56 protein-coding genes (1 of these 56 cut by a window edge) are annotated in these 55827 nt (G+C 65.3%); 41 read left to right on the top strand and 15 right to left on the bottom strand.

Annotated elements, in window-relative coordinates:
* The first annotated feature begins 18 nt into the window (after positions 1 to 18).
* The 3 genes from EU800_RS11980 to EU800_RS11970 all read left to right on the top strand — a co-directional run bounded on the left by EU800_RS11980 (position 19) and on the right by EU800_RS11970 (position 3305).
* A complete protein-coding gene (locus EU800_RS11980) occupies positions 19 to 555 on the top strand; it encodes a DUF3035 domain-containing protein (RefSeq protein WP_129632450.1) in 537 nt (178 codons plus the stop codon).
* An 84-nt stretch (positions 556 to 639) separates the two neighbouring features.
* The gene (locus EU800_RS11975) at positions 640 to 1995 is read left to right on the top strand and encodes a pitrilysin family protein (RefSeq protein WP_129632447.1); all 1356 of its coding nucleotides are present in this window, start codon (positions 640 to 642) and stop codon (positions 1993 to 1995) included.
* On the top strand, positions 1992 to 3305 hold the full coding sequence (locus tag EU800_RS11970; protein WP_129632444.1) for a pitrilysin family protein: 1314 nt from the start codon (positions 1992 to 1994) through the stop codon (positions 3303 to 3305). Before EU800_RS11975 ends, EU800_RS11970 begins: the two co-directional genes overlap by 4 nt.
* Positions 3306 to 3369: 64 nt before the next feature.
* Here the strand turns inward: EU800_RS11970 and EU800_RS11965 are convergent, their stop codons facing one another.
* Positions 3370 to 3579 (bottom strand): hypothetical protein, encoded by a 210-nt coding sequence (locus EU800_RS11965; RefSeq protein WP_129632441.1) that lies wholly within the window; start codon positions 3577 to 3579, stop codon positions 3370 to 3372.
* Positions 3580 to 3985: 406 nt separating this feature from the next.
* Here EU800_RS11965 and EU800_RS11960 point away from each other — a divergent pair, with 406 nt between their 5' ends.
* Genes EU800_RS11960 through EU800_RS11950 form a run of 3 tightly spaced genes read left to right on the top strand, consistent with a single transcriptional unit; the run spans position 3986 to position 7295 of the window.
* Entirely contained in the window at positions 3986 to 4216 is a 231-nt protein-coding gene (locus EU800_RS11960; protein ID WP_129632438.1) for a hypothetical protein, read from the top strand.
* A gap of 53 nt (positions 4217 to 4269) precedes the next feature.
* Positions 4270 to 6114: a DNA mismatch repair endonuclease MutL gene (gene mutL, locus EU800_RS11955; protein WP_129632435.1), complete on the top strand. Its 1845-nt coding sequence runs from the start codon at positions 4270 to 4272 to the stop codon at positions 6112 to 6114.
* The gene (locus tag EU800_RS11950; protein WP_129632432.1) at positions 6111 to 7295 is read left to right on the top strand and encodes a DNA recombination protein RmuC; all 1185 of its coding nucleotides are present in this window, start codon (positions 6111 to 6113) and stop codon (positions 7293 to 7295) included. Before mutL ends, EU800_RS11950 begins: the two co-directional genes overlap by 4 nt.
* A 3-nt stretch (positions 7296 to 7298) precedes the next feature.
* Here the strand turns inward: EU800_RS11950 and EU800_RS11945 are convergent, their stop codons facing one another.
* Together EU800_RS11945 and EU800_RS11940 are read right to left on the bottom strand one after the other, a co-directional pair.
* A complete protein-coding gene (locus tag EU800_RS11945) occupies positions 7299 to 7946 on the bottom strand; it encodes a ChrR family anti-sigma-E factor (protein WP_129632429.1) in 648 nt (215 codons plus the stop codon).
* A gap of 8 nt (positions 7947 to 7954) precedes the next feature.
* Entirely contained in the window at positions 7955 to 8503 is a 549-nt protein-coding gene (locus EU800_RS11940) for a sigma-70 family RNA polymerase sigma factor (protein WP_207209891.1), read from the bottom strand.
* Positions 8504 to 8706: 203 nt separating this feature from the next.
* Between EU800_RS11940 and EU800_RS11935 the strand changes: the two genes are divergently transcribed.
* The 3 genes from EU800_RS11935 (at position 8707) to EU800_RS11925 (ending at position 11237) form a co-directional block, all read left to right on the top strand.
* On the top strand, positions 8707 to 10011 hold the full coding sequence (locus tag EU800_RS11935; RefSeq protein WP_129632422.1) for an NAD(P)/FAD-dependent oxidoreductase: 1305 nt from the start codon (positions 8707 to 8709) through the stop codon (positions 10009 to 10011).
* Entirely contained in the window at positions 10011 to 10739 is a 729-nt protein-coding gene (locus EU800_RS11930) for an SDR family oxidoreductase (RefSeq protein WP_129632419.1), read from the top strand. Before EU800_RS11935 ends, EU800_RS11930 begins: the two co-directional genes overlap by 1 nt.
* Positions 10740 to 10910: 171 nt before the next feature.
* Positions 10911 to 11237: a DUF3775 domain-containing protein gene (locus EU800_RS11925; RefSeq protein WP_129632416.1), complete on the top strand. Its 327-nt coding sequence runs from the start codon at positions 10911 to 10913 to the stop codon at positions 11235 to 11237.
* A 70-nt stretch (positions 11238 to 11307) separates the two neighbouring features.
* Here the strand turns inward: EU800_RS11925 and EU800_RS11920 are convergent, their stop codons facing one another.
* Together EU800_RS11920 and EU800_RS11915 are read right to left on the bottom strand one after the other, a co-directional pair.
* Entirely contained in the window at positions 11308 to 12453 is a 1146-nt protein-coding gene (locus EU800_RS11920; RefSeq protein WP_129632413.1) for a saccharopine dehydrogenase C-terminal domain-containing protein, read from the bottom strand.
* A 9-nt stretch (positions 12454 to 12462) separates the two neighbouring features.
* A complete protein-coding gene (locus EU800_RS11915) occupies positions 12463 to 13518 on the bottom strand; it encodes a saccharopine dehydrogenase (protein ID WP_129632410.1) in 1056 nt (351 codons plus the stop codon).
* A gap of 176 nt (positions 13519 to 13694) precedes the next feature.
* Between EU800_RS11915 and pfkB the strand changes: the two genes are divergently transcribed.
* A complete protein-coding gene (gene pfkB / locus EU800_RS11910; protein WP_129632407.1) occupies positions 13695 to 14651 on the top strand; it encodes a 1-phosphofructokinase in 957 nt (318 codons plus the stop codon).
* Between the two features lie 176 nt (positions 14652 to 14827).
* Here pfkB and pnp read toward each other — a convergent pair whose 3' ends face one another.
* The 6 genes from pnp to EU800_RS11880 all read right to left on the bottom strand — a co-directional run bounded on the left by pnp (position 14828) and on the right by EU800_RS11880 (position 24591).
* Positions 14828 to 16963 carry a polyribonucleotide nucleotidyltransferase gene (pnp, locus tag EU800_RS11905; RefSeq protein ID WP_129632404.1) on the bottom strand — a complete coding sequence of 712 codons (2136 nt, stop codon included), beginning with the start codon at positions 16961 to 16963 and terminating at the stop codon, positions 14828 to 14830.
* Positions 16964 to 17269: 306 nt separating this feature from the next.
* Positions 17270 to 18817, bottom strand: a complete 1548-nt coding sequence (locus EU800_RS11900; protein ID WP_256369766.1) for a DHA2 family efflux MFS transporter permease subunit — start codon at positions 18815 to 18817, stop codon at positions 17270 to 17272.
* A complete protein-coding gene (locus EU800_RS11895; protein ID WP_129632401.1) occupies positions 18814 to 20346 on the bottom strand; it encodes an HlyD family efflux transporter periplasmic adaptor subunit in 1533 nt (510 codons plus the stop codon). Before EU800_RS11895 ends, EU800_RS11900 begins: the two co-directional genes overlap by 4 nt.
* 180 nt (positions 20347 to 20526) lie before the next feature.
* Positions 20527 to 21981 (bottom strand): FGGY family carbohydrate kinase, encoded by a 1455-nt coding sequence (locus tag EU800_RS11890; RefSeq protein WP_129632398.1) that lies wholly within the window; start codon positions 21979 to 21981, stop codon positions 20527 to 20529.
* Positions 21978 to 23195, bottom strand: a complete 1218-nt coding sequence (locus EU800_RS11885) for an NAD(P)/FAD-dependent oxidoreductase (RefSeq protein WP_129632395.1) — start codon at positions 23193 to 23195, stop codon at positions 21978 to 21980. The genes EU800_RS11890 and EU800_RS11885 overlap by 4 nt, the downstream gene beginning before the upstream one ends.
* Positions 23188 to 24591, bottom strand: a complete 1404-nt coding sequence (locus EU800_RS11880; protein ID WP_129632392.1) for an NAD(P)/FAD-dependent oxidoreductase — start codon at positions 24589 to 24591, stop codon at positions 23188 to 23190. Before EU800_RS11880 ends, EU800_RS11885 begins: the two co-directional genes overlap by 8 nt.
* Before the next feature lie 186 nt (positions 24592 to 24777).
* On the opposite strand from EU800_RS11880, the gene EU800_RS11875 reads away from it, so the two are divergent.
* From EU800_RS11875 to EU800_RS11820, 12 genes are all read left to right on the top strand, one after another.
* Entirely contained in the window at positions 24778 to 25533 is a 756-nt protein-coding gene (locus EU800_RS11875) for a DeoR/GlpR family DNA-binding transcription regulator (protein WP_129632389.1), read from the top strand.
* 41 nt (positions 25534 to 25574) lie between these two features.
* Positions 25575 to 26090: a TRAP transporter small permease subunit gene (locus EU800_RS11870; protein WP_129632386.1), complete on the top strand. Its 516-nt coding sequence runs from the start codon at positions 25575 to 25577 to the stop codon at positions 26088 to 26090.
* Complete coding sequence (locus EU800_RS11865) at positions 26087 to 27424, top strand: TRAP transporter large permease subunit (RefSeq protein WP_129632383.1); 1338 nt, start codon at positions 26087 to 26089, stop codon at positions 27422 to 27424. Before EU800_RS11870 ends, EU800_RS11865 begins: the two co-directional genes overlap by 4 nt.
* A 62-nt stretch (positions 27425 to 27486) precedes the next feature.
* Positions 27487 to 28575 carry a twin-arginine translocation signal domain-containing protein gene (locus EU800_RS11860; protein ID WP_129632380.1) on the top strand — a complete coding sequence of 363 codons (1089 nt, stop codon included), beginning with the start codon at positions 27487 to 27489 and terminating at the stop codon, positions 28573 to 28575.
* Positions 28576 to 28668: 93 nt separating this feature from the next.
* On the top strand, positions 28669 to 30033 hold the full coding sequence (locus EU800_RS11855) for a glutamine synthetase family protein (protein WP_129632377.1): 1365 nt from the start codon (positions 28669 to 28671) through the stop codon (positions 30031 to 30033).
* A gap of 27 nt (positions 30034 to 30060) precedes the next feature.
* A complete protein-coding gene (locus tag EU800_RS11850) occupies positions 30061 to 31449 on the top strand; it encodes an aldehyde dehydrogenase family protein (RefSeq protein WP_129632374.1) in 1389 nt (462 codons plus the stop codon).
* Positions 31446 to 32591, top strand: coding sequence for an iron-containing alcohol dehydrogenase (locus tag EU800_RS11845; protein ID WP_129632371.1), 1146 nt, complete (start codon positions 31446 to 31448; stop codon positions 32589 to 32591). Before EU800_RS11850 ends, EU800_RS11845 begins: the two co-directional genes overlap by 4 nt.
* Before the next feature lie 183 nt (positions 32592 to 32774).
* Entirely contained in the window at positions 32775 to 33848 is a 1074-nt protein-coding gene (locus EU800_RS11840) for an extracellular solute-binding protein (RefSeq protein WP_129632368.1), read from the top strand.
* Between the two features lie 81 nt (positions 33849 to 33929).
* Positions 33930 to 35039, top strand: a complete 1110-nt coding sequence (locus EU800_RS11835) for an ABC transporter ATP-binding protein (protein WP_129632365.1) — start codon at positions 33930 to 33932, stop codon at positions 35037 to 35039.
* A 9-nt stretch (positions 35040 to 35048) separates the two neighbouring features.
* Positions 35049 to 35915 (top strand): ABC transporter permease, encoded by an 867-nt coding sequence (locus EU800_RS11830; protein ID WP_129632362.1) that lies wholly within the window; start codon positions 35049 to 35051, stop codon positions 35913 to 35915.
* Positions 35916 to 35925: 10 nt separating this feature from the next.
* Positions 35926 to 36786 carry an ABC transporter permease gene (locus EU800_RS11825; RefSeq protein WP_129632359.1) on the top strand — a complete coding sequence of 287 codons (861 nt, stop codon included), beginning with the start codon at positions 35926 to 35928 and terminating at the stop codon, positions 36784 to 36786.
* A gap of 7 nt (positions 36787 to 36793) precedes the next feature.
* Positions 36794 to 38095, top strand: a complete 1302-nt coding sequence (locus tag EU800_RS11820) for an FAD-binding oxidoreductase (protein ID WP_129632357.1) — start codon at positions 36794 to 36796, stop codon at positions 38093 to 38095.
* Between the two features lie 81 nt (positions 38096 to 38176).
* Here EU800_RS11820 and EU800_RS11815 read toward each other — a convergent pair whose 3' ends face one another.
* The gene (locus EU800_RS11815; protein WP_129632354.1) at positions 38177 to 39541 is read right to left on the bottom strand and encodes an FAD-dependent oxidoreductase; all 1365 of its coding nucleotides are present in this window, start codon (positions 39539 to 39541) and stop codon (positions 38177 to 38179) included.
* Positions 39542 to 39811: 270 nt separating this feature from the next.
* Between EU800_RS11815 and EU800_RS11810 the strand changes: the two genes are divergently transcribed.
* The 9 genes from EU800_RS11810 to EU800_RS11770 all read left to right on the top strand — a co-directional run bounded on the left by EU800_RS11810 (position 39812) and on the right by EU800_RS11770 (position 45965).
* On the top strand, positions 39812 to 40633 hold the full coding sequence (locus tag EU800_RS11810) for a LuxR C-terminal-related transcriptional regulator (protein ID WP_129632351.1): 822 nt from the start codon (positions 39812 to 39814) through the stop codon (positions 40631 to 40633).
* A 333-nt stretch (positions 40634 to 40966) separates the two neighbouring features.
* Positions 40967 to 41809, top strand: a complete 843-nt coding sequence (gene rplB, locus EU800_RS11805; RefSeq protein ID WP_129632348.1) for a 50S ribosomal protein L2 — start codon at positions 40967 to 40969, stop codon at positions 41807 to 41809.
* Positions 41810 to 41812: 3 nt separating this feature from the next.
* The gene (gene rpsS / locus EU800_RS11800; RefSeq protein ID WP_129632345.1) at positions 41813 to 42091 is read left to right on the top strand and encodes a 30S ribosomal protein S19; all 279 of its coding nucleotides are present in this window, start codon (positions 41813 to 41815) and stop codon (positions 42089 to 42091) included.
* Between the two features lie 6 nt (positions 42092 to 42097).
* Positions 42098 to 42478, top strand: a complete 381-nt coding sequence (gene rplV, locus EU800_RS11795) for a 50S ribosomal protein L22 (RefSeq protein ID WP_129632342.1) — start codon at positions 42098 to 42100, stop codon at positions 42476 to 42478.
* Positions 42478 to 43203, top strand: coding sequence for a 30S ribosomal protein S3 (rpsC, locus tag EU800_RS11790; protein WP_129632339.1), 726 nt, complete (start codon positions 42478 to 42480; stop codon positions 43201 to 43203). Before rplV ends, rpsC begins: the two co-directional genes overlap by 1 nt.
* 12 nt (positions 43204 to 43215) lie before the next feature.
* Entirely contained in the window at positions 43216 to 43629 is a 414-nt protein-coding gene (gene rplP, locus EU800_RS11785; RefSeq protein WP_129632336.1) for a 50S ribosomal protein L16, read from the top strand.
* Between the two features lie 81 nt (positions 43630 to 43710).
* Positions 43711 to 44196 carry a GNAT family N-acetyltransferase gene (locus EU800_RS11780; protein WP_371685625.1) on the top strand — a complete coding sequence of 162 codons (486 nt, stop codon included), beginning with the start codon at positions 43711 to 43713 and terminating at the stop codon, positions 44194 to 44196.
* Positions 44197 to 44244: 48 nt separating this feature from the next.
* Positions 44245 to 44865 (top strand): 2OG-Fe(II) oxygenase family protein, encoded by a 621-nt coding sequence (locus EU800_RS11775; RefSeq protein ID WP_129632329.1) that lies wholly within the window; start codon positions 44245 to 44247, stop codon positions 44863 to 44865.
* Between the two features lie 59 nt (positions 44866 to 44924).
* Positions 44925 to 45965, top strand: coding sequence for a succinylglutamate desuccinylase/aspartoacylase family protein (locus tag EU800_RS11770; RefSeq protein WP_129632326.1), 1041 nt, complete (start codon positions 44925 to 44927; stop codon positions 45963 to 45965).
* 49 nt (positions 45966 to 46014) lie between these two features.
* On the opposite strand, the gene EU800_RS11765 is transcribed toward EU800_RS11770, so the two are convergent.
* A complete protein-coding gene (locus EU800_RS11765) occupies positions 46015 to 47451 on the bottom strand; it encodes a sodium:alanine symporter family protein (protein ID WP_129632321.1) in 1437 nt (478 codons plus the stop codon).
* A 399-nt stretch (positions 47452 to 47850) separates the two neighbouring features.
* On the opposite strand from EU800_RS11765, the gene EU800_RS26825 reads away from it, so the two are divergent.
* Both EU800_RS26825 and EU800_RS11755 read left to right on the top strand, forming a co-directional pair.
* Entirely contained in the window at positions 47851 to 48189 is a 339-nt protein-coding gene (locus EU800_RS26825; protein WP_165354642.1) for a type II toxin-antitoxin system Phd/YefM family antitoxin, read from the top strand.
* A 685-nt stretch (positions 48190 to 48874) separates the two neighbouring features.
* Entirely contained in the window at positions 48875 to 49441 is a 567-nt protein-coding gene (locus EU800_RS11755) for a cytochrome c (RefSeq protein ID WP_129632314.1), read from the top strand.
* A gap of 354 nt (positions 49442 to 49795) precedes the next feature.
* On the opposite strand, the gene EU800_RS11750 is transcribed toward EU800_RS11755, so the two are convergent.
* Entirely contained in the window at positions 49796 to 50776 is a 981-nt protein-coding gene (locus EU800_RS11750; protein ID WP_129632311.1) for a LysR family transcriptional regulator, read from the bottom strand.
* Positions 50777 to 50905: 129 nt separating this feature from the next.
* Here EU800_RS11750 and EU800_RS11745 point away from each other — a divergent pair, with 129 nt between their 5' ends.
* A complete protein-coding gene (locus EU800_RS11745) occupies positions 50906 to 51226 on the top strand; it encodes a hypothetical protein (RefSeq protein WP_129632308.1) in 321 nt (106 codons plus the stop codon).
* 234 nt (positions 51227 to 51460) lie between these two features.
* Here the strand turns inward: EU800_RS11745 and EU800_RS11740 are convergent, their stop codons facing one another.
* Positions 51461 to 53041, bottom strand: a complete 1581-nt coding sequence (locus EU800_RS11740; RefSeq protein ID WP_129632305.1) for an arylsulfatase — start codon at positions 53039 to 53041, stop codon at positions 51461 to 51463.
* A gap of 212 nt (positions 53042 to 53253) precedes the next feature.
* Here EU800_RS11740 and EU800_RS11735 point away from each other — a divergent pair, with 212 nt between their 5' ends.
* The 7 genes from EU800_RS11735 to rpsN form a co-directional block, all read left to right on the top strand.
* On the top strand, positions 53254 to 53544 hold the full coding sequence (locus tag EU800_RS11735) for a hypothetical protein (protein ID WP_129632302.1): 291 nt from the start codon (positions 53254 to 53256) through the stop codon (positions 53542 to 53544).
* A gap of 435 nt (positions 53545 to 53979) precedes the next feature.
* Positions 53980 to 54186 carry a 50S ribosomal protein L29 gene (gene rpmC, locus EU800_RS11730; RefSeq protein ID WP_129632478.1) on the top strand — a complete coding sequence of 69 codons (207 nt, stop codon included), beginning with the start codon at positions 53980 to 53982 and terminating at the stop codon, positions 54184 to 54186.
* Between the two features lie 3 nt (positions 54187 to 54189).
* On the top strand, positions 54190 to 54423 hold the full coding sequence (rpsQ, locus tag EU800_RS11725; RefSeq protein WP_129632299.1) for a 30S ribosomal protein S17: 234 nt from the start codon (positions 54190 to 54192) through the stop codon (positions 54421 to 54423).
* A gap of 78 nt (positions 54424 to 54501) precedes the next feature.
* Positions 54502 to 54870: a 50S ribosomal protein L14 gene (rplN, locus tag EU800_RS11720; protein ID WP_068315491.1), complete on the top strand. Its 369-nt coding sequence runs from the start codon at positions 54502 to 54504 to the stop codon at positions 54868 to 54870.
* Positions 54870 to 55175, top strand: coding sequence for a 50S ribosomal protein L24 (gene rplX, locus EU800_RS11715; protein ID WP_129632296.1), 306 nt, complete (start codon positions 54870 to 54872; stop codon positions 55173 to 55175). Before rplN ends, rplX begins: the two co-directional genes overlap by 1 nt.
* Positions 55175 to 55738 (top strand): 50S ribosomal protein L5, encoded by a 564-nt coding sequence (rplE, locus tag EU800_RS11710; RefSeq protein ID WP_129632293.1) that lies wholly within the window; start codon positions 55175 to 55177, stop codon positions 55736 to 55738. The genes rplX and rplE overlap by 1 nt, the downstream gene beginning before the upstream one ends.
* Positions 55739 to 55754: 16 nt before the next feature.
* Positions 55755 to 55827, top strand: partial view of a 30S ribosomal protein S14 gene (gene rpsN / locus EU800_RS11705; RefSeq protein ID WP_129632290.1) — the 5' end (the start) only. 233 nt of this gene lie beyond the right edge of the window; 73 of the gene's 306 nt are visible here — the first part of the coding sequence; its start codon is at positions 55755 to 55757; the stop codon falls past the right edge of the window.

Below are 55827 nucleotides of genomic sequence, written 5' to 3'. Positions count from 1 at the left end.
GCGATGCAGGAGGCATGGATGCGGAGGACGGATATTGCTCGGGCAGCAGCCCTGCTTGCGCTCGTCTTTCTTGCCGCGGGCTGCAGCCGCAAGGAGCCGAACCTGATCAACCCGCAGCGTGGCCTTGTCACGCCGGACGAGTTCGCCATCCTGCCGGGCAAGCCGCTCGAGATCCCCGAGACGCTGAATGAATTGCCGCCGCCGACCCCGGGTGGAGCCAACCGCACCGACATCAACCCGGAAGCGGATGTCGTTGTCGCACTGGGCGGCAACCCGGCCGCGGTCGTCCCCGACGGCAGGCTCGGCGCGGACGGCGCCCTTATCCAGCAGGCTTCGCGCTACGGCGTGGACCCGAATGTCCGCACGGCGCTGGCCTCCGAGGACCTCGAGTTCCGCAGGCGTCACCGCGGAAGGCTGCTGGAGCGGTGGTTCGGCGTGACGACCTATTACAAGGTCTATTCGCGCGGCCAGCTCGACCAGCCGGCGACGACCGAACTCTTCCGCCGCAGCGGCGTGCCGACTCCGGCCATGCCGCCCGACACGTCGGGCAACTAACACCCCTGTCACAACCTCGTATGCCCGGTTGCGCCGGCCGTTTTCGGCCGTATCTTCCCAGTATCCGGACTTTATGAGGTTTCCATGGATCGACGCTTTGTGCCAACCTTGCTGCTGACCTGCGCCATGGCGATGCCGGCAGGGGCGGAGGAGGTCACCACTTTCATGCTCGACAACGGCATGGATGTGGTGGTGATCGAGGATCACCGTGCTCCGGTGGCCGTCAACATGGTCTGGTATCGCGTCGGCGCTGCCGACGAGAAGCCGGGCAAGTCCGGCATCGCCCACTTCCTCGAGCACCTCATGTTCAAGGGCACGGAGACGCTCGCTCCTGGTGAGTTTTCCGCGACGGTCGAGCTCAACGGCGGTTCCGACAACGCCTTCACCAGCCAGGACTATACCGGCTACTACCAGCGCGTGGCGGCGGATCGGCTGGACCTGATGATGGAGATGGAGGCGGACCGGATGACCGGCCTGGTGCTGACCGACGATGTGATCGGCCCCGAGCGCCAGGTCATCCTCGAGGAGCGAAACCAGCGCATCGAGAACAATCCCGGTGCGCTCTTCGGCGAGCAGAGGAGCGCCGCGCAATATCTCAATCACCCCTACGGCATCCCGATCATCGGCTGGAAACAGGAGATGGAAGGGCTGGGCCGGCAGGACGCCATCGATTTCTACCGGCAGTACTACGCGCCCAACAACGCGATCCTGATCGTCGCGGGCGATGTCGAGCCGGAGAATGTCCTCAGTCTTGCCAAGACGCATTTCGGCCCCATCGCCGCCAACCCCGACCTGCCCCCGCGCCTCCGACCGGCGGAGCCGCCGCAACTGGCCGAGCGCCGCCTCGTCTTCGAGGACGCGCGCGTCGGGCAGCCCTATGTGAGCCGCAGCTACCTCGCCCCGGAGCGCGACTCGGGTGCGCAGGAAGAGGCCGCCGCACTGACCTACCTCGCCGAGCTTCTGGGCGGCGCCGGTGCCACCTCCCTGATGGGGAAGATGCTGCAATTCGACGAGAAGGCGGCACTCTACACCGCTGCCAGCTATGACGGGATGTCGCTCGACGACACGACTTTCTCGCTTCTCGTCATGCCGGTTCCGGGACGCTCGCTCGCAGAGGCCGAGGCCGACATGGATCGCGCCATCGCGCGTTTCCTGAAGGAGGGTGTCGACCGCGAAACCTTCGAGCGCCTGAAGACCCAGCTCCGGGCCGAGATGATCTACAGCAAGGACCAGATCCAGGGGCTGGCGCGCCGCTACGGAGAGGCGCTGACCTCGGGGCTCACGGTCGAGGACGTGCAGGCCTGGCCCGAGATCCTCCAGCAGGTTACGCCCGAGGATGTCGAAGCCGCCGCCGCGCGGCTCTTCGACAAGCGCCGGTCCGTGACCGGCTACCTGACGACACCGCCCGACAGCGTCGACACCGTGGAGGTGACCCAATGATCCGCCTGGTCCTTGCTTTCACGCTTGCGCTTCTTGCCAGCCTGCCGGCCCGCGCGGCGGTCGACATCGAGGAGGTGACGACGCCTGGCGGGGTCGATGCCTGGCTGGTCGAGGAGCACTCCATTCCCTTCCTTGCGCTCGAACTGCGCTTTCAGGGCGGCGCAAGCCTCGATGCGCCGGGCAAGCGCGGCGCCACCAACCTGATGACTGCGCTGCTCGAGGAGGGTGCGGGCGAGATGGACGCGACGGAGTTCTCGATCGCCGCCGAAAGCCTCGCCGCCGAGTTCCGCTTCCGTGTTCATGACGACGCGCTGTCTGTCTCGGCCAAGGTCCTGAGCGAGAACCGGGACGAGGCGATGGAGCTCCTGCGCGAGGCGCTTGTGTCACCACGGTTCGACGCCGACGCGATCGAGCGGGTACGTGCCCAGGTGCTGGCGTCGATCGACAGCAACTCGCGCGACCCGGATGAGATCGCCTCGGAGACCTATAACCGGCTCGCCTTCGGCGATCATCCTTACGGGACCAGTTCCGATGGCACCGAGGAGAGCGTTGCAGCGCTCACCCGCGAGGACCTCGTCGCCGCTCATGACGGCGTTCTGGCGCGTGACCGGGTCTTCGTTGCCGCGGTCGGCGACATCACGGCCGAGGAACTGGCCGGGCTGCTCGACCGGCTGCTCGGCGACCTTCCCGAGACCGGCGCGCCGATGCCCGAGCGGATCGACTATGCGCTCGACGGCGGGGTGACGGTCGTCGATTTCGATACGCCGCAATCGGTCATCATCTTCGGGCAACGCGGTATGCGGCGGAACGATCCCGATTTCTTCCCCGCTTTCGTCATGACGCAGATCCTCGGCGGCAGCGGCTTCTCGTCCCGCCTGATGGAAGAGGTGCGGGAGAAGCGCGGCCTGACCTATGGGATCGGCGCCTATCTCTACCCGATGGACCTCGCCGAGATGCTGACCGGCATGGTTTCGACGGTGAACGACCGCGCCGCCGAGACGGTCGCGGTGGTCCAGGAGGAGTGGCGGCGGCTGGCCGAGGAGGGCGTGACGGAGGAGGAGCTTGCGCGCGCCAAGACCTATCTCACCGGCGCCTATCCGTTGCGCTTCGACGGCAACGGCCGGATTGCCAATATCCTCGTGGGCATGCAGATGGACGGGCTGACGACGGATTACATCCGTACCCGCAACGACAAGATCGAAGCGGTGACGCTCGAGGACATCCGCCGCGTGGCCAACACCCTGGTCGACCCGGACGGGTTGCATTTCGTGGTGGTCGGCAAGCCGGAGGGGTTGAGCGCTACGAATTGAGCACGGCTTTGGCAGGGCGCGTGGTGTGACCGCGCCCCGTCCCGTCGTCCCTGACCGGCGCGGCTCAGTTCTCGCGGAGTTCGCCGTGCAGCGCGGCCAGCGCGGTGGACAGGCGGCCGTGCAGTTCCCGGAACCGGATCATCTCGCTGCAGGGACCGTCCCCCTTGCAGGCGGCCTGGAGGGAGACGAGTTGCTGGCTCACGTCATTGCGAAGCGCTTCCAGCGAATGCTGGGCGGTGCTCATGCGGGTGAAGAGTTGGCTGGCGTGTTCCATGGTCGTCCTCGGGGCCTTTTCGTATCCGTTTCTCGCGCCGCGCCGCCGCCGGGATCTTGTCCCGGACCGGCTGTTGTGGCGCCCTGAAATCATCTGCGTGACTGCTGCCAAACCGGCTTCGGCCTCGCCGGGCCAGTATGGCAGAGTCCCGGCGGCAAGGCCATTTAACCGGACGGGACTTTTCTGCAGGACCGGTATGCAATGGGGATTTGGGTCACCTGCGCCCATCCCCTTGGCCCGACCAGTTCGGCTCTGCCAAGCCAACTCAATGGGAAGCGATGAGGATCCCGGACTCGCCGCCTCCGCGGCCGCGACCTAGGACAAGGGCGCGGGTGAGATCGTCGATCTCGGCCGTTTCGTCGTCGGTTCCACGGCGCGGCTGGCACATGGCGCCGAGGTGGCCGGGTTGGCAAGCGGCGTGCACGCCGTCAATCGCTTCACCGTACATGAGCGGACCAAGGAGGGAGAACTCAATGCCAGCGGCATCGCGCCTTTCGAGGGCGAGGACATCCTGCCGCTGGCGCGGGCGCGCTTTGCTGCCCTCGGCTTGCAACTGGCGGCACCGCGGGAGAAGATGGTTCAGGGCCTTCCGGCCAATCCCGGCAAGCGCGCGGAGCATCTCTTCGAACGAGCCTGAGCGCAATGCATCTCCTGTGGCCGAATCCCTCTCGCCATGCTAGCCATGGTGGCATGAACGCCCCGAACCCCAACATAGGCGCATCCCGCCCGCCGATCCGGCAGCTTGACGAGACGATCGTAAACCGCATCGCCGCGGGCGAGGTGGTCGAGCGCCCGGCCTCGGCGGTCAAGGAACTCGTCGAAAACGCGTTGGACGCCGGGGCGCGGCGTGTCGAGGTGGTCGTCGCCGAGGGCGGCAAGCGGCTGATCCGCGTTACCGACGACGGCTGCGGCATCGCGCCCGCCGACCTGCCGCTCGCGCTCGCCCGCCATGCCACCTCGAAGATCGACGGATCGGACCTGCTCGACATCCGCTCCTTCGGCTTCCGCGGCGAGGCGCTGGCCTCGCTCGGTGCGGTCGGCCGGCTCAGCGTCACCAGCCGTGCCGAGGGCGCCGCCGAGGCGGCGCGCATCGCCGTCACCGGCGGGAGCCTGGGCGCGGTGATGCCCGCCGCTCTTTCGCGCGGAACCGTGGTCGAGCTGCGCGACCTCTTCTTCGCAACGCCGGCGCGGCTGAAATTCCTGCGCAGCGACCGCGCCGAGACCCAGGCCATCGGCGATGTCGTCAAGCGGCTGGCGATGGCCGTGCCGGGCGTCGGGATCACCCTGCGGGATGTCTCCGGCGGCGGCGAGGGACGCGTCAGCTTCCGCGCCGATGCCGAGACCGGCGACTTCTTCGATGCGCTGCGTGGCCGCCTTGCCCGGATCCTCGGAACAGAGTTCACCGAGAATGCGATTGCCATCGACGCCGAGCGCGAGGGCCTGCGCCTCACGGGGTTCGCCGCGCTGCCGACCTATTCCCGCGGCGCGGCGGTGGCGCAGTTCCTGTTCGTCAATGGCCGTCCGGTGCGCGACAAGCTCCTGGTCGGCGCCCTACGCGCCGCCTACATGGATTTCCTGAGCCGCGATCGCCACCCGGCCGCCGCGCTCTTTCTGACCTGTGATCCCGAGCGCGTGGACGTGAACGTTCATCCCGCCAAGGCGGAGGTCCGTTTCCGCGAGCCGGGCTTGGCGCGCGGTCTGATCGTGTCGGGCCTGCGGCATGCGCTGGCCGAAGCCGGGCACCGCGCGTCGTCCACCGTGGCAGGCGCGACGCTCGGCGCGTTTCGCACGGAATCCGCCGGACCACGACACTACCAGATGGACCGCCCGAGCCCGGGCGCGCTGCGCCATGCCCATGCCGCGCAGGCGCCAGTCTTTGAGACGCCCGGATTTGCCGAAACCGCCGCCCCAGCGGCCCGCTTCGAACCGACGCCGGAAGCGGCACCGGCCCAGGACCTGCCGCTCGGCGCCGCCCGCGCGCAGCTCCACGAGAATTACATCGTCGCCCAGACCCGTGACGGGATCGTCCTGGTCGACCAGCACGCCGCGCATGAGCGGCTGGTCTACGAGCGCCTCAAGCGCCAGGCGGCCGAGACCGGCATCGCCGCGCAGGCGCTGCTCATCCCGCAGATCGTCGAACTCTCCGAACAGGACTGCGCACGACTGCTGGCGGTGGCCGACGACCTCGGCCGGCTCGGCCTGACGCTTGAGCCATTCGGGGGCAGCGCGATCGCGGTGCGAGAGACGCCGGCGCTCCTCGGCGAAGTCGATGCCGCGAAGCTCATTGCCGACATCCTCGACGAGATCTCCGACCTCGGCGAGAGCACAACGCTCGGGGCGCGGATCGACGCCGTGCTCTCCCGCGTCGCCTGCCACGGCTCGGTCCGCTCGGGGCGGCAGATGCGGGCCGAGGAAATGAACGCGCTGCTGCGCGAGATGGAAGCGACGCCGCATTCGGGTCAGTGCAACCACGGCCGGCCGACCTTTGTCGAGCTGAAGCTCGCCGATATCGAGAGGCTGTTCGGGCGCAGATGATCCGGATCGGTGATATGGTTCTCGACCTTGGCGACCCGGTAACGCTGGCCGCACTGGCGGGCGCGGCACTGGCGCTGCTGCTACTCGTGCTGCTCATCCTCACGGTCCGGCGCGCCGGGGCCGCGGCGCGCATGGCCGGGCCGCTCCTGACCCAGATCGACGCGCTCGGCACGCGGGTGCAGATGCTCTCGGACGGCCAGCACCAGCTTGCGGGCGGGCTGACGCATGTCTCCGAAGCGCAGGCGCAGAGCCAGACGCAGATGCTTCAACTCATGGAGACGCGGCTCGCCGAGGTGACGTCGAAGATGGGCGAGAGCCTTCAGGGCTCTTCGACACGCACCGCCCGCAGCCTGGGCGAGCTTCACCAGCGGCTCGAGACGATCGACCGCGCGCAGGCCAAGATCGAGAAGCTTTCCGGCGACGTGCTCTCGCTCCAGGACATCCTCTCGAACAAGCAGACCCGCGGCGCCTTTGGCGAGATCCAGCTCAAGGACATCGTCTCCAAGGCACTGCCCTCGGACAGCTACGAGTGGCAAGCCACGCTCTCCAACGGCAGGCGCGCCGACTGCCTGATCCGCCTGCCGAACCCGCCGGGCCCGATCGTCATCGACAGCAAGTTCCCGCTGGAAGCCTATGAAGGGCTGCGCAATGCCGGCACGCAATGGGAGACGACGGAGGCGCAGCGGGCGATGCGGACCGCGGTGAAGGCCCATATCAAGGCGATCTCGCAGAAATACATCATCGAGGGCGAGACGGCCGACGGTGCGCTGATGTTCCTGCCCTCCGAGGCGGTCTACGCCGAGCTGCATTCCAATTTCCCCGAGCTGGTGCGCGAGGGCTTCGCGGCGCGGGTCTGGATCGTCTCGCCGACGACCTGCATGGCCACGCTCAACACGATGCGCGCAATCCTCAAGGATGCACGGATGCGGGAACAGGCCGGGGCGATCCGCAAGGAACTCGGCCTGCTACACGCCGATGTCGAGCGGTTGCAGACACGCGTCGGAAGTCTCGACAAGCATTTCACTCAGGCCGCGAAGGATGTCGGCGATATCCTGATCAGCGCCGAGAAGGCCGGCAAACGTGCCCGCCGGCTCGACAATTTCGATTTCGAGGAACTTCCCGCCGAGGCGAACAGGACCGAGACGCGCAGTCCGGTGCAGATTGTCCGGCCGGAGAGCTGAGGGTCAGATCTTCAGGAAGGGCTGCACGAGACGCGGCAGCCAACCCGAAAACTTGAGCGGTGCGTCGGTCGCGGCAAGACAGATGCACGGTTCGCCCGCCTCGGCCACCGGATGGTGGACAAGATCCTCGTCACCGATCTCGACATCGCCGCGCCCGAAACGGTCCGCGCCATCGAGGAACGCCCCTTTCAGCACCAGTGTCATCTCCAGACCGCCATGGCCGTGATCGGGCATCTCCGCACCGCCCGGGATGTAGAGAAGCCGGGCGCTCGCGCCGTCCGACATCGGCAGGATCGCCTGCTTGACCCCCATGCCGACCGGACGCCACTTCACCGACTCGATCGAGCCGCCGACATAGTCGCGCAGCGGGGCGGGCAGGACGTCGCATGTCTTGGTTCTGGCAAGCTCCGGCTGTGGCGATGCGCCACCGGCGATCCGCGCGAGCGTCGCCTCGAGGCTGCCTGCCGACATCTCTGCTTCGGGCGCGGATTCGAGAACCGTTCCTCCCAGTGCCTCGAGCGCGTCATAGCGCTCGCGCGCCGGCGGGCAGAGCGAGAGATGCGAGGCAACGACGAGGTCGAACGCCTCGGGAAGCTGGCCCGCCGCGTAGGCGGCAAGGAAATCATCGCCGATCTGATGGGTTACTTGCATGGTATTGCTCATTTCATCGCGTGGCGCAGCTTTTCCAGCGCCAGTCTCAATCTCGATTTGACTGTCCCGAGGGGCAGTCCGGTCTTTTCGGCGATCTCGCTTTGGCTCAGATCCCCGAAATATGCGGCTTCCACCAGTTCGCGCTGTGCCTGCGGCAACGCCGCCAGCGCGGCTCCGAGTCGTTCGGCTTCCTGTTGCCGTCCGAGCGCTTCGGCTTGCTCGGGCTCCGGCTCCGGACCCCACGGAAGGTCCTCGGGCTCGGGTCGCGCGTGTCGGCGCAGAATGTCGATCTTCCGGTTCCGCGCGATCGTGAAGATCCAGGTCGAGACGGTCGCGCGGCCCGGGTCAAACTGTGCCGCCTTCTGCCAGAGCGTCGCCATGACGTCCTGCGTGCAGTCCTCTGCCTGGGCCACGCCAAGGCCAGATCGGATCAGGAAGCCCTTCACACGCGGAGCGAAGTGCGCGAATAGGGCCGCGAAGGCGGCGCGGTCCTGCACGTCCGCGATCCGACGAACACATCCTGCCCAGTCGGCATCGTCCGATGGTCCTGATGGCATTCGCGTCTCCCTGCGTCCGACGGTAAAGTCCGGACGAGTATAATGGCATGTCCCCGGTGGAAAAGGGGCGCGCTGCAGAGATGCGAGTGCTTCGATCATGTTGTTCTTACGCATGGTGGAGCGGGCCGGATCACAGAAACACCGAGTGATCTCTTTTCGATGTTCATGCGTAAAGTTAAAGAAGACGAAGCGAGGGAGTGAGGATGCCACTGGACAGCGGCGGGCCCGGCCCGCGCAGGATCGCCGTGATCGGTGCCGGGATATCCGGAATGGGTGCGGCGCATCTGCTTGCAGGCATGGAGCGTCGCCAGACGGTCGTGCTGTTCGAGGCGGAGGGCCGTCTCGGAGGTCATGCCCGCACCAGACTCGCCGGCAGGACCGGGACGCAGCCGGTCGATACCGGTTTCATCGTCTTCAACCACGCCACTTACCCCAGGCTCACCGAGCTCTTCGCGCGGCTCGGCGTCGAGACCGCAGCCTCCGACATGACCTTCGGCGCCTCGATCGATGGCGGCAGGATCGAATACGGGCTGCGCAACCTCTCCACCCTTTTCGCCCAGAAGCGCAATCTTGGTCGCCCGGCCTTCCTGCGGATGGTGGCCGACCTTATCCGCTTCAACCGCCAGGCCGACGCGGCCGCCCGCGACCCGGAGACGAGCGTGGACGACCTACTTGGACGGCTGCGCATGGGCCCCTGGTTTCGCGATTACTACCTTGCGCCGATCACCGGAGCGATCTGGTCCACGCCGGTCGACCGTGCGCTGGATTTTCCCGCCCGCGCGATGATCGATTTCTTTCGCAACCACGCCCTGCTTCACCACGCCGGGCAGCACCAGTGGTACACGGTCAAGGGCGGCTCGGTGGAGTATGTCCGGCGGCTGACTGCGGAGATCGAGCGGCAGGGCGTCGAGATCCGGCGTGCCTGTCCGGTCGAAACGGTGCGCCGCGGGAACGACGGGGTCGAGATTCGGGCCGGCGGCGCCTGGGAACGGTTCGACGATGTCATCTTTGCGACCCATGCCGACGATACTCTGCGCCTCCTCGGTGACGCGTCGCCGAAGGAGAGCGCGGAGCTCGGAGCGATCCGGTATCAGCCCAACGAGGTGGTGTTGCATTCCGACGCATCGGTGATGCCGCGCCGGAAGTCCTGCTGGTCGGCCTGGAATTACGCCGAAGAGACCGGCGCGCGCTCCGAGCGGATCAGCCTCACCTACTGGATGAATGCGCTCCAGCCGATCCCGGCCGACGACCCGCTTTTCGTGACACTGAACCCGACCCGCGCGATCGACCCGGCCCGTGTCTTCGACCGGACGGTGATGCGCCACCCGGTCTATGACCTCGACGCGTTCCGCGGCAAGGCGGCACTGGCGGCGCGGAATGGTGCGAGGCGGACGTGGTTCTGCGGCGCCTGGATGGGCAACGGGTTCCACGAGGACGGGCTGGCGAGTGCCCACAGCGTCGTCGAGGCGATGCAGGCGCGCGACACTGCCACGGACCCGGTGGCCTGATGCGGGAACTTGCAGGCAAGCGTTACTGGCTCATCGGGGCCAGCGAGGGGCTGGGCCGGGCGCTGGCGCAGCAGATGAGCGCGGCGGGCTGCGATCTGGTGCTGTCGGCGCGCAATGCCGAGGCGCTCGAAACCCTTTCGCGCGACCTGCCCGTGCCGGCCGTTCCGCTGCCGCTCGACATCCGCGACTCGGCAGCTTGCGCACGCGTCGGCGCCACGCTCGGACCGCTCGACGGAATGGTCTATCTCGCCGCCGTCTACTGGCCGATGGGCGTGGAGGAGTGGAACACCGAACATGCCGAGGCGATGCTCGACACCAATCTGACCGGCGCGGTCCGCGCATTCGGCGCGGTGTTTCCGGGGATGCAGGCGCAGGGTCACGGCCATCTCGTCTTTGTCGGAAGCCTCGCGGGCTATCGCGGCCTGCCGCGCGCGCTCGGCTATGGTGCGTCGAAGGCCGGGGTGATGTCGCTGGCCGAAACGCTGCGCTGCGAGCTCCGCGGCAGCGGCATCGATGTGCAGATGGCCGCGCCGGGTTTCATCCGCAGCCGGCTCACAGAGAAGAACGATTTCCCGATGCCGCAGATCATGGAGCCCGAGGCGGCCGCGGCACGCCTGCTGCGCCACATGCGGGGCAAGCGCTTTGCTTGCGCCTTTCCGCGACCCTTCTCCCTGGCGCTCCGGGCGGCGCAGTTCCTTCCCGAAAGCCTCTACTATCGTCTTTTTTGAGCCGGTTCGACGACGCTTCGGGAAATCGGTGCGTCCCGAAACGCCGCCGGGGGTGTCTTTTCGTCCGGTCCGGGTCCGGCCATGCACTGCACCTCTTGCAGTTGCGCGCGTAGCGGGAGACAAAGGTATCAAAGACCAACAAACTAGAAGAACCACGAAAGGGAAGGGGCAATGCTCGAAATCAGCACCGGCAAAGTGGTGAGAGTGATCGCCCTTGCGCGCGAGCTCGGCCCCGACAGCACGCATCTGCGGGATTACATCTCGGGCCTCAATGTCGACGAACAGGTGAGCCTCGTGGCGCTCTGCTGGATCGGCCGCGACAGTTTCTCCGCCGACGAGCTCGAAGACGCGCTCGACACCGCCCGCCGCGAGCGCTCCGCTCCCACCGAGGATTACCTCTCCGGAATGCCGGAGCTGGCGAACTTCCTCGAGGACGGGATGGACGCGCTCGGCATGAATGTTGCGCATGAGGAAGACCACCTGCGCGATCGCGGCTGAGGCGAAGGCGGGTCCGTCCGGCGGTCCCAATTCCTGCGGGAATTTCCGATAGCCTCTCCGGCCGCCGGACTCAGGCGAGATGGTCGACCACCGCCATGTATTGCGCCTGGACATCGGTCGCCGCGAGCCAGCGTTCGACCAGACGCGGATCATTCGGCGCGGCGCTGACGCCCGGCGCGATCTCGCGGGCTTCGGCCGATTGCACCGCCAGTGCGACGGTCTGCGATACCAGCCGCGCCATTGCCGAGCCACGGGTATCGCCGATTGCATCGAGCGCGTAGGTCTTGTGATAGGACGGCACGCCGTCCTGGCTGACCTTGAGACTGACGCAGAGAACGACGCGGTCCGGTTCGTCGGGCGCATAGGCGTTTTCCGCCCAGAGCCGGTCCGAAAGCGCCTTCAACCGCGCTTCGCTCTCCTCGGTGCCGTCGAGCGCCTCGATCTCGGCAAAGACGTCCGTCCAGGCGTCCGTCCAGCCGCCGAGCCGAAGCGTGCCGCGCACGAACTGGCGGATATTCCAGCCCTCCTCGAAACCGTATGTCTCGATAAAGGGCAGCGAGTCGCGGTTGGGATAGACCTCGAAGCTTTCCGGTTGCGGCAGCGGCGCGTCATAGCGCGTGACCGCGTCCCAGGGCCGCGCGATGTCGAGCACCGAGTAGTCGCGGATCGAGCGCGACGGCGACATGAGAGCCCGCAGTACGCCGAGCGGTGACCAGGAGAACTTGTAGCGGAAGGCATTGGGCGTGCTCGGAACGCCGCCGCAGTAGGAGAGGAACTCGTATTCCGCGCCCGGCCGGTCATGGCCACCGCGTCGCATGTCGGCCATCAGCCAATGCGCCATCAGGTGGTCGATCCCCGGGTCGAGCCCGACCTCGTTGACGAGGCAAACACCCGCCGCCTTCGCCGACGCGTCGAGCGCTTGCATCTCGGGAGAGATATAGGAGGAGGAGACAAAATGCGCGCGCTCGGCAACGCAGAGTTCGGCCAGCGGCACATGCCAGTTTCCAGGCAGCATTGAGACCACCACATCGCCGGGGCTCACCGCCTCGCGCAGCGTGGACAGGTCGAAGGGCTCGATCCAGTCGGTCAGATCGCCCACCGCCTCGAAGGCGCGCGCCGGTGTCCGGTTCCAGACGCAGACCTCGTTGTTGAACTCGAGCAGCTTCCGCAGACCGGGAATGGCGCTGAGGCCGGTTCCGCACCAGTGAATCGTCATGCTCTCTCCTCAGATCTTCGCGACATGCCGGTCGAATTCCGCACGCGCACGCGCCCATAGACCCTCCTCCAACCTGTCGAGAGCGGCCAGCGAGGGCAAGAGTTGGGCCGCGAAATCCGCGGAGCTTTCGGCGGGCAGCATCGAGGGCAGGTTGTCGATGGCGGTGACGTCGAGAACCGGGTCCTCGTGGACCCTCAGCGCGGGCCTCTCCCAGTCCGTCACGCGGTCATAGACCTTCACCGGCGAGAAATCGCTGGTCGGGTCACAGGAGATGTCGCCGATGACGGAGAGCCGGCGCGGCGCGGTCGTCGCCTCCGCCGGAACAAAGACCGGTGTGCCGGGGCGGGCGAGGATGCAATTCAGAAAGAGCGCATGCTCGAGCACTTCCGGGAATGGACCGCCATGCGCGGTTTCCGCAAGGTCCCACAGCGTCCTGGCCACGCCCATCTCGGCGCAGAGGTCGGCCGCGCCGGTTCCGACCCGGCCCTTCGCGCCGATGATGAGCGCGTCCGGACGGCCGGGGCCGATGGCGTCGAGTTCGGCACCGAGATCCCGCAGGAGCGCCGTCTGGCCAGAACAGACTCCGACGGGACCGCAGATCCCGCCGCGCTGCTGTGCGGCCCAGCATTTGAGCGCGACGGCGGCGCCGGCATAGCCCGCCCAGTAGCCGAAGGCGGCAACGCGACGGCCCTCTTCGTCGACCAGATATTCGAGATCGTAGAGGATGCCGCCGCCGGCCTTGAACTGTTCGAGCAGCCGTCTGCCATCCGCCTGTCCCTTGTAGGCATGGCCGAACATGATGTGGCGATGGTGCAGCGGCCTGCCGTCGAGCGGCAGTTCCTTGAGGCCGAAGATGATGGCATCCTCGGGCGCTGTGCGCCAGCTTCCCGCCGCGGCGATATCGGCACCGGCCTCGGCATAGGGCGCGATCGGAAGCGCGCGGGCTGGGTTCTCCTCGACCGTTACATGCATACCGCCCGCAAGCAGCCGCGCCACGCCCTCGGCCAGGATGCCGACGCGTTGTTCGTTCGGTCTCTCCTCGGCGCGAACCCAAAGATGTGTCATCGCTCGCCTCGTCTCGTCTCCGGACCTGCCTAGCGCACCGCACAGATGGCTCCAACCCGAATGGCGCAGCTGCGCGTGCGACGAATACCGCACTTGCGAGCTTGGGACTTGCAAGGTGCAGGCAGAGGGTGCAGCAAAGTGGCCGACTTCAGCATGGCGGGACAGGAGAATCAGGAATGGCGAGCGAAATCCGAATTGCCACCGTCACGCTCAACCCCGCGACCGACGAAACCTGCCAGGTGCAGAATTTCCACGCAGGTCAGGTCAACCGGGTGACGGACGTGCAATGCGATGCCGGCGGGAAGGGCGTGTATGCCGCGGCCTTCCTGGCGCAATATGGACACCGGGTGGCTGCGACGGGCCTGCTCGGGCGGGTCAATCCGGCGCCGTTCGAGTCGCTCTTTTCCGATCTCGGGATCGAGGACCGCTTCGTCCGGGTGCCGGGGCGCACGCGGATGAACGTGAAGCTCGTCGACCGGATCCGGGAGCTCGTCACCGAAATCAACTATCCCGGGATCCGGGCGTCGGAGGAGAGCGTCGCAGAGGCGATGGCGCAGGTCGACAGGCTCGCCGACGAAGGCGTGCGCTGGTTCGTGCTGGCCGGCAGCCTTCCGCGGGGCGTCAGTCCCGATATCTACCGGCACCTGATCGAGGCGCTGAAGGCGAAGGACTGCAAGGTTGTCCTGGATACCAGCGGCGTTCCTTTCGACCGGGCGCTGCCGGCGGTTCCAACCGTGATCAAGCCCAATATTGCCGAGCTTCATGAGATCGTCGGTACGCCGCTCGACAGCCATGCCGAGATCGTGTCGGCCGCGCGCGGGCTTGCCGGCGGTGGGATCGAGCTTTCGGTCGTTTCGATGCGGGAGAAGGGTGCGCTCTTCATCACGCAGGATCGCGCCGTGCTGGCCGTGCCGCCGAAAGCGCGGATCGCCTCGACGGTGGGCGCGGGCGACGCGATGGTGGCGGGCGTCTCGCACGGGATCCTGTCTGGGATGGAACTGCCGGAGATCGCGCGGCTCTCGACCGCCTTTTCTCTGGGAGCCCTGGGCCAGCTTGGCCCCAACCTGCCGCCGAGCGAGGATATCGACGCCTTCGCGGAATTGGTCGAGGTCACCGAACTGTCCGGGGTCTGAACCCGCGGCCGGTCCGGTCCGATGCCATGGCTGTGCCGACCTGCGGGCCGCCGGGGCTCTCAACGTCCCGCGGTTCAGCTTGACTCCTCACGCATTGGCATACGACGCGAGCCCGAACGAAAAAAGGCCCCGACGCTTGGTCGGGGCCTTCTCGTTCCGAAAGGGCGTTGCCGCGCTTACTCGGCGGTTTCTTCCTTCTTCGCCGGCTCGCCGGTTTCCTGATCCACAACCTTCATCGACAGCTTCACCTTGCCGCGGTCGTCGAAGCCCAGAAGCTTGACCCAGACCTCCTGGCCTTCCTTGAGGACGTCGGAGGGGTGGTTCAGGCGGCGGTTCTCGATCTGCGAGACATGCACGAGGCCGTCGCGCTTGCCGAAGAAGTTCACGAAGGCGCCGAAATCGACGATCTTCACGACCTTGCCCTTGTAGATCTTGCCCTCTTCCGGCTCGGCCACGATCGAGTAGATCATGTCATAGGCCTTCTGGATGGCTTCGGCATTCGGCGAGGCGATCTTGATGATGCCGTCGTCGTTGATGTCCACCTTGGCGCCGGAAGTCTCGACGATCTCGCGGATCACCTTGCCGCCCGAGCCGATCACTTCCCGGATCTTGTCGGTCGGGACCTGCATGGTCTCGATGCGGGGCGCGTGGGCCGAGAACTCCTGACGGCCGGCGGAGAGCGCCTTGCCCATCTCGCCCAGGATGTGCATCCGGCCATCTTTCGCCTGCGCGAGCGCCTGCTTCATGATTTCCGGCGTGATGCCGGCGACCTTGATGTCCATCTGCAGCGAGGTGATGCCGTTCTCGGTGCCGGCAACCTTGAAGTCCATGTCGCCGAGGTGATCCTCGTCGCCCAGAATGTCGGTCAGCACCGCGTAGGATCCGTCCTCCTCGAGGATCAGGCCCATGGCGACGCCGGCGACGGCGGCCTTGAGCGGGACTCCCGCATCCATCATCGACAGCGAGCCGCCGCAGACGGAGGCCATCGAGGAGGAGCCGTTGGATTCGGTGATCTCCGACACGACGCGGATCGTGTACGGGAAATCCGTTGGCGCGGGCAGGACCGCCTGCAGGGCGCGCCAGGCGAGTTTGCCGTGGCCGATCTCGCGCCGGCCCGGGCCCATCACGCGGCCAACTTCGCCGACCGAGTAGGGCGGGAAGTTGTAGTGCAGCAGGAAGTTCGAGCGGAAATTGCCGTGCAGCGCGTCGATGATCTGCTCGTCCTCGCCGGTGCCGAGCGTGGTGACCACGAGGCCCTGCGTCTCGCCGCGGGTGAACAGGGCGGAGCCGTGGGTGCGGGGCAGGAAGCCCGCTTCGACGCTGATCGGGCGAACCTCGGTCGTCGAGCGGCCGTCGATCCGCTTCCCGGTCTTGACCACGTCGCCGCGCAGGATCGAGCTTTCGAGCTTCTTGAGCGCCGAGCCGAGATTGGCATCGGCGAGCTGCTCTTCGGTCAGCGCTTCGGTGATCTTGCTGCGGGCAGCGGCGATCGCGGAGGTGCGCTCCTGCTTGTCGGTGATCGCGAAGGCGGCGCGCATGTCCGCTTCGCCGAGCGACTTCACGGTCTCGAACAGCTCGGAATAATCCGGCGGCTGGTAGTCGAAGGGCTCCTTGGCCGCTGCTTCCGCGAGCTCGATGATCAAGTCGATCACCGGCTGGATCTGCTCATGGGCGAAGGTAACCGCGCCCAGCATCTCGTCTTCCGAAAGCTCGTAGGCCTCGGATTCGACCATCATCACGGCGTCCTTGGTGCCGGCGACGACGAGGTCGAGGCGCTGCTCCGGGTTCAGCCGAAGCTGGTCCATGTCGGCCACATCCGGGTTCAGCACATATTCGCCATCGACGAAGCCGACGCGCGCCGCGCCGATCGGGCCCATGAAGGGCACGCCGGAGATCGTCAGCGCCGCGGAGGCCGCGATCATGGCGACGATGTCGGGATCGTTGACGAGGTCATGGCTCAGGACGGTGCACATGACGAGCACTTCGTTCTTGAAGCCGGGGACGAAGAGCGGGCGGCAGGGGCGGTCGATCAGGCGCGCGGTCAGCGTCTCCTTCTCGGTCGGGCGGGCCTCACGCTTGAAGAAACCACCCGGCACCTTGCCGGCAGCATAGTATTTTTCCTGGTAATGCACCGTCAGCGGGAAGAAATCCTGTCCCGGCTTCGGTTCCTTGGCAAAGGTCACGTTGGCCATGACGGAGGTTTCGCCGAGCGTGGCGATGACCGATCCGTCAGCCTGACGGGCAACCTTGCCGGTTTCGAGCGTGAGGGTTTCGTCGCCCCACTGCATCGACTTTTTCACTTCTTTGAACATCTATCGTATCCTGTCTGGGAGCCCTCCCGGGCGTATCCCGGGTCTCCCGATTTGATGGCGGCCCCATTGCCGCCGACCCCTTCATCCTCAGTGCACGCGCCCCGGGGTCATAAGGGCGTCGCGTCTCAGATAGCGGGTCCCTAAACTATGTGGCCGAAATTGCAAACTGGAAAACCGCGCCCGTGAAGGCCGGTTCGACTGCCGGATCGACTGGTTTTGCCGCATGGAACCGCCTGCGGGCACCTGTCGGTCTCGCCTTGCGGTGCTGTCCGGCGGCTCCCGCAGCCTGGGCCGGTCGCGCTCCCGTCAGTCCGAACTCGGCACCGCCGCGCCGTGGCCGCTCTGAGTCTGCCCGGGCTTTCGCAGCATCATCACGATGGGAAGCTTCGCCAGCGTGAAGACCAGCATGAGAAGGAAGTCATCGACATAGGCGATCATCGACGCCTGTCGGGTGACCAGCCCGTCCACGAGGGCTGCCACTTTGGGCGAGCCGCTCAACAGCTCCGGCATCTGGAACCGCACCTGCGGTGCCGCCGCCGTCAGACGCGAGGCGAGTTCCTCATGCTTGACCGAGATCATGTGCGTGAAGGTGGCCGTCACAACCGAAATTCCGACACCCGATCCGACTTTCCGGACCAGGCTGAAGAAGCTGGTTGCGTCGGCACGAAACCGGGGGGCGATCGTGGCAAAGGTCAATGTGCTGAGCGGCACGAAGACGAACCCCAGGCCGAACCCCTGCAGGAGGCCGCTGACCATGACCGGACGGCTGTCCATGGACAGGTCGAATCCAGTCATAAGCCAGAGCGACCACGCCGTGACCCCGATCCCGAAGAGGATCAGCGCGCGCGGGTCGAAACGTCCGACGAGCCGCCCGACCAGGAGCATCGACAGCATCGTTCCCACGCCTCGAGGTGCCATGACCAGCCCGGAGGTCATCACCGGGTATCCCATCGACCTCTGGAGCAGCGGCGGAAGCAGGGCGAGGCCGGAGAACAGCGTCATCCCGACGACGAACATGAACACCAGGCCCATGACGAAGTTCCGGTCCTGAAAGATGCGCAGGTCCACAAAGGGGGTTGTCGAGGTCCAGCAATGGACCACGAACACCCAGAAACCGCTGATCGAGATGCCGAGATAGAGCCATGCCTCGACCGAGTTGAACCAGTCGATCGCCGTGCCGCGGTCGAGCAGGAGCTGCAATGCCCCGACGGCGAGCGCCAGCATGGCGAACCCGAACAGGTCGAAACGGCGCTCCCGGGTCTCGCTCTGCGGCAGGAAGGTCAGGATGCCGGCCAATGCCAGAAGGCCGACCGGCAGATTGATCAGGAAGACGAAGCGCCAGTTGAAGCTCTCGGTCAACCAGCCACCCAATGTCGGGCCAATGATCGGCCCGACCATGATTCCGGCACCATAGATCGCCATGGCCTGGCCGGTCTTCTCGCGGGGGTTGATGTCGAGGATCACCGTCTGGGCAAGCGGCATGAGCACCGCTCCGAAGACCCCCTGGGCGATCCGAAAGAGCACCATCTCCGGAAGGCTCGTTGCCGTTCCGCACAGAAGAGATGTCAGGGTGAAGCCGATGATCGCGCCGGCGAACACCGTGCGTCGGCCGAGACGGTCGGTCACCCATCCCGTGAGCGGCGTCGCGATTGCCACGGCGACGATGTAGGAGGTCAGGACCCATGTGATCTCGTCCTGTGAGGCGCCGAGGCTGGCGGTCATGTGTGGCAGGGCGACGTTTGCGATCGTCGTGTCCAGCACCTGCATCACGGTCGCTAGCATGACCGCGGCCGTGAGCCAGCCGGGGGCGCGGACCTCGACCGCCGGTTTCGACAGGACGGCAGGGGTGCTCAAAGCAGGTCGTCCAGCCGCGTGTGCCCGCCGTCGACCGAGACATGGGCGCTCATCCCGCTTCTCAGGGGGCCGTCGGCATCGGTCTCGACATGGATCCGCACCGGTACCCGCTGCACGACTTTCACCCAGTTGCCGGTGGCGTTCTGCGCCGGGATCAGCGACAGCTGGGAGCCGGTCGTCCCCCCGATGCTCTCGACCGTGCCGTGCAGGACGAGGTCGGGATAGGCGTCGATCGTCACCTTGGCCGCCTGACCGGCCTTCAGGCCGGCAAGCTGGGTCTCCTTGAGGTTCGCTTCGATCCAGGTCTCTCCGGTCTGCGCGACGCTGGCCACCATAGCTCCCGCCGAAACGTATCGGCCGACATTCAGGCCGTCGGTCTGGCTCAGCACGCCTGCCACGGGCGCGCGAACCGTCGTGTTGGCCAGGTCACGCGCGGCTGCCTCCCGTTGCGCCAAGGCCACCCGGACGGCGGGGACGTCGTCCGTCTCGATCTCCGGGTTTCCGCCGAGGGCAGCCGCTGCGGCGTTCACCCCCTCCTTCGCCAGGGCAACCTCGTTTCGGGCCATCTGCGCTGCGATCGTCGCCTCGTCGAGCGAGGTCGATGACGAGACACCCCTCCCAGCCAGGCTCTGCTGCCGCCGGAGTTCGCGGTCACGAACATCCGCGATTGCCTCGGCCGCGTCTTGGCGCGCCACCGCGGTGGCATAGGCGGTCCGCAGCTGACCGACCGATTGCCGGGCCGCGTCAAGCGCCGCGTCGGACTTTTCGAGCGCGATCCGATAGGGCTCGGGGTCGAGCCGAAACACCACGCTGCCCGCCTCTATGTGTTGGTTCTGGACCAGGTCCACTTCGATGATCCGGCCGGCGATGTCGGCCGAGACCGGTACCAGGGGCTGGTGAACATAGGCGTTGTCCGTCGCCACGTAGCGACCGCCGGCCAACCAGGCATAGCCGCCCCCGGCGGCCAGCATAAGCGGCACTGACAGCATCAGCAGCCGGCGACGCCACCGACGCGGCTTGCGCACCACCGGGGCGGTCTCTTCGGGAGCTTCCGGCACCACTTCGATACGATTTCGAGCGCCGCTCATCTGGCTTTTTTCCTTTGCCTTGTCGTCAAGGGTCTCGAGATTCGAGACCATTTGGGTCAGCGCCCGGATCATCGCGTCGCGGTCGGGGTCGGAGATCCCCTCGGCTGCTCTTTCATAGACCTTGGCGGCAATGCCGCGCATGCAATCCACTTTGCGCCGGCCTTCCGGCGTGATTTGGACGCGTTTTGCCCGACTGTCTGAAGGATCGACTTCTCTTGCGATGAGACCACCGGTCTCGAGTCGTTCGAGCACGTCGCTCACCGTCATGGGGCTGGCATCGACTCTGGCTCCGAGCGCCGTCTGGGTCTGCCCGTCATCCTGTGCGAGCACCGCAAGGACGCGCCATTGCAGAAGCGTCAGACCGTGCGGGCGCACGTTGTGTTCGAACTCGCGCTTCAGATTCTGCGCGGCATTGTGCAGAAGCAAACCGAGGCTTTGCAAATCGATGACGTCCCTTCGCACGGCGGTCAATACGGACCGATGTAATATGGGGCCGTATCAAAACACGCGGGCACGAGCCGAGGTCCATCAATGGGGGGCTTCGCGCGCGAGAGGCGACCTGCGGGGCGCTCGTCCGCATCTTCTGGCCGCCCGTGGTTGCGCGCGGAAAGGACAGTAGCGTCAGGCGGTCCCGAGTGTCTTCCCGCCGTCGGGCCGCTGCCGCGCGTAGGTCTGCGCCAGCGCGCGGGCCTGCCGGAAGGTCTCGGCCCAGTGCGCCGGTTGCGCTCTGGGTTCAATGACATCGCCTCCTGACGGCGGCTCGATTGTGCAGCCTGCGGTTTCGGCTGCGAGCAGCGCGGTGCCGATCGCGGTCAGTTCCCGTTCGTGCGACACGCGCAGTTCGCGGCCCAGACAATCCGCCAGGAACTGGCAGAACCACGGGTTGCGAGTCATGCCGCCATCGATCGAGATCTGCTGCGAGACCGGCGCAAGGCTCTCCATCGACGTCACAACCTCCGCGGTCCGAAAGGCAATGCCCTCGAGAACCGCCTGAACAAGGTCCATCGGATCGGCATCCAGCCCCAGGCCCATCCAGCTTCCCTTGGTGCGCCGGTCCCAGTGCGGGCAGGCAAGACCCGCGAGCGCGGGAACGAAGACGATGCCGCGGGATACGGCCGTCGGCCGGTCAAACCCGGCGATCTCCGTCCAGTCATCAAAGAGGCCGAGCTTCCGCGCCCAGTTCAGCGCCGCGGCCGCCGCGTGGACCCCACCCTCGAGCGCGTAGACCGGGGCTGCGCCGGCGCGTGCCCAGGCCACGGTCGGCACCGGACCCTGGCCGGAATCGGGGGCCTCCGGACCGGCCAGCGCCAGCACGAAGGCGCCGGTTCCGAAGGTGATCTTGGCATCGCCGGGGTGCTGGCACCCATGCCCGCGCAGCGCGGCCTGCTGATCGACGATGCTCGCCGTCAGGGGATGCCCGCAGCCGGTAATCTCGCCAAGCTCTCCGTGGGTTTCCGTAATATCGGGCAGGCAATCGACCGGCACGCCGAACAGCGCGCAGAGATCCGCGTCCCAGGTGCAAGTGGCCAGTTTCATCAGCGACGTGCGCGACGCGGTCGCGACATCGGTCTCGAACCGGCCGGTGAGCCGGTGACGGAAGAAAGCATCGGTCGTCCCGAGGCAGAGGTTGCCGGCTCCAGCGAGGCGTTGCGCCTCCGGCACGTTCTTTAGGATCCAACCGAGCTTGGACGCGGAGAAATACGCGTCCAGATGCAGGCCGGCGCGCGCCATCGTCAACGCTTCGGCGCCGTCACTGCGAAGGCGTTCGTTGTCCGCTGCGGTGCGTTCGTCTTGCCAGACGATCACCGGGCTGATCGCTTCGCCAGTCCGTCGGTTCCAGGCGAGGCAGCTTTCACCCTGGTTGTCGATCCCGACCGCCGCGAAATCGCGTCCGGCACTCTCGATGCAGTCGGAGACGTTTCGGAGCAACTCCTCGGGGTCGTGCTCGACCCATCCCGGGCGCGGGTAGATCTGGCGATGTTCGACGGACGCGAGGACACGCGCCTGACCGCTGTCGTCCAAGGCAACCGCGCGCGTGCTCGTCGTCCCCTGGTCGATGGCGAGAATGCGGGTCATGGCTCTTCCTCGAACACGACCTGAACCGGGTAGTTGCCGGCCGGCAGGGGAATGCGGATGCGGCGCTCGGGACGCACCGAGACCTTGTGGCCGAGGATCTCGCGCCCTTCCGCGCGCAGGCTGAGCCGCCCCCGCGCGGGCCGGTCAGCGCGCAGCTGCAGCTCGTTCAGTGCCGGCGGGCCGTCACTGCTCAGTCGTTGCGGCATGACGTATCGCAGTGGACCCTCCGCGAGCGTGACCGTCGCGCCGCGGTCCGCCGCCGGTGCAGCGAGGTCTCGGGCGATCGCTCGTGCGACGGCGCGGCCCTCCTCCCAGCAGCGCCCCGCCGTCTCGACGGGGCGAAGGATGTTCCCCGCCGCATAGAAGCCCGGCTCGGAGCTGCGCCCGCATGTATCGACGCTCGGCCCGCCGGTGTGGGTGTCGATCTCCAGCCCGCCAAGTCGTGCCAGCGTGGATTCCGGACGGAACCGCCCGGTCACCACCACCCCGTCCGTCTCGATCGTTACATCGCCGGTTGCCGTCGCCAGGACCACGGCCTCGACTCGTTCGCCGCCCCGGATCTCTGCGATGTCGGTCGCCAGGTAAAGCGGGATGCCCAGCACTTGAGGCAGAAGGCCGGACGGAGCACGGGCCACGATCCGTTCCGATGGTTCCACCATCGCCACCGGCCGAATGCTGGCATGCCGGCAGGTCAGGATCGCCGAAAAGGATACGAGCTCCGTGCCGAGGATCAGCGGCCGGCGGAAGGGCCGCGCCCCGGCGCCATAGACCAGCCCCTGAAGCGCGCCGGTGACCATGACCCCGCCGGGCTTCGAGCCGCCGATCAGCCGTTCGGCGCGGCTCGCTTCCCGCGCTCCGGTGGCGACGAGGACGGCGCGCGCGGCGATCTCCGCGACGCCCTCGTCCGACGTGACGGTCAGGCGCGGCCCGGGTCCGAGCGATGTCACCGTCGTGGCCGGCCGTATGTCGGCACCGGCCTCGCGGGCACGCGCAACGAGGGCGCGCGCGAACGCCGGCCCGAACATCGGGCGGTGGAACTCCCGGAAACCGAAGGGTGAATGGCCACACAGGCGAGGAACACCGCCAGCTTCGGAGTCGCGCTCCAGCACCAGCACGGACGCGACGCCAAGCCGCTTCAGTTCCGCTGCCGCCGACAGTCCGGCCGGACCACCGCCGATGATGGCGACATCGACCTCTGCCGGAAGCCTAGTCATGGTCGAGCCTTTCCGCCATCGGCGTGTCGAAGACATCGCGCGTCATCTTCGCCAGTCGCGCCGAGCAATGGAACCCCTGGCATCGCCCCATTGTCACCCGTGTCCGCCGTTTCAGCCCCGCCAGGCTGCGCGCGCCGAGCGGCCCCTCCAGGGCTGCCTCGATCTCGCGGCGCGTCACCAGCTCGCACTGGCAGACCACTCCGCCGTTGCCCGGACGCTGCCAGTCGCGTTCCCCGGCCTCGCTGATATTGGCGACATTCGGCCAGGCGATTTCGTCCGGCGCGTCGAAACCGAAGCCGGCAGCCTCGGTGAGGCCAAAGACATAAGAGGCCGTGCCGAGCGCAGATGTCAGCCCTGTCGACCGGATGCCGCCGATGGTGACGTAGTTCAGACCCTCATGGGAGCGGATGCAGTAATCCTTGAATTCGGTGGCGGGACGCAGGCCGGCATAGATCGCGGTGACCGTGTGCTCCTTCAGCGCCGGCAGGATCTCCTCGCCGCGGCGGCGCAGCGCGGCGAGCGCTTCGGGCACCAGCCGGGCGGTGCGCCGGTCGGTCTGGTCCTCCGCCGTTGGTCCGACGAGGAGGTTTCCAAAGGCGGTCGGGCAGACCACGACTCCCTTGGTGATCTTCGTCGGCACCGGCAGAAGGATGTGGGAGGCAAGCGCGGCGGCCGGCTTGTCGTAGACCACGAACTGTCCCTTGCGCGGTCGCGTCGTGAAATCGCGGGTCCCGATAAGGGCGAGATCGACCTCATCGGCGAAAAGCCCGGCCGCGTTGATCACCAGCCGCGCCCGGACGCTCTCCCCGGCCAGCCGAAGCTCCCATTCCTCGCCGTCGAAACGTCCGCCGAGGACCTCGCTGTTGCGCCGCAGTTCGGCGCCATGTGCGAGCGCCTGGCCGAGATAGGCCAGCGGCGCGGACCAGGGGTCGATGATGGATTCTCCCGGCACGCGGAAGCTGGCGCGGAGGGTCGGGGCGAGCCCGGGCTCGCGGCTCAGGGTCTCCTGTCGCGACAGCATTTGCACATCGTCGACGCCATTGGCCCGGGCCTGATCTATCAGCTCGGGAAGGGCGGCCTCCTGTTCGTCGGTCCAGGCGATGACCAGCGCACCGGTGCGCAGGAGCGGCAGGCCGAGCTTTTCCCGGATGTCCAGATACTCGCGATAGCCTTCCGCCACGCAGGCTGCCTCGACCGACCCCGGTGGCGCGTCGAAGCCGGTGTGCAGGATCGCACTGTTGCCCTTCGAAGCCCCGTCGAGGATGTCAGCGGCCTTTTCAAGCAGCAGCACCCTGGCGCCGGCGATCGCGTAGCGCCGTGCCGTTGCACAGCCTATGACGCCGGCGCCGATCACCGCAACGTCATAGCGCTGCCTCGTTCCCTGCGATTGCACCATCGGGTCTGCCCTTCATGCCGGCCGACGAACCCGCGAAGGCGCGGATCTTCCGAATCCATTGCAGAAATCGCCCGAACGGTCAATTTCTCGCGGAAGAATGGTAAATTCGGTCAGGTTTCACGCCTGATTTTTGTTGACACGGTCGCATCCGGCACAGTCTCCTTGCCGGAGAGACGGGGGACATGCGTGAAACCGAAAGACCGCCAGGCCAGAATTCTGGAGATCGTGGCCCGCCAGGGCGAGGTCTCGGTCGAGGCGCTGGCTGCCATGTTCGGGATGTCTCTGGAGACCGCCCGCCGCGACTTGCAGGCGCTTGCCAGCGTCGGGGCGCTCCAGAAGATCCGGGGCGGCGCGCGCAGGTTCAAGCTCCTGACCGAGGGCAGCCACCGGGAGCGCCTTGTCGAGGATGCCGGGGCGAAGGCCGAGATCGGCCGCAAGCTGGCGGAGATCGTCGAGGACGGCGACACGCTCTTCATGGATACAGGCACGACGACACTGGCCTGTGCCGACGCGCTGGCTATTCGCGGAGGACTCACGGTCATCACCAACTCGTTGGGGATTGCGCAGCGACTGGGCGAGCAGCCGGCCGGGCACAGGCTCTATCTTCTGGGCGGCGCCTATGGCGCAGACAATTCGCAGACCTTGGGGGCGTCGGTTATCGAACAGATCGAGCGTTTCCAAGCCGACCACGCGATCCTCACCGTCTCGGCGCTCGATGCCGAGGCCGGGGCGATGGATGCGGATTTCGACGAAGCACAGATTGCCCGATCGATGATCGAACAGGCGAGAAACGCTGTCGTTTTGGCGCATTCGAAGAAATTCGGGCACCGCGCGGCGTTCCGAGTCTGTCGACTTGCGAAAATCGATGTGCTTGTCTCGGAAATGCCGCCCGGCGGGCAGCTCGCCGACGCATTGAAGGCCGCGGGGGTGCGCGTGCATTGACCCGGCTCGGCGACACGACACTACGGAAGGACGGAGGGCGGATGCCAAAGGCGATCAGGATCTACATGCGCGCGATGGACCGGATTTCGAACTATGTGGGCATCCTCGCGATGTACCTGATCTTCCTGATGATCGCGGTACTGCTGCTCGACGCTGTGACCAGGAACCTGATCAACATACCGCTCCACTGGTGCGTGGAATTCGCCCAGTTCACGCTCGCGGCCTATTACTTCCTCGGCGGTCCGGTGACGTTGAAGGACGATGAACATGTCCGGATGGACCTGTTCTACGCCAGCTTCAGCCGCTTCGGAAAACATCGCATGGACCTCGCCACGCTGCCCTTCCTCCTGTTCTATCTGGTGGTCATGATGATCGGCTCATGGTCGTCGCTGAAATACGCCATCGAGACCGACGAACGGCGATTCTCGATGTGGAATCCAAGCGTCATCCCGATCAAGGCGCTGATGCTGGTCTGCATTGTCCTGATGATCCTCCAGACCGTCTCGCTGATCTTCAAGCATATCGAGGCATTGCGCACGAAGGCGTTTGCCGAATGAGCTACGAACTGATCGCGATCCTGATGTTCCTGTCGATGCTGCTGCTGCTGTCCACCGGACAGCGGGTGTTCGGGGCCATCGGCTTCGTCGCCTCGGCCGCGGCGCTGCTGCTCTACGGCACAGGCGGGGTGGAAATGCCGTTCAGCCAGGCGTTCAAGCTGTTCAACTGGTTCCCGATGCTCACTCTGCCTCTGTTCATCTACATGGGCTACGTGCTGTCGGAATCGGGCATCGCCGAAGATCTCTACCGGATGTTCCACGTCTTCTTCGGGCGGATGCCGGGCGGGCTCGCCATCGGGACGGTTTTGCTTATGGTCATCATCTCGGCGATGAACGGCCTTTCGGTGGCCGGCATGGCCATCGGCGCCACGATCGCCCTGCCGGAGATGCTGCGACGGGGCTACGACAAGGTGCTGATCTCGGGTGTGGTTCAAGGTGGCTCCTCGCTCGGCATCCTGATCCCTCCCTCGGTCGTTCTGGTGCTCTTCGGCATGATTGCCCGCGCCCCGGTCAGCCAGCTCTGGCTCGCGGGCGTGTTCCCCGGGCTGATCATGGCGACGATGTTCCTGCTCTACATCTGGCTCCGTTGCCGCCTGAACCCCGCGCTCGCTCCGGTCGTGGACGACGAGGAACTGAACATGCCGCTGCGCGACAAGCTGCGGCTCCTCAGCGCCGGGGTCATTCCGCTGCTGATCTTCTTCTTCATGACCGGGCTCTTCGTGATGGGCTACACGAGCCTCGTGGAAAGCTCGGCCGTGGGCGCCACCTCGGCGACGCTCGCCGCGCTCTACAAGCACCGCCTGAGCTGGAGCGTGTTCCATGAGACCGCCAAGAAGACGCTCGCTGTCTCCTGCATGTTCCTCTGGCTCATCCTCGCCGCGCTGGCCTTCGGCGCGATCTTCGACGGGATCGGCGCCAGCCGCGCCATCGAGAGCCTCTTCATCAGCCGCTGGGACGTGAACCCCTGGACGCTGATCATCCTGATGCAGCTCAGCTTCATCGTCATGGGGATGTTCCTTGACGACACCGCCATGCTGGTCATCGTCGCGCCGCTCTACATTCCACTGGTGAAATCGCTCGAACTGGGCATCGGCAACCAGATCGTCTGGTATGGCATCCTCTACACGATCACCTGCCAGATCGCGTATATCACGCCGCCTTTCGGCTATAACCTCTTCCTGATGCGCTCGCTCGCGCCAAAGGAGATCACGCTTGTCGACATTTACCGCTCGATCTGGCCCTTCGCCCTGATGATGGTGATTACCATCGCGCTCCTGATGATCTTTCCCCAGATCGCGCTCTGGCTGCCGCAACAGATCCGCCTGCGCGGATGACCCGATACCGGCCCGCCGAAGAGGCCGGACATGACCCCGAGACCAACAAGGAGAAATTGAAGATGTCCAAACTGATAAAGCCGGCCTCGCCCTCCGAGAAGATTCTCACCTCGCGGCGCAAGTTCCTCAAGACCGCGAGCATCGGTGGTGCCGCAGCCGCGGCGACCACGCTGTCGGCGCCCTATGTCAACGCACAGGCGCCGATCCGCTGGCGGCTGCAGACCTATTCCGGCGCCCCGCTCGGCGCGCACGTGATCAAACCGCAGATCGACGCCTTCAACGCCGCGGCGAATGGTGAAATGGAGATCGAGCTCTATTACGCGGACCAGCTCGTCCCCACCTCCGAGCTGTTCCGTGCGCTGCAAAATGGCACGCTCGACGCCGTGCAGTCGGACGAGGCGACGATGGCATCGCCGGTCGACATCTCGGTCTTCGGCGGCTACTTCCCCTTCGCGACCCGCTACTCGCTCGATGTGACGGCACTGTTCCGCTACTATGGGCTGCAGGAGATCTGGGAAGAGGCGTATAACGAGGTCGAGAACGTCACCTGGCTCAGTGCCGGTGCCTGGGATCCGCTGCACATCTTCACCGTGGACAAGCCGATCCGCTCGCTGGCGGACATGAACGGCCTGCGCGTCTTCGGCGTTCCGACCGCGGGCAGGTTCCTCTCGAAATACGGCTTGATCCCGGTGACGGTGCCGTGGGACGACGTGGAAGTCGCCATGCAGACCGGCGAACTGGACGGCGTGGCCTGGTGCGGCTTCACCGAAGCCTACGAGGTCGGCTGGGCCGATGTCTGCAACTATGCGCTCACCAACTCGGTGACCGGCGCCTGGTTCGGCTCCTATTTCGCCAACACCGAAAGCTGGGAGAAGGTGCCTCCGCATTTGCAGGAGCTTTACAGGATCACCATCGACCAGTCGCACTACTACCGGCTCGGCTGGTATTGGGGCGGCGAGGCCAAGCTGCGCGTCGAAGGCGAGAAGATGGAACTCACCTCGATCCCGCCGGAGGAATGGGCGACCGTGGTGAAGGACGCCGAGGGCTTCTGGGACGAGGTCGCCGCGTCTTCGGAGCGCGCCGGAAAGGTGGTCGACGCCTTCAAGCTCTATGCCGCCAACATGGAAAAGGCCGGCTACCCCTATCGCTGAGCTGTGTAGAAACACGGGCCGGGGCGCATCGTCATGCGCCCCGGCCAGCGTTGAAGGATCTGCTGCTGGCAGAAAAGAAGAAGGCCGCCCGCAATGCCCGCCAACCTGACTTTCGAAGCCCTTCAGGACGCCGTCGCCGCCGGCGAGATAGACACGGTTCTCACCTGCATCGTCGACATGCAGGGGCGCCTGATGGGCAAGCGTTTCCACGCCGCGCATTTCCTGGAGAGCGGCTACGAGGAAACGCATGGCTGCAACTATCTCTTCGCGACCGACATGGAGATGCATACCGTGCCCGGCTATGCCGCCACGAGCTGGCAGACGGGCTATGGCGACTATGTGCACAAGCCGGACCTCTCGACGCTGCGCCGCGTGCCCTGGCTTCCCGGCACGGCGATGGTCATGTGCGACGTGCTCAATCATCACAGCCACGAGGAGATCGCGCACGCGCCCCGAACGGTGCTCAAGCGACAGGTGGCGCGCGCCCGCGCGATGGGGTTCGAGCCGATGTGCGCCACCGAGCTGGAATTCTTCCTTTTCGAGAAGGGGTTCAACGAGCTCTATGACGGCGGCTACCGCGAGTTGCAGACCTTCGGGCGCCATAATCTCGACTACGCGATCATGGGCACCAGCAAGGAAGAGGACGTCATGCGGGCGATCCGCAACGGCCTCTACGGTGCCGGCATCCCGGTCGAGAACTCCAAGGGCGAGGCGGAATCCGGGCAGGAAGAGATCAATGTGCGCTATTCCGACGCGCTCGACACCGCCGACAATCACTCCATCGTAAAGAATGCCTGCAAGGAGATCGCCTATCAGCACGGCCGCGCGGTGACCTTCATGGCGAAATACGCCACCGACCGCGCCGGCTCGTCGAGCCATGTCCACCAGTCGCTCCTGAAGGACGGCGCGCCCGCCTTCCTCGACGAAAGCGCCGAGCACGGGATGTCCCAGACCATGCGTCACTACGTGGCCGGTCTGCTGGAGCATGCCTCCGAGGTGACCTGTTTTCTCGCGCCCTACGTCAACAGCTACAAGCGCTTCTGCGTCGGGATGTTCGCACCGACCAAGGCCGTCTGGTCGACGGACAACCGAACCGCGGGCTACCGGATCTGTGGCGCCGGAACCAAGGGGATCCGGGTGGAATGCCGGGTCGGCGGCGCCGACCTGAACCCGTATCTCGCGCTGGCCTCGCAGCTCGCCGCCGGGCTCGATGGAATAGACAGGAAACTGCAGCTCGAGCCGGAGCTCACCGGCGACATGTATCACGCCGAGGGTATCCGGGAGATTCCGAAGACCCTGCGCGATGCCGCGCGCGCGATGCACGGCTCGGAAATGTTGCGCGCCGCTTTCGGCGATGCGGTCATTGACCACTACCACCATGCGGCGCAATGGGAGATTGCCGAGCAGGACCGAGTCGTGACCGACTGGGACCTGCAACGAGGCTTCGAGCGCGCCTGATCGGCGCAGGACGGCGGAGAAAGACAGATGACAAGGATGATCCAGTGCGTCTCGCCCGTGGACGGGCGAGTGTATGCGGAACGTGAGGCTTTGGCACCGGAGGCGGCCGCAGCGGTCGTTGCCCGCGCAAAGGCTGCACAGACGGGATGGGCCGCCCTGCCGCTCGACGAGCGTATCGCTAGGGTAAGCGCCGGCGTCGCCGCGCTCGACGGCATGAAGGAGCAGGTCGTCGAGGAGCTCGCATGGCAGATGGGCCGCCCGGTCCGGTTCGGCGGCGAGTTCGGCGGCGTCCACGAGCGGACGGCCTACATGTCCGGGATCGCTGCGGAGTCGCTGGCGCCTATGATCGTCGAAAGCTCTGACCAGTATGACCGCCGGATCGAGCGCGAGCCGCAGGGCGTGGTGTTCGTCATCGCCCCCTGGAACTATCCCTATCTGACGGCGATCAACACAATCGTGCCAGCGCTGATCGCCGGCAACAGCGTGATGCTCAAGCACGCCAGCCAGACGATCCTCGTCGGCGAACGGCTTGCCGAGGCGCTGCATGCGGGCGGCGTGCCGGAGGACGTGTTCCAGAACGTCGTCCTCGACCATGCCGGCACCGAGGCGCTGATCGCCGCACGATCCTTCGGCTTCATCAACTTCACCGGCTCGGTGCCGGGCGGCAAGGCCATCGAACGCGCCGCCGCCGGCACCTTCACGGCGCTCGGGCTGGAACTCGGCGGCAAGGATCCGGGCTACGTGATGGAGGATGCCGATGTCGACTGGGCGGTCGACGTGCTGATGGACGGGGCGATGTACAATGCAGGCCAGTGCTGCTGCGGCATCGAGCGGATCTATGTCCACCGGAAGCATTACGACAGCTTCGTCGAGAAGGCCGCTGCCTGGGCCAACGGGCTGCGGCTCGGAAATCCGTTCGAGCCCGAGACGACCCTCGGCCCGATGGCACATGCCCGCTTTGCGCGCACGGTGAGGGAGCAGACCGGAGAGGCCATCGCCGCCGGGGCTGTGCCGCTCATCGAGAAGCAGAACTTCCCACAGGATGACGGCGGCACCTACCTGATGCCGCAGGTCCTCGTGAACGTGGACCATTCGATGCGGGTGATGCGCGAGGAATCCTTCGGCCCTGTCGTGGGCATCATGCCGGTCAGGGACGACGAAGAGGCGCTGGCGCTGATGAACGACTGCGATTTCGGCCTCACCGCTTCGCTCTGGACGGCCGATCCGGAACGCGCTCTCGCGCTTGGCCGCCGGATCGAGACCGGCACCGTCTATCTCAACCGGGCGGATTACCTCGACCCTGCCATCTGCTGGACGGGCTGCAAGGACACCGGGCGCGGTGGTTCGCTCTCGGTGCTCGGCTACCACGCGGTAACCCGCCCGCGTTCCTACCACCTGAGAAAGGTCAAGGCATGATCCCCACTGCCAACTGGTCCTACCCCACGGCCATCAAGTTCGGGCCGGGTCGCATCAAGGAGCTTCCGGATGCCTGCCGACAGGCCGGCATCGTGCGGCCGCTGCTGGTCACCGACCGGGGGCTGGCCGACCTGCCGATCACCGCGCAGGCGCTCGACATCCTCGATGCGGCCGGCCTCGGTCGCGCAGTGTTTTCCGAGGTGGACCCCAACCCGAACGAGAAGAACCTCGAAGCGGCGCTCGTGGTCTACCGGGAGGGTGGCCATGACGGCGTCGTCGCCTTCGGCGGCGGCTCCGGGCTCGACCTCGGCAAGATGGTCGCCTTCATGGCCGGGCAGAGCCGGCCGGTCTGGGATTTCGAGGATATCGGAGACTGGTGGACCCGGGCGGACCCGGATGGAATCGCTCCGATCGTCGCGGTTCCGACCACCGCCGGCACCGGCTCCGAGGTCGGCCGAGCCAGCGTCATCACCAATTCCGAAACCCATGTGAAGAAGATCATCTTTCATCCCAAGGTGCTTCCGAGCGTCGTGATCGCCGATCCGGAGCTGACCGTCGGCATGCCCAAGACGATCACCGCCGGAACCGGGATGGACGCCTTCGCGCATTGCCTCGAAGCCTATTGCTCGCCGCACTACCACCCGATGAGCCAGGGCATCGCGCTCGAGGGCTTGCGGCTCGTGAACACCTATCTGCCGCGCGCCTATGCCGATGGCACCGATCTCGAGGCGCGGGCCCACATGATGTCTGCGGCGGCCATGGGGGCGGTCGCCTTCCAGAAGGGCCTCGGGGCGATCCATGCCCTGTCGCACCCGGTTGGGGCGGTGTTCAACACCCATCACGGCACCACCAATGCGGTTGTGATGCCGGCCGTGCTCCGCTTCAACAGGCCCGCGATCGAGGAACGCCTCTCGGCGGCTGCGGCCTATCTCGGCGTCGGGAACAGCTTCGATGCATTCTATGAACGCGCCCTGGCATTGAACGTGGAACTTGGCATTCCGGCCGGCCTGTCCAAGCTCGGTGTCGACGCGGACCGCCTCGACGAACTGACCGCGATGGCGCTCGAAGACCCGAGCACCGGGGGCAACCCGATCACAATGACGGCGGAGAACACGAAAGCGCTCTTTGTCGAGGCAATGTAGCCCCTGGGCGAGTCCGGCCGGTCTCGGCAGTCGCCGGTCGGCCGGAACGAGGGGAGACCCGGAGCGGTCCGCGGGCTCGACCCCGGGCCGTCCATAAGACGACGACAAAAGGAAAAATCTGTCCTACAGTCCACCCCAGAGGCCCGGACAAGGTCCTCGCAAATCGTCGACAGGGAGAAGAAAATGAAACCAACCATTTTGTGCGTGGGCCTGCTGGCCGCCACCGCGCTGACGGCTGTATCGGCGAGCGCCGAGACGCTCAGGCTGTTGACCTGGGGGTCGTACGCGCCGGAAGAACTCATTCAGAAATTCGAGGAAAAATATCCCGACATTACCGTCGAGGTGACCTTTTCCAACAACGAGGAGATGATCGCCAAGCTTCGCGCGACCGGCGGCGCCGGCTTCGATCTTGCCCAGCCGAGCCACGACCGGATCTATGCCGCGCAGCTCGAATACGGCATCTACAAGCCGCTGGACCTGTCGCAGATCAATACCGACGTGATGTCGCCGGTTCACCTCGAGGCCGTGAAGGCCAACACCACGATCGACGGTGATGTCTACGCCGTGCCGCATCAGTGGGGAACGACCGGTCTGATGGCCGACATGACCAAGGCGCCCGACGTGAAGAGCTGGGCCGACCTCTGCGATCCCAAATACGAGGGCAAAACCTCGATGCGTCTGAAGCGCACGATCCTGCTCGCCACAGCTTTCGCTATGGGCCAGGACCCGTTCGCGCTCTACTCGGATCTCGACCAGTACCAGGAACTGCTCGACCAGGTCGCCGACAAACTCATCGAGTGCAAGGGGAACATCAAGGCCTACTGGCAGGGTGGCGACGACCTCTCGGCGATGATGCTTTCGGGCGAGATCGTGGCCTCCGAGACCTGGGATTCGACCGCCTACAGGCTCTATGACCAGAACAACAACATCGTGTTCATTCCGCCCGAGACCGGCGCGCTGACCTGGATCGACACCTTTGCCATCCCGGCCAAGGGCAATGCCGACGACGCCGCCTACAAGTGGATCAACTTCGTTCTGGAACCCGAGAACATCACGATCATGTCGGGCAGCACGGGCGCGATCGCTGCCGTCAAGGGCGGCGCGGACCTGCTGCCGGAGGACAAGAAGGCAGCCGTGAACGCCGCCTTCACCCAGGAAGACATCGACAACCTGAAATTCTTCGCCAACATCCCGCCGGGTGTCGAGGACATGGAAGGCAAGACCCTGGAGAAGATCAAGGCTGCGACCGGCGGCTGAACCATCGCTCAGGCGGGCGCCGCGCTGATGCGGCGCCCGATCCGCCTTCGCCAGACAATCTGATCCAACGACCGGGACGACATGACCGACGCCGACACCTACGATCTCGAATGCACGGGCATATCCAAGGATTTCGGGAGTTTTCGCGCCGTTGACGATGTCTCCTTCCGCATTCCCAGCGGGACCTTCTTCTCCATCCTCGGACCCTCCGGTTGCGGGAAGACGACCCTGATGCGGATGATCGCCGGCTTCGAGGATCCGACCGCGGGAGATGTCTGCATCAAGGGCAAGTCCGTGTTGTCGGTGCCGCCGAACAAGCGCAACGTGAAGATGGTGTTCCAGCACCTCGCGCTCTTTCCGATGATGGATGTCTACGAGAACATCGCCTACGGGCTGCGATGCGCCGGCGCGACGAAAGACGAGATCGCCAGCAAGGTGGCGGACGTTCTGGAACGTGTGGCGCTGCCCGACCTGGCTCGGCGCGAGATCCACCAGCTCTCCGGCGGTCAGAAGCAGCGCATCGCCATCGCCCGCTGCATGGCGCTCAACCCCGACGTGCTGCTGCTCGACGAACCGCTCGGCGCGCTGGACCTCAAGCTGCGCGAGGCGATGAAGATCGAACTGAAGCTGCTGCAGCACCAGTTCGACACGACCTTTGTCTACATCACGCATGACCAGTCCGAGGCGCTGGTGATGTCCGACTACGTCGCCGTCATGAATGCCGGCCGGTTCGAACAGGTCGGCCGCCCCGAGGAGCTCTATCACGCGCCGCAGACGGCCTTTGTCGCCGGGTTCGTGGGCGACTCGAACCGCTGGACAGGCCGGGCGGTCGAGGTGCGCAGCGACGGGATCAAGGTCGAGACCGATGCCGGCCTGACCGTCATAGCAATGGCACACGGGAACGAGCAGGTGGTGGAAGGCCAGGCGGTCGAGCTCTTCGTGCGCCCCGAATTCATCTCGGCGACCAAGCCGGGGACCCCGGACTCGGATCTGCCTGCCGACAACAGCTACACCGGCACGGTTGACGGCGTGCTCTTCAACGGCGCCAACAGCCGGGTCCTCGTGCGCGGCCCGGCCGGAGACCTCATCGAGGCCGATGTCGTCGTGACCGGTGGCGCGGACGACCTGCGCGAGGGGGATCCGGTCCGGCTTCACTGGGCGCGCGCCCAGTCCATGTGTTTCGCGAGCTGAGGCCGGGTGATGTCACAAGACACGAAACGCCTCTCGCTGATCCTGCTCTTCGCTCCCTTCGCGCTCTGGATCGTCCTGCTGATCCTCCTGCCGCATATTGGCATGGTGGTGCTGTCGCTGCGCGAAAAGGTGGCGCCGCGGGTCTACGAGTTCGGCTTCGGCAACTACGTCGATTTCATGAACGAGCCGATCTACTGGAACACGCTCATGCGCACCGGTTCGATGTCGCTCCTTGTGACCGTCCTGGCTTTGCTCATCGGCTTCCCGGTCGCCTACTACATCGCCAAGATTGCGGGAAAACGCTCGCGTGGGGCGTTGTTCCTGATGTGTCTGATCCCGCTCTGGGTGAGCGACCTGATCCGCGCCTTCGGCTGGATCCTTCTGCTGCGGGAAACCGGCGTCGTCTCCAGCCTGCTGGTCTGGAGCGGCATGACCGACGAGGGAATCGAGTTCCTCTATAACGACGTGACCGTCGTCGTCGGCCTCGTTTACACCGTCATCCTTTTCATGATCGTGCCGCTCGTGTCGACGCTCGACGGCATGGGTGACGACATGATCGAGGCGGGCTACAACCTCGGCGGCAACAGCCTGACGGTGCTGCGGCGGATCATCATCCCTTACGCGATGCCGGGGATCGTCGCTGGCTGCATCGTGGTGTTCATGCTGACATCGGGGAGCTACCTGACGCCAATCCTGCTCGGCGGCAAGAATTCGAGCTGGTTCACCGAGCAGATTTACGACCAGTTCATCACCCGGTTCAACTGGGAGTCCGGCGCGGCCTTTGGCATCCTGCTCTTGGCTTTCACGTCGCTGGTGGTCTGGCTCGGGCTGCGCCTGAGCGGCCAGTCGCTCGCCAATACCGTGGCACGGACCTGAGGAGCGACGGATGGCACGCGCAAACACCAACAAGGCGCTCATGTTCGGCTACCGGGCATATGTGGCCGCCTTCTTCGTCTTCCTCGCCGCGCCGCTGCTTGCTGCCGGCACTTTCGCATTCAACGATTCGCTTTTCCCGGCGCTGCCCTGGCAGGGGTTCACGCTTGACTGGTTCTTCAACGACACCGAGCCCAAGCTCGGCATGTTCCACGACAGGCGCCTGCTGCGCGGGCTCTATTATTCCTTCGTGATCGCGATGATGGTGTCGGTCCTTTCGGTCGCCGTCGGCACGACGAATTCCTTCCTCTTCATCCGCCGCGAGTTTCCGTTCAAGAACGCCCTCTACATCCTGATGATCGTGCCGCTGGTCATCCCCGGCGTCATCCTCGGGATCTCGATCCTGGTGCTGGCAAGCAATGTTGCAAACAGCGTCTACGACCGGTTCGAGATCGAAATTGACCTTCTCAGGCCCGGGATATTCCTGGTGGTGCTCGGTCAGTTCTCCTTCATCACGACGATCACCACGCTGGTCATCTCCGCGCGCCTACGCAAGTTCGACTCGTCGCTAGAAGAGGCGGCGCTCAACCTCGGCGCGGGCCGTGCCCGCGTTCTGCGCACCATCACGCTGCCGTTTCTGAGGCCAGCGATGATCGCCGCCGGGATCGTCGCCTTCCTGGTCTCCTTCGAAAACTTCAACACCACGCTCTTTCTCGTCGGCTCGGAAAGCCCGCTGACAATCACCATGTATGACCGCATGGCCAAGGTCGGCTCCACGCCCGTGCTGAACGCCGTCTCCTTCTTCCTGATGGTGGGGTCCGGGCTGCTGGCGCTGATCTCGGTGGCGATCCAGCGCCCCCACCCGTCCGAATAGTCCGAACATGGCAGATGGTTCCGTCATTGCAGGCGACGACGCTCTCGCCCCGTACTGGTGGGAGGCCAGTCCACCCGACCGCTCGCCGGGAGACGCCCTGCCGCGCGAGGCAGACGTGGCGATTATCGGATCGGGCTACACCGGTCTGCACGCGGCGCTTCAGACGGCACGGGCCGGGCTGGCCACCGTGGTGCTCGAGGCGGAGACGCCCGGCTGGGGGTGCAGCACGCGGAATGGCGGGCAGGTGTCCACCAGCGTGAAGCCCTCCTTCGCCACACTCTCGCCCCGCTACGGCGCGGCGACGGCCGAGGCGATCCTGCGCGACGGACAGGCCTCGCTCGATTTCACCGAAGCCTTCATCGCGGAGGAGGGGCTCGACGCCGATTTCCGGGTGGTCGGGCGGTTCCACGGCGCGCATCTCCCGAAGAGCTACGACACGCTCGCACGCGAGATCGCCACCCCGAACCCGGCGTTCGCGACCGGGGCCTACATGGTGCCGCTTGCCGAGATGGCGTCGGAACTTGGAACAGACGCCTATTTCGGAGGCGCCGTCTTTCCCAGGCATGCAAGCCTCGATCCGGGAAAGTATCACGCGGGGCTGCTGCGGCTCTGCCGTGCCGCCGGCGTTCAGATCGTGCCGAATTGCCGGGTGACGGAGCTGGAACGGCAGAGATCCGGCTTCGCGCTGCGTTCTGAGAAAGGCAGGCTCCAAGCCGGCAAGGTGATCCTCGCCACCAACGGCTACAGCGGCCCGCTTGCGCCCTGGCACCGACGGCGAGTCATCCCGATCGGCTCCTACGTGATCGCCACCGAGCCGATCCCCGCCGAACTGATGACGACGCTTTTCCCGACTGACCGGGTTCTTTCGGACACGCGCAAGCTCGTCTACTACTACCGCCCGTCGCCGGACCGCACGCGGGTGCTCTTCGGAGGGCGGGTCTCGCTAAGCGAGTCGGATCCGAGCCGGACCGGGCCGGTGCTCCTGGCCGAACTCGTCCGGCTCTTTCCCGAGCTGAAAGGCACGCGGATCAGCCATTCCTGGGCCGGCACGGTGGCCTACAGCTTCGACACGTTGATGCATGCTGGCGAGGATTCCGGGCTCTTCCACGCAATGGGATATTGCGGGTCCGGTGTCGGCATGGCGGGTTATCTCGGCATGAAGATAGGCCGGCGGGCAGCGCAACTCGACGACTGCGAGACCGCTTTCGACCGCATTCCCTACCCGACACGCCCGTTCTACACCGGAACGCCCTGGTTCCTGGCGCCTTCGGTCCTCGTCTACCGGATACGCGACAGGTTCGGCTGGTAGGGATCCGGCGCAGCGGCCTTCGGCCTTTGCTTTCGCGGTTCAATGGCACCCGATCTCGGAATCGCCGGACCGGACTCCCTGTCAGTCTATGCGCACGCCCTGACGCTTCAGCTCCGACTGGACGGCCGAAAGGTCGACTTCTTCAAAGTCGCGCCCGGACTTGACGGCCAGCGCTGCCGCGACGCCGGCTGCCTGTCCGACGACGGCGCAGCAGGACATGTTCCGCGTCGCCGCGTGGGCGATCCGGTCGCCGCCGGTCGACCGGCCAGCCACCGCGAGGCCCTTGACCTTTTTCGGAAGCAGCGACCGGTAGGGGAGCTGCATGTAGCGTCCGGTCGTCGGCAGGATCAGGATTCCGTATCCGTCGATGAATTCCGGGTAGATGCCGATGGAATCCTCGAAGCGCCCCTGCTCGCGGACGTCGTGCTCGGTCATGTTGTAGGCGGCGTCGATCTTCCGCGTGTCGCGGATGCCGATGGTCATGCCGAAATTGCGAAGGCGGGCGCCGCCGCAGCCGGGCACATAGCGCCTGAGCGCCTCGATCGCCAGCATCGCCTGCCGCCGCCCCTCGATCTCGCCCCGAGTCAGGCTGTCGGGGTCGGTCCCGTCCACCCCGTCGAGGTGTATCAGGTTCATGTAGGTCAGCTCTCCGGTGTCGTGAATCGCGCCCCATGTCCCGGCGATCGTGTTGAGATGCGGCGGGATCAGGCCCTCCTTGATGGCCCGCTCGAAAGGCTTCTTGAGGAATGGCGAGAACATCTCGTCCTCCTTGCCGGAGGTCTCGATGGTCCAGGCCTCGCCGCCGCTCCAGTCCCGGTAGGTTTGCGGGTCCGACCGGATTCCCTCCATGAAGGCTGTCTTGTCGACGCCGGCGAGATGGAACATCACCGAGGCCGACATCAGCGCCTCGCGCGGCGTCCGGACGGTCGGCGCTCCGGCCCGATGCGCCACGTCGGCATCGCCCGTCGCGTCGATCACCAGCTTGCCGAGGATGGCCTCCCGCCCGGCCTTGGACTCGGTGATGATGCCGACGATCCGGTCGCCGTCCATAACCGGCGCCACGAACTGCCGATGCAGCATCGCGTGGATGCCGGCCTCCTCGACCAGGCGGTCCGCGACGATCTTGAACCCCTCGCTGTCGAGCTCGTAGCTGAGCGACTGGCTCTCGGGCACCGCCGCGCCCATTTCGAACGCCCGCTCCTCGAACTCCCTTGCAATACCGCCAGCATCGACGGTGGCTTCGTGCCGATACCAGGCGAAACCTTCGACACCGACGGCCGTGATATTCCCTCCGAAACAGCCGAACCGCTCCACCAGAGCCACGTCGACGCCCGTACGCGCCGCGGCGAGTGCCGCCGGAAGGCCGCCCGGGCCGGAGCCCACGACAATGACATCGGTTTCGTGGACAACGTCCACTTGCCGGGCCGGCTCGGTGATCTGTCGCATTCGGTGCTTCCCCCTTGGTCCGGCTGCAGTCGACCGCACTCTCGCCGAGACGGTGTCTGTCGCGCATGAAATCGGCCGGTTGCCCGGTCCGGGCACCCGACGGCGTCTCGAGACGATGAATCCGTCCGGGTCCGAAGTCCAGAGCTTGCAGATTTCTTCGCAAAGCGGCCGCCGAATGCGTCCGGTTCCGGCGGGTCTTGTCGGCGTCCGGTTGCACGGCGGTGTCGAATGGGAATACTGGGTGGGCGCCATATATCCTTGGTATTAGTCATGGACGCCGACCCGCGAACGACATCGGAGCAGGCCCCCCTGCCGCAACCCTCGAAATCATGGATCGAGGCGGTTGCCGGACTGGTGCGCGCATCCGGGACGGAGTCCTTTCCGGCCGCGCTCCGAACCTGCCTCGAACAGGTCTGTCCCTTCGACTCCATGGTGGTTTCGACCTATACCGACAATGCCGCACCGGTCGCGCTTTATCACGACCTGGACGAGATGTCGGCGGCGGTCACCGTGCAATTCTACGCCACCGGGCCCTATCTCCTCGACCCGTTCTATCTCGCGTGCCGCAACAATGTGGAGCCCGGCGCCTATCGCCTGCTCGACCTCGCGCCGAAGGATTTCCTCCGCTCGAACTACTACGCCACCTTCTTTCGCAAGATCCGGATCCACGACGAGATGGCGATCCTGCTGCGAGAGCGCGAGAATGCCTGGATCGCGATTTCGCTTGCGCGGTCCCGTCGCCAACGGCGTTTCGACGAGGCGGACCGGGACCGTCTGAACCGCATCCTGCCGATTGTCGAGGCGGGCGCGATGCGGACATGGCACGCGGATCGGCAGGCGGTGCCCGCGACCGACACCGCGCCACAGGACCGGCTCCGGGGCTTCGCGCGCGACCTGCTTAGCCGCCGTGAAGCAGAGATCGTGCAGATGATCCTTCAGGGGCACTCGACCCCGTCCATCGCCACCGAACTCGGTATTGCCGAGGGCACCGTCAAGGTTCACCGCCACCATGCCTATTCCAAGCTCGGCATCCGGTCCCAGTCCGAGTTGTTCGCACTCATGACACGATACCTGATCGAAACCGGCCTCTGATAGAGTGCCTCCTCTGAACTCGTCCGCCGCAACGTTCGAGAAACGGAGGATTTCGCCCTTCTAGAGACCAAGGTCGCGGATGTCGTAAGGGGAGGCGCAAATCGTTGACGCGTCTCCAAGACCTGGCGGCAGGATGGTGGCGGGAATCGCTTGACCCTGCCCTGTCTCTCCCATATGAGGGCCCATCCGCCGAGCCCCGGAGTCTTCCGGGGCTTTGGTTTTGTTCGCAAGAACGGATCACCGGGGACCTCGCAAAAGGGCCCTATACCCAGGCCGCAAGGCCCATACATAGCGGGGCGCAAAGTCCCGCAAAGCTAACGGAAGACAGAAAGCATGGCACTCAAGTCGTACAAGCCGACGACGCCGGGCCAGCGCGGGCTGGTGCTGATCGACCGTTCGGAGCTGTGGAAAGGACGCCCCGTCAAATCCCTCACCGAGGGCCTGACGAAGAAGGGTGGCCGCAACAACACCGGACGCATCACTGCACGACGTCGCGGCGGCGGGGCGAAACGCCTCTACCGGATCGTCGATTTCAAGCGCACCAAGTTCGACGTGGCGGCGACCGTCGAGCGGATCGAATACGATCCGAACCGGACCGCCTTCATTGCGCTGATCAAGTATGAAGATGGCGAGCAGGCCTATATCCTTGCCCCGCAGCGTCTGGCGGTCGGCGACCATGTCGTGGCCGGCGCCAAGGTGGACGTGAAGCCGGGCAACGCGATGCCGTTCTCGGGCATGCCGATCGGCACGATCATCCACAATATCGAGATGAAGCCCGGCAAGGGCGGCCAGATCGCGCGCGCTGCGGGCACCTACGCCCAGTTCGTCGGCCGTGACGGCGGCTACGCGCAGATCCGGCTCAGCTCGGGCGAGCTTCGCCTCGTGCGCCAGGAATGCATAGCCACCATCGGTGCCGTGTCGAACCCGGACAATTCCAACCAGAACCTCGGCAAGGCCGGCCGCGTGCGCCACATGGGCAAGCGTCCGTCGGTTCGTGGTGTCGTCATGAACCCGATCGACCACCCGCATGGTGGTGGCGAAGGCCGGACCTCGGGTGGCCGTCACCCGGTCACCCCCTGGGGCAAGCCGACCAAGGGCGCGCGCACCCGCAACACCAACAAGGCGTCGCAGAAGCTCATCGTGCGCTCGCGTCACGCCAAGAAGAAGGGCCGCTAACACATGTCGCGTTCCGTTTGGAAAGGCCCCTTCGTCGACAGTTACGTGTTGAAGAAGGCGGAGAAATCCCGGGAATCCGGCCGCAACGAGGTCATCAAGATCTGGTCGCGCCGCTCCACCATCCTGCCGCAGTTCGTCGGCCTCACCTTCGGTGTCTATAACGGCCAGAAGCACATTCCGGTGTCCGTTTCCGAAGACATGATCGGCCAGAAATTCGGCGAATACGCGCCGACCCGGACCTATTACGGTCACGCGGCGGACAAGAAAGCCAAGAGGAAGTAATCCACCATGGGCAAGGACAAGAATCCCCGCCGCGTGGCGGAGAACGAGGCGATGGCCAAGGTGCGCATGCTCCGGACCTCGCCGCAGAAGCTGAACCTCGTTGCGGCGATGATCCGCGGCAAGAAGGTCGAGCGGGCCCTGACGGACCTGACCTTCTCGCACAAGCGGATCGCCGAGGACGTGAAGAAATGCCTTCAGTCCGCAATCGCCAATGCCGAGAACAACCACAACCTGGATGTTGACGAGCTGATCGTCGCGGAAGCCTGGGTCGGCAAGAACCTAACCATGAAGCGCGGCCGTCCACGGGCGCGGGGCCGCTATGGCCGGATCATGAAGCCGTTCGCTGAACTGACCATCAAGGTCCGCCAGGTCGAGGAGCAAGCCTAATGGGTCATAAAGTCAATCCGATCGGCATGCGCCTGCAGGTGAACCGCACCTGGGACAGCCGCTGGTATGCCGACACCAAGGATTACGGCAACCTGCTTCTCGAGGACATCGCGATCCGCGAGTTCATCGAGAAGGAAGCCAAGCAGGCCGGTATCAGCCGCATCATCATCGAGCGTCCGCACAAGAAGTGCCGCGTGACGATCCACACCGCCCGCCCCGGTGTCATCATCGGCAAGAAGGGCGCGGATATCGAGGTGCTTCGCAAGAAGCTTGCCAAGATGACCGACAGCGAAGTGCATCTCAACATCGTCGAGGTCCGCAAGCCGGAGTTGGACGCGGCGCTGGTCGCCGAGAGCATCGCACAGCAGCTGGAGCGTCGGGTGTCGTTCCGCCGCGCGATGAAGCGCGCGGTCCAGAACTCGATGCGCATGGGCGCGCTTGGCATCCGGGTCAACGTCGCGGGTCGTCTCGGCGGCGCCGAGATCGCCCGGACCGAATGGTACCGCGAAGGCCGCGTGCCGCTGCACACGCTGCGCGCCGATATCGATTATGCCCAGAAAGACAGCCTCACGGCCTACGGCATCATCGGCATTAAGGTCTGGATCTTCAAGGGAGAGATCATGGAGCACGATCCCAGTGCCCGTGACCGCAAGACCCAGGAGCTCCAGGAAGGTCCCGCGCCGCGTGGTGCCGGTGGCGGCGGTCGCCGCGACCGTGACCGGTAAGGAGAAGAGAAGATGCTGCAACCGAAGCGCACGAAATTCCGCAAGCTCCACAAGGGCCGGATTCACGGCGAAGCCAAGGGTGGCTCGGATCTCAACTTCGGCCATTTCGGCCTGAAGGCAACCCAGCCCGAGCGCATCACCGCGCGCCAGATCGAGGCCGCCCGCCGCGCCCTGACACGGCACATGAAGCGTCAGGGCCGCGTCTGGATCCGGATCTTCCCGGATACGCCGGTGACCTCCAAGCCCACCGAAGTCCGGATGGGTAAGGGTAAGGGCTCGGTCGACTTCTGGGCCGCGAAGGTCAAGCCCGGCCGCGTGATGTTCGAGATCGACGGCGTCAGCGAAACAATCGCCAAGGAGGCCCTGCGCCTCGCGGCGATGAAGCTGCCGATCAAGACCCGGATCGTGGTCCGCGAGGACTGGTAAGCTCCGCGCACCGGTCCGACACGAGAATTTGACCCTCGCCGGAAACGGCGGGGGCTTTTCTTTTTCCGAAAGTTGCGCGCAATGGGCGCCATGACGGACAAGGACATCACATTCACCCGTTTGAGCGGGATAGAGCTCGACGAGATCGCGGCACATATGTCCGATCCGGTCATGGCCGTGCACATGCCGCTTCTTACCGGCACCTGGGACCGCAATGCGGCGCGTCATTTCGTGGAGTCGAAGGAGGCCTGCTGGGCTCGGGATGGCCTTGGGCACTGGGCGTTTCTCCGGGATGGCCTCTATGTGGGCTGGGGCGGATTCCAGAAGGAAGGCGAGGAATGGGATTTCGGCCTCGTCCTGAAGCGGGAGAATTTCGGCCTCGGTTCGCGGATTGCGCGCAAGGCGCTGGACTTTGCCGTTGCCGATCCGCGCATACCCTATGTCACGTTCCTTTTGCCGCCGACGCGGACCAGGCTCGGCGCGCTCGCCCGTCTCGGAGCACGGCCGGAGGGCATGGTCGAGCTCGAAGGAGCGCAGTTCCAGAAGTTCCGTCTGGAGACATCGTAGCGGTTCCAGGCAGTCGCGCTCGTCCGCGGGCTGCGCTATGAGATGTCCATGTCCACAATCGAATCCCTCTTCGTCACCCGCCTGTATCGCGCCGAGCTCAAGGAGTTCGGAAAGCCAATCGACCCGAAGGAGCTGGAAACCTCCTGCCTCGTCATCGCCGAGGATGACGAGGCAGGCCAGACCTGGTGCGAGGAGAACAGCTATCCCGGCTACACCTCCTATGCCTCGCTTACCGACCTGCCCTGGCGCTTCCCGGTCTTCGCTGACCTGAAGGAGGTTCTGGACAAGCATGTGGCCGCCTTCGTCGAGGACCTGGAATTCGATCTCGACGGGCGGGAGCTGAAGCTAGAGGATCTCTGGATCAACATCCTGCCCGAGGGCGGCACGCATGGCTCGCATCTGCACCCGCACTCGGTGATCTCGGGGACGACCTATGTGTCCATGCCCGAGGGCGCGTCGGCGCTGAAGCTGGAGGACCCGCGCTCCGCCCGGATGATGGCAGCGCCGCCTCGGCGGAAGGATGCGCGACGGGAGTTGCAGACCTTCATTCATGTAAAGCCGACCGTCGGCGAGGTGCTGCTTTGGGAGAGCTGGCTGCGCCACGAAGTGCCGCTCAACATGGCCGGGGACGAGCGGATCAGCGTCAGCTTCAACTACAACTGGGCGTGACCTTGCCGAGCCTCCGGGCGCGCGCTATCCCTCTGCGCCAGTGACGGGGAGGTGGTGACATGGCGGCGCGTCAGGATTTCGAGATCGGCGGGTTTCACATCCGGCCGGGCGCGCGGCGGACGGTGGAGTTGCCGGTCAGCATGCTGAGCGACCACACGCCTGTCACCATGTCGATCCATGTTGTTCATGGGCGGCGGGAGGGCGCGACGCTCTTCGTCAGCGCCGCGGTGCATGGTGACGAGGTGATCGGCGTGGAGATCGCCCGGCGCCTGTTGCGGAGCCCGCAACTCGACCGGATCAACGGCACCCTCATCGTGATCCCGATCGTCAATTCGTTCGGCTTCTACAGCCGCTCGCGCTATCTGCCGGACCGGCGCGACCTCAACCGCTCATTCCCGGGCAGCGAAACGGGTTCGCTCGCGAGCAGGATGGCCAACCTGTTCATGACCGAGGTCGTGTCGCGCTGCGATCTTGGGATCGACCTGCATTCGGCGGCGATCCATCGCACCAACATGCCGCAGATCCGGGTTTCGCCCGGTCGCCCGGAAACACTGCGCTACGCCAACGCCTTCGGCGCCCCCCTGGTGATGCGCTCGAAGATCCGCGCCGGCTCGCTCCGCGGCGAGGCGCAGCGCGCGGGTGTCGACATTCTGCTCTACGAGGCCGGGGAGGGGCTGCGCTTCGACGAGTTTTCCGCCCGCGCCGGGGTGGCGGGGATCCTGAGGGTCATGCACGAGCTCGGCATGATCCCCGAAGACGGTGTGCCATTGGCGGAGGCGAAGCCGGTCGTCGCGCACAATTCCTTCTGGGAGCGCGCGGCGGCGGGCGGTCTTCTTCGGACCTTCAAGAGTGCTGGCGAATGGGTCGAAGCGGACGAACTGCTGGGCATCATCTCCGACCCGTTCGGTGAGACTGAGGTGGAGGCCCGCGCCGCAACGCCGGGGCTGATCATCGGACGGACCAACCTTCCGGTGATCAACGAAGGCGATGCGCTCTTCCACATTGCCACGGTCACCGCGTACGAGGCGGAGAGCCGGGTCGAAAGCCTCAGCGCGCAACTCGAAGAGGCGGAACTCTTCGACGAGGACGAGATCATCTGAGGGCAACCCCGCGCCGTGGGGCGCGGGGCAGCTTGTCGTCCGACGGGTGTCAGTCGCCGACGTGGTCGACGCGGCTCCAGGCCGTCCGGTCGATGTCAAGATCGGGGAAGGCGTCGGGGTCGAAGACCGGGCGTTCGATGCCTGCTGCGAGCTGCTGGCGGAAGTCCTTGAGCAGCCGCAGAACCGCCGGCAGCAGCATCATGATCACCACGAGGTTCACGAGCGCCAGGACGCCCATCAGCGGATCGGAGAAGAAGAACACCGCCGTCGCGCCGGGTGCGGTGGCGCCGAGGAAGACAACGCCGATGATGACCACGCGAAGGATGGTCAGCGCCATCGGGTTCTTGGTGATGATCGTGAGGGCGTTCTCACCGAGGTAGTAGTTGTAGATGATCGAGCTGAAGGCGAAGAGCATGATCATGAAGGCCAGAAGGTATTGCGACCAGCTGCCAAGATGCGAGGCCAGCGATTGCTGGGTGAGCACGATGCCGTCGATACCCTCGGCGCCCGGAACGTAGACATCACCCAGAAGGATGATGAAGGCGGTGCAGGAGCAGATGAATATCGTGTCGATGAAGACCGAGAAGCTCTGGGTGATGCCCTGGCTGATCGGGTGGCGGACATCCGCGGTCGCGGCCACGTTCGGTGCCGAGCCGAGCCCCGCCTCGTTGGAGAAGAGGCCGCGCCGGAGACCCTGCGCGATCGCCGCGCCCATGCCGCCGCCGACTGCCTGTTCGATGCCGAAGGCATTGGTGAAGATCGTCCAGAGCACGCCGGGCAGGTGCACGATGTTGAGCAGGATGACGACCAGCGCCATCGCGATGTAGGTCACGGCCATGATCGGAACCACGACATCCGCGGCCTTGGCGATGCGGTGGATGCCGCCGAAGACGATGATGCCCGAGACGACGGCCAGAGCGGCGCCGGTGATGAAGCGGCTGAGACCGAAACTCTCCTGGACCGCGCCGGCGACGGTGTTGCCCTGGAAGGCATTGAAACCAAGGCCGAAAGCGGCGATCAGGCAGACCGAATAGATCACCGCGAGCCAGTTAAATTCCTCTCCGAGCCCGTGCAGGATGGCGCGGGCCGGGCCGCCGCGGAACATGCCATCCGGCTGGCGGCGCTTGTAGAGCTGCGCGAGCGAGCATTCGACGAGGCTCGTGGCCATGCCGACCAGCGCGATCGCCCACATCCAGAAGACGGCGCCGGGGCCGCCAAGCGTGATCGCGACGGCGACGCCGGCGATGTTGCCGCCGCCAACCCGGCCGCCGACCGAGATCAGAAGCGCTTCGCGGGCGGAAATCGCATTGGGGTCGCCCGACTGGTTTTTCGACGAAAGCACCCGGAACATCCGCTTGAAGAACCGGAACTGAACGAAATGGGTCAGTGCGGTGATGAAGATGCCGAAAATGACGAGGAGGGGGATGAGCGACCACCCCCAGGTCAGGTCTCCGATGAGACCGAAGAAGCTTTCGAGAAGGCCCACGTCTGATACTCCCTGCTTATCACATTTCGTTGAGCATAACTTGCTTTCCACGATCCGCCTACGGTTTGCGTGTGCCCCGGGTCGTCGAAGCCGAAAACGGCGCGAAAACAGGCGCTTCGGCCCGTATTGTCGAAAAGGGCCGGACTTTGTGCCCGGCTTTCGGTCAGAATGCACGAAACCGGGTACGGCTTAGACCCATGTCCCGACCGACAGGACCGGAGTTTCGACCGGTTCCGCCTCGCGACACACGTCGCAACCGCCCGGAATCCCGGATTGCACGCGATTTCGGTCAATCCGTCCCCCGGTTTCGACCGAAAGACAGACCGAAGACGCGCACCCGGCCTCGCCGACGCCCGCCCGGTTAACCGCTCCGAAACCTTGGCGGGGTCAGATGTGCCCATGCCCGAGATGCTGCCCAACCCGACCGTCAAGACCCACATGATCCCGCTCAGCGATTTCCGCACGCAGATCGCCCGGTGGACCGCGCGGGTCGCCCATGTCCCCGAACGCATCCTGCTGACCAAACACGGCCGCCCTTTCGCCGCCGTGGTCTCGATGCGCGACCTGGAGATGATCGAACGGTTCGACGGCCGCTCGGTCGAGCAGATGCGCCGCGAGTTCGAGGACATCGCCCGCCGCTTCGCCGCCGCACAGGAGGCGGGACGGCAGAGCCCGCGGGCGGTGCTCTATCCCGGTTCCGGGGAAGGCGGGTATCGGGGTGGGTTTGAGGAGGGGTGAGGCGTGAATGACCGCTCAATGGGAAGAGTGGACGGAAGCTGTGCTAGGCCGAAGACTCCACCCGCAATGGCTGCCTTACGAAATCCAGTCACGCCCTCTTCATCCGCCGGCCCGGGCGACCAGCCCGGGCCACGCCCGACCTCCCCCCAGGGAGGGCGTTTTGCAACCTTGCCAGAAGAACCGGCGTGGCAGTTGGTTGCACCATGAAGTGCCTCGCCCCGTCCGCGCGAGCGCCCTCCCGAGGTCGGGCGTGGCCCGGTCTGATCGCCCTGCTGTCGCGAGATGGTTCGATGCCCGCGGCGCTTGTGGTCTGCGGTTTCTCCCAAAGCCCCGAACAAGGAATGTGCGGTGATTGACATCGCCAAGGCGTCCTCCCGGGGGGAGAAGGGTCGGGCGCGGCCCGGGTTGGTCGCCCGGACCAAAGTTGGTGGGTTCGAGGACGGGTGAGGGGTGGGGCGGGTTGCCGGCTTGGAGGACATCTGAGCGTTCCTGTCAGATGCCAAACCGAGCGCAGGCCGGAGGTTGATAAGCGCCCGGAAGCAGACTGCAGGCGCAAGAGTTTGAGCGACCGCGCGAGTATGGTATGAATTGAGGACACGGCGATCAGGTATTGCTTCACTGCACGGGCATCTTGGAAGCGGTATCGATCGCGCGACTGAATGCGACGAGCCGAAAGGGGGCGTCCATGCAATTTGTCAAGCTACTGTTGACCGCCATTCCTGCTCTACTTTGTGCGACTATCTCATACGCGGAGGGAAGCGGTGATCATAGCCATGACGAGCCAACGGCCACCCATACGCTGGACGTCATGCGTGAGATGCATGCGGGCCACGATCATGAACATGATTTCGAAGCGATGGACGATGTGTCGGAAGAAGACATGCGTCGGACGATGGACTTTCTGATGGACATCGGCCTCGTCGTGCCGACGATGGACAGTCATCGCGGTGCGGAGGCCTTCATGAAAAAGGGCTGCATTGTTTGCCACTCCGTGAATGGAGTGGGCGGCGCGGTTGGACCATCGTTTGACGCTGCAGACATGGCGCAACCTATGAACGCGTTTGAATTCGCAGCCCGCATGTGGCGCGGCGCACCGGCTATGGCCCAGATGCAGGAAGACCTGCTAGGCGAGATGATTGCGTTGAATGGCCAGGAATTGGCTGACATCGTCGCCTTCGTCCACGATGCGGATGTGCAGTCCGAGATCTCGAAAGACGATATCCCGGGGGAGCTCAGGGACCTGGTGCCCTAACTCCAAGGTCGCGCTACGGTAGGCTGACGGAAAATGGTTCCAGTCGCGGATGCAGGAATGCAAAGCGCGCCCTCTCCGCTTGTCGGTCCGGGCGACCAGCCCGGGGCACGCCCTTCGTCGGCGTATGCGGCTCCACTGCGGCCACGGTCCCTCCTCAGTCCCCCGGGAGGGCGTTTTGCGACCTTGCCAGAAGAATCGCCGTGGCAGTTGGTTGCACCATCAAGTGCCTCGTCCCGCAGGCGCGCGCGCCCTCCCGAGGCCAGGTGTGGCTGCGTCCGGTCGCCTATCCTCCCGTCATCGAGGATGCCGGGCAGATCTCGACCTCCCGGAATTTCAGATGCGCGTCGAGCGTGGCTATTCGCGCGCCGTCGGGTCCCATCCCTTTCGCCGTAGCAGGTTGTGCGCGCCGGTCGACGTCGTCCGTCCTCCCCAGAGGTCGGCCTGCGCGGCCAGTTCCTCGTAGAGAAAGGCCATCAGCGACCGCACGCGCGCGGTGTTCCGCAGCTCGGGATGGGTGATCACCCAAAGGTCCATGTCGATGCTTTCGATCGGATCCGAGACACGGACGAGGCGAGGATCGGGGTCGCCCACGTAGCAGGGCAGGCAGGTCAGTCCGAGACCTTCGGCGGCGGCGTTCTGAACGGCGCGCGAGGCCCGGCACTGGAAGACGGCGCGATCCTCTCCATCTTCGCGGGTCTTCCAGATCGTGGGGATCAGCCAGTTCACCGTCCCCTCGATCATGCAGAACGGGTGGTCGGCCAGTGGTTGCTCCGGCGCGTTCCCGATGTAGTCCGGGCTGGCATAGAGCGCGAAACGGAATGGACAGATCTTGCGGCCGAAGGCGGTGTCCGGCGGTTTCCGCGTCGCGCGGATGGCGATCTCCGCTTCGCGCCGGTTGAGATCGACGGCGCCATGGCCGGGGCTCACGTCGATCCTGATCTCGGGATGCCTGCGGATGAAGCCCGCCATCAGCCCGGGCGCGTGGTCCTCGGCAAATGCCTCGGGGCAGGTGACCCGGACCCGGCCGCCGAGTTTCTCGTCCAGCCCCAGAACCTCGATCCCCAGGGCGTGCACCTCGCCCTCGATACGCTCCGCACAGGCGATCGCGGAGCGCCCCGCATCGGTCGGAACGTAGCCGCTGTCGAAGGCATCGAAGAAGCGCACGCCGACCTTCTCCTCGATCGCCTTGATCCTTCGAAACACCGTGCTGTGGGTCTTGCCCAGGGAACGCGCGGCCCCCGACAGGCTGCCGGACCGGCCAATCGCCAGAATGACGGCAAGGTCGTTCCACTCGAGGACCCGGTGGGTGGTCTGCAACTCGGTCGTCCTGGGCATCCTGGCCCCCTGTCCGTTTTTGCAAGCTGACCTTACGAACTTGGCGGATTCCGGGGCAAAAGAAAACAGGGCATGCTGGTTTCACGGAGGCGATGCCAGCCGCGGCATCCCGGGAACAGGAGAAACACAATGTTCGTTCAATTCGTTCAGTTCGAAACGTCGCTTTCCGAGGATGAGGTGATGGCCGTCGCCGAAGCGCGCGCGCCGCAGTTCCGCGCAATCGATGGCCTGGTCCAGAAGTTCTACCTGAAGCTCAACAAGCCCAATCACTACGGCGGCTTCTATGTCTGGAAGTCACGCGAGGCGATGCTGGCCTTTCGGGAGACCGAACTGGCGAAGACGATCCCCGCCGCCTACAAGGTCGTCGCGGCGCCGGACATCGATATCCACGAGTTTCTCTTTGCCCTGCGGGAGGAAGGCGTTTTCGCCCCGGACGCCGAACCGGCTTGACCAGCGCGGGGCCGAAGTCGGAAAAGGGCCGCGCCTTCCGGTCTCGGGGTCATCCGAACGCACCAAGCCCCTTCATGGCATCCTGCCGCTCCGGCCGGCGATTGCCGGCTGGATGGTCATCCCGAAGCGAAGGAGCGGCGCCGGGTCGCGCCGCTCCTTCCTTTGACGATCAGGCGATCGGCATGACCTCATCCGGGCGGAACGCAGGTGGCGCCCCGCCGCGGATGGGCCGGCCTATTGCCGCGCCTTGTTGATGAACTCTTCGACAACGTTCGACATGTCGAAGGACGAGCCGCCCTGGACCGGCGGGTAGTCGGCGAGGGATTGCAGGTGCTCGCCCATCAGCACGCTCATGGGTTGGAACAGCCATGAGATCTTTTGGGTCAGGTGCCCGTAGCTGTCGATGCTGTCGTAGCTCTCGTACGGGTCCGAGCGAATGTTGAAGATGAGTGGCATCGTGCGGGCAACCACGTTGGCGTAGTAATCCTCCTTGGTGGAGAAGTGGAACTTCCACGGACCCATCCGCACGGCGGTGAGCTGGCTTTCATAGTAGTGGAAGATGTGGTTGCGCGCCGATTGCTCTGCCTCGCCCAGCCAGTAGGGCAGGTTGTTCACGCCGTCGATATACTGGTCCATCTCTTCCCGCACGCGTGCCACCGGATCTTCGATCCCGGCTGCCACGGCAAGCGTCGTGAACATGTCCTGATGCGCCTGAATGCCGTTTTTCGTCACGCCCTCGGGCAAGACGCCAGGCCAGCGGATCACGGAAGGCACGCGGATGCCGCCTTCATAGGTCGTCATCTTCTCGCCGCGGAACGGTGTCGTGCCGCCATGCGGCCAGGATGCATGTTCGGGGCCGTTGTCGGTGGAGTACCAGACAATGGTGTTGTCGCTCAGCCCGCGCTCTTCCAGCCAGTCCAAGACATGACCGATATCCATGTCATGCTCGATCATGCCTGAACCGTAGTAGTCCTCCTCGTGGGTGAACTCCTCCGCGAGATAGCGGCTTTCGTCGCGCAGCCGCGTGTAGAGGTGCATCCGACTGGTGTTCAGCCAGACGAAAAAGGGATCCCCGGCGTCCTGCGAGGCGGCCATGAAATCGAGTGCGCGCGGGATCATCTCCTCGGTGTCGAAGGTCTTCATCCGCTCCTGCGTCAGCGGGCCGGTGTCCTCAATCGTCTGGTAGCCGACGACGCCGAAGCGTTCGCTTTCGGTCTCGTCGAACTCTTCCGTGGCAAAGCTGTGCAGCACGCCGCGCGTGCCGAAGCGCTCTTCATAGGCTTCGAGAGACCCGGAGAAGGCTTCGCCAAAGCGCTGGTAGTCGCGCTGCTCGGCTTCTTCCTGCGTGTTGAGGTGATAGAGGTTGCCGAAGAACTCGTCGAAGCCGTGATTGGTCGGAAGATGTTCGTTCCGGTCGCCGAGGTGGTTCTTGCCGAACTGTCCGGTGCGATAGCCCTCTGCCTTCAGAAGCTCGGCCAGCGTGGGCGAATCCGGCTGAAGTCCGAGCGGCGAGCCAGGCTGGCCAACCGTCGTCATGCCAGAGCGGATCGGATACTGCCCGGTGATGAAGGCAGCGCGACCGGCGGTGCAACTCGGTTGGGCATAGTGATCGGTGAAGAGGATGCCCTCCTGGGCGATCCGATCGATATTGGGTGTCGAGTAGCCCATCACCGCATGATTGTAGGCGGACAGGTTGGACCACCCGATATCGTCGCCCCAGATGACTAGGATGTTCGGACGCTCGTTTTCCTGCGCCGAAGCAAAACCTACCAACGCGCACACAGCGACTGCGGTGACAGTCGTTAATCTTAACATTGTAGCCTCCCTGCTAAACAGATGCCAAAGTCTAGTTTGGATGCGTCACATGTCGAGTCTTGGGGCGGCAGAAGGGAGATGCGTCCCGGATCGATCTTGCGGACGAACGAAGTGCCGGTCCGCCCGCCCCACGCCGGACGTCGCGGATGTTGGGCAGATCGCGACGGATCTGGTAGCATTGCCCGGTCAGTCCGGCGAAAAGGGGGCGCGCGATGCTTTGGGACGACCACACGCGGCAGAAGCCGACTGTCCTCGTCACGATCGTGGGCTGTGTCGGGCTCCTGTTCTTTCTCATCTATGCGCTGTCTTCCGAAGCGGGCCGGGCCCGGATCGATCGTTTCCTGGAGGAGACCATGGCGGCGAATATCGAGGTCGTCCAACACAAGCAGAGCGGCGAATACTTTGCCAAGCTGTCCGGCGGGCGGCTCGTCAAGCTATCGGGTCGGGAAGAGGCCGACGCCATTGCCGAGCATGGCTATTCGGCCTGTGAAAGCTGCCGCTGAGGAGTAACGTGGCGGCCCCAATTGCGGGGGCGGTGGTCGCGGGCGAAGGATAATCGGGCGCACCTTCACCACCTGCCGGCCAGGGCGATCAGCCCGGGCCACGCCCGACCTCCCCCCAGGGAGGGCGTTTTGCGACCTTGCCGGAAGAACCAGCGTTGCAGCGGGTTGCACCATAAAGTGCATCGCTGCGTCGTTTCGGACGCCCTCCCGAGGTCGAACGTGACCCGGTCTGATCGCCCTCTCGGTGTGCATGGCGCAGCCAGCGCGCTTCCACGGGCCTTTTTTCCTTGCCCTCCCCGAGACTCACCCTTATAGAGCGGCATCTCACGGGTTCCCGGCGACGGGATTCGTGCGTTTTGACGTCTAATCATCCGCCAGGTCCCGAGTGACCCTGACCATCAGGGGCTCACTGGCGTTTTGAGAAAGGAAATGGCGATGAACGCCAGCGAACTTCGCGATCAGACTCCGGACCAGCTCCGCGAGAAACTGACCGACCTGAAGAAGGAAGCCTTCAACCTGCGATTCCAGCAGGCCACGGGCGCCATGGAAAACACCGCGCGCGTGCGCCAGATCCGCCGTGATGTGGCCCGCGTGAAGACCGTTCTGAACGAAAAGGCGGCCTCTGCCGCGTCGGAGGCTTAACCAATGCCCAAGCGTATCCTCAGAGGCACCGTCACCTCGGACAAGAACGAGCAGACCGTCACCGTGCTGGTGGAGCGGCGCTACAAGCACCCGCTTCTGGCCAAGACCGTCCGGTCCTCGAAGAAATACCGGGCGCATGACCCGAAGAACGAATTCAAGGCCGGCGACAGCGTCCGCATCCAGGAATGTGCGCCGATCTCGAAAACCAAGCGCTGGGAGGTGATTTCGGCCTCCTGAGGCCGCCGTCACAATCCGGTTTGATCGAAACCCTGGGGGGAACAACCAGAACATCCCCCAAAGGTCGGGAGAAACCTCATGATCCAGATGCAGACCAATCTGGATGTCGCTGACAATTCCGGCGCACGCCGGGTGCAGTGCATCAAGGTCCTCGGCGGCTCGAAGCGGAAATACGCATCCGTGGGCGACATCATCGTGGTGTCGGTCAAGGAAGCAATCCCGCGCGGCCGTGTGAAGAAGGGTGACGTGCGCAAGGCCGTCGTCGTCCGGACCGCCAAGGAAGTCCGTCGCGAAGACGGCACCGCCATCCGCTTCGACCGCAACGCGGCCGTGATCCTGGGAAACAACGGCGAGCCGATCGGCACCCGTATCTTCGGCCCGGTGGTTCGCGAGCTGCGCGCCAAGAACTTCATGAAGATCATCTCGCTCGCCCCGGAGGTGCTGTGATGGCTGCCAAACTCCGCAAAGGTGACAAGGTCGTCGTCCTTGCCGGCAAGGACAAGGGCAAGACCGGCGAGATCGAGCGCGTCGACCCGAAGGCCGGCAAGGCCGTCGTCGGCGGCATCAACATCGCCATCCGCCACACCAAGCAGACGCAGAATTCGCAAGGTGGCCGCATCGCCCGGGCGATGCCGGTTGACCTGTCGAACCTCGCCATCGTCGACGCCAACGGCAAGGCGACCCGTGTCGGCTTCCGCGAGGAAGACGGCAAGAAGGTCCGCTTCGCGAAGACCACGGGGGACGTGATCTGATGCTCGATACCGCCACTTACACCCCGCGCCTCAAGGCCGAGTACAAGAACAAGATCCGCGCCGCTCTGAAGGAGGAATTCTCCTACAAGAACGAGATGCAGATCCCGAAGCTCGAGAAGATCGTGCTCAATATCGGTGCGGGCACCGAGGCCGTGAAGGACTCCAAGAAGGCCAAGACGGCCGCCGACGACCTCACCGCCATCGCCGGCCAGCAGGCCGTGGTGACCAAGGCCAAGAAGTCGATCGCGACCTTCCGCGTCCGTGAAGGCATGCCGCTCGGCGCCAAGGTGACGCTCCGCGGTGACCGGATGTACGAGTTCCTCGACCGGCTGATCACCATCGCCCTGCCGCGCGTCCGCGACTTCCGCGGCGTTTCCGGCAAGAGCTTCGACGGCCGCGGCAACTATGCTCTCGGCCTCAAGGAGCACATCGTCTTCCCCGAGATCGACTTCGACAAGGTCGACGAGACCTGGGGCATGGACATCGTTATCTGCACCTCCGCTCCCACGGATGCGGAAGCCAAGGCGCTGTTGAAGCATTTCAACATGCCGTTCAACAGCTGAGGGGACCCGAAAACCTATGGCTAAGAAAAGCATGATCGAGCGCGAGAAGAAGCGCGAGGCGCTGGTGAAGCAATATGCTGCCAAGCGTG

This window comes from Tropicimonas sp. IMCC6043 (genome assembly GCF_004146235.1).
Lineage (GTDB): Bacteria > Pseudomonadota > Alphaproteobacteria > Rhodobacterales > Rhodobacteraceae > Tropicimonas.
Note: the sequence above shows the minus strand (reverse complement) of the source record. Positions and strands in the feature narration are given on the sequence as shown.

Coding starts and splice junctions, on each gene's coding strand:
- EU800_RS11980 (WP_129632450.1), top strand. CDS start 19: ATGCGGAGGACGGATATTGCTCGGGCAGCAGCCCTGCTTGCGCTCGTC.
- EU800_RS11975 (WP_129632447.1), top strand. CDS start 640: ATGGATCGACGCTTTGTGCCAACCTTGCTGCTGACCTGCGCCATGGCG.
- EU800_RS11970 (WP_129632444.1), top strand. CDS start 1,992: ATGATCCGCCTGGTCCTTGCTTTCACGCTTGCGCTTCTTGCCAGCCTG.
- EU800_RS11965 (WP_129632441.1), bottom strand. CDS start 3,579: ATGGAACACGCCAGCCAACTCTTCACCCGCATGAGCACCGCCCAGCAT.
- mutL (WP_129632435.1), top strand. CDS start 4,270: ATGAACGCCCCGAACCCCAACATAGGCGCATCCCGCCCGCCGATCCGG.
- EU800_RS11950 (WP_129632432.1), top strand. CDS start 6,111: ATGATCCGGATCGGTGATATGGTTCTCGACCTTGGCGACCCGGTAACG.
- EU800_RS11945 (WP_129632429.1), bottom strand. CDS start 7,946: ATGCAAGTAACCCATCAGATCGGCGATGATTTCCTTGCCGCCTACGCG.
- EU800_RS11940 (WP_207209891.1), bottom strand. CDS start 8,503: ATGCCATCAGGACCATCGGACGATGCCGACTGGGCAGGATGTGTTCGT.
- EU800_RS11935 (WP_129632422.1), top strand. CDS start 8,707: ATGCCACTGGACAGCGGCGGGCCCGGCCCGCGCAGGATCGCCGTGATC.
- EU800_RS11930 (WP_129632419.1), top strand. CDS start 10,011: ATGCGGGAACTTGCAGGCAAGCGTTACTGGCTCATCGGGGCCAGCGAG.
- EU800_RS11925 (WP_129632416.1), top strand. CDS start 10,911: ATGCTCGAAATCAGCACCGGCAAAGTGGTGAGAGTGATCGCCCTTGCG.
- EU800_RS11920 (WP_129632413.1), bottom strand. CDS start 12,453: ATGACGATTCACTGGTGCGGAACCGGCCTCAGCGCCATTCCCGGTCTG.
- EU800_RS11915 (WP_129632410.1), bottom strand. CDS start 13,518: ATGACACATCTTTGGGTTCGCGCCGAGGAGAGACCGAACGAACAACGC.
- pfkB (WP_129632407.1), top strand. CDS start 13,695: ATGGCGAGCGAAATCCGAATTGCCACCGTCACGCTCAACCCCGCGACC.
- pnp (WP_129632404.1), bottom strand. CDS start 16,963: ATGTTCAAAGAAGTGAAAAAGTCGATGCAGTGGGGCGACGAAACCCTC.
- EU800_RS11890 (WP_129632398.1), bottom strand. CDS start 21,981: ATGACCCGCATTCTCGCCATCGACCAGGGGACGACGAGCACGCGCGCG.
- EU800_RS11885 (WP_129632395.1), bottom strand. CDS start 23,195: ATGACTAGGCTTCCGGCAGAGGTCGATGTCGCCATCATCGGCGGTGGT.
- EU800_RS11880 (WP_129632392.1), bottom strand. CDS start 24,591: ATGGTGCAATCGCAGGGAACGAGGCAGCGCTATGACGTTGCGGTGATC.
- EU800_RS11870 (WP_129632386.1), top strand. CDS start 25,575: ATGCCAAAGGCGATCAGGATCTACATGCGCGCGATGGACCGGATTTCG.
- EU800_RS11865 (WP_129632383.1), top strand. CDS start 26,087: ATGAGCTACGAACTGATCGCGATCCTGATGTTCCTGTCGATGCTGCTG.
- EU800_RS11860 (WP_129632380.1), top strand. CDS start 27,487: ATGTCCAAACTGATAAAGCCGGCCTCGCCCTCCGAGAAGATTCTCACC.
- EU800_RS11855 (WP_129632377.1), top strand. CDS start 28,669: ATGCCCGCCAACCTGACTTTCGAAGCCCTTCAGGACGCCGTCGCCGCC.
- EU800_RS11850 (WP_129632374.1), top strand. CDS start 30,061: ATGACAAGGATGATCCAGTGCGTCTCGCCCGTGGACGGGCGAGTGTAT.
- EU800_RS11845 (WP_129632371.1), top strand. CDS start 31,446: ATGATCCCCACTGCCAACTGGTCCTACCCCACGGCCATCAAGTTCGGG.
- EU800_RS11840 (WP_129632368.1), top strand. CDS start 32,775: ATGAAACCAACCATTTTGTGCGTGGGCCTGCTGGCCGCCACCGCGCTG.
- EU800_RS11835 (WP_129632365.1), top strand. CDS start 33,930: ATGACCGACGCCGACACCTACGATCTCGAATGCACGGGCATATCCAAG.
- EU800_RS11830 (WP_129632362.1), top strand. CDS start 35,049: ATGTCACAAGACACGAAACGCCTCTCGCTGATCCTGCTCTTCGCTCCC.
- EU800_RS11825 (WP_129632359.1), top strand. CDS start 35,926: ATGGCACGCGCAAACACCAACAAGGCGCTCATGTTCGGCTACCGGGCA.
- EU800_RS11820 (WP_129632357.1), top strand. CDS start 36,794: ATGGCAGATGGTTCCGTCATTGCAGGCGACGACGCTCTCGCCCCGTAC.
- EU800_RS11815 (WP_129632354.1), bottom strand. CDS start 39,541: ATGCGACAGATCACCGAGCCGGCCCGGCAAGTGGACGTTGTCCACGAA.
- EU800_RS11810 (WP_129632351.1), top strand. CDS start 39,812: ATGGACGCCGACCCGCGAACGACATCGGAGCAGGCCCCCCTGCCGCAA.
- rplB (WP_129632348.1), top strand. CDS start 40,967: ATGGCACTCAAGTCGTACAAGCCGACGACGCCGGGCCAGCGCGGGCTG.
- rpsS (WP_129632345.1), top strand. CDS start 41,813: ATGTCGCGTTCCGTTTGGAAAGGCCCCTTCGTCGACAGTTACGTGTTG.
- rplV (WP_129632342.1), top strand. CDS start 42,098: ATGGGCAAGGACAAGAATCCCCGCCGCGTGGCGGAGAACGAGGCGATG.
- rpsC (WP_129632339.1), top strand. CDS start 42,478: ATGGGTCATAAAGTCAATCCGATCGGCATGCGCCTGCAGGTGAACCGC.
- rplP (WP_129632336.1), top strand. CDS start 43,216: ATGCTGCAACCGAAGCGCACGAAATTCCGCAAGCTCCACAAGGGCCGG.
- EU800_RS11780 (WP_371685625.1), top strand. CDS start 43,711: ATGGGCGCCATGACGGACAAGGACATCACATTCACCCGTTTGAGCGGG.
- EU800_RS11775 (WP_129632329.1), top strand. CDS start 44,245: ATGTCCACAATCGAATCCCTCTTCGTCACCCGCCTGTATCGCGCCGAG.
- EU800_RS11770 (WP_129632326.1), top strand. CDS start 44,925: ATGGCGGCGCGTCAGGATTTCGAGATCGGCGGGTTTCACATCCGGCCG.
- EU800_RS26825 (WP_165354642.1), top strand. CDS start 47,851: ATGCCCGAGATGCTGCCCAACCCGACCGTCAAGACCCACATGATCCCG.
- EU800_RS11755 (WP_129632314.1), top strand. CDS start 48,875: ATGCAATTTGTCAAGCTACTGTTGACCGCCATTCCTGCTCTACTTTGT.
- EU800_RS11750 (WP_129632311.1), bottom strand. CDS start 50,776: ATGCCCAGGACGACCGAGTTGCAGACCACCCACCGGGTCCTCGAGTGG.
- EU800_RS11745 (WP_129632308.1), top strand. CDS start 50,906: ATGTTCGTTCAATTCGTTCAGTTCGAAACGTCGCTTTCCGAGGATGAG.
- EU800_RS11740 (WP_129632305.1), bottom strand. CDS start 53,041: ATGTTAAGATTAACGACTGTCACCGCAGTCGCTGTGTGCGCGTTGGTA.
- EU800_RS11735 (WP_129632302.1), top strand. CDS start 53,254: ATGCTTTGGGACGACCACACGCGGCAGAAGCCGACTGTCCTCGTCACG.
- rpmC (WP_129632478.1), top strand. CDS start 53,980: ATGAACGCCAGCGAACTTCGCGATCAGACTCCGGACCAGCTCCGCGAG.
- rpsQ (WP_129632299.1), top strand. CDS start 54,190: ATGCCCAAGCGTATCCTCAGAGGCACCGTCACCTCGGACAAGAACGAG.
- rplN (WP_068315491.1), top strand. CDS start 54,502: ATGATCCAGATGCAGACCAATCTGGATGTCGCTGACAATTCCGGCGCA.
- rplX (WP_129632296.1), top strand. CDS start 54,870: ATGGCTGCCAAACTCCGCAAAGGTGACAAGGTCGTCGTCCTTGCCGGC.
- rplE (WP_129632293.1), top strand. CDS start 55,175: ATGCTCGATACCGCCACTTACACCCCGCGCCTCAAGGCCGAGTACAAG.